This window comes from Aurantimonas sp. A3-2-R12, from assembly GCF_036016755.1.
GTDB lineage: Bacteria > Pseudomonadota > Alphaproteobacteria > Rhizobiales > Rhizobiaceae > Aurantimonas > Aurantimonas coralicida_A.
On sequence record NZ_JAYXIH010000007.1, the window covers coordinates 1 to 57,671 of the forward strand.

47 protein-coding genes and 2 pseudogenes (1 of these 49 running past the window's edge) are annotated in these 57,671 nt (G+C 65.7%); 34 read left to right on the plus strand and 15 right to left on the minus strand.

Annotated features, from left to right (window positions below):
• Positions 1 to 86: 86 nt before the first annotated feature.
• Both VSX60_RS05450 and VSX60_RS05455 read right to left on the minus strand, forming a co-directional pair.
• Complete coding sequence (locus VSX60_RS05450) at positions 87 to 1,793, minus strand: ATP-binding protein (RefSeq protein WP_327623139.1); 1,707 nt, start codon at positions 1,791 to 1,793, stop codon at positions 87 to 89.
• 134 nt (positions 1,794 to 1,927) lie between these two features.
• Positions 1,928 to 3,133: an ABC transporter substrate-binding protein gene (locus tag VSX60_RS05455; protein ID WP_327623140.1), complete on the minus strand. Its 1,206-nt coding sequence runs from the start codon at positions 3,131 to 3,133 to the stop codon at positions 1,928 to 1,930.
• 182 nt (positions 3,134 to 3,315) lie between these two features.
• Here VSX60_RS05455 and VSX60_RS05460 point away from each other — a divergent pair, with 182 nt between their 5' ends.
• The 5 genes from VSX60_RS05460 to VSX60_RS05480 all read left to right on the plus strand — a co-directional run bounded on the left by VSX60_RS05460 (position 3,316) and on the right by VSX60_RS05480 (position 7,835).
• Complete coding sequence (locus VSX60_RS05460; protein WP_327623141.1) at positions 3,316 to 3,846, plus strand: DUF3280 domain-containing protein; 531 nt, start codon at positions 3,316 to 3,318, stop codon at positions 3,844 to 3,846.
• Positions 3,843 to 4,910 carry a (5-formylfuran-3-yl)methyl phosphate synthase gene (locus tag VSX60_RS05465; protein ID WP_327623142.1) on the plus strand — a complete coding sequence of 356 codons (1,068 nt, stop codon included), beginning with the start codon at positions 3,843 to 3,845 and terminating at the stop codon, positions 4,908 to 4,910. Before VSX60_RS05460 ends, VSX60_RS05465 begins: the two co-directional genes overlap by 4 nt.
• Before the next feature lie 182 nt (positions 4,911 to 5,092).
• On the plus strand, positions 5,093 to 5,734 hold the full coding sequence (locus tag VSX60_RS05470) for an amino acid kinase family protein (RefSeq protein WP_327623143.1): 642 nt from the start codon (positions 5,093 to 5,095) through the stop codon (positions 5,732 to 5,734).
• Positions 5,735 to 5,817: 83 nt separating this feature from the next.
• Positions 5,818 to 7,221: a DUF6513 domain-containing protein gene (locus VSX60_RS05475; RefSeq protein WP_327623144.1), complete on the plus strand. Its 1,404-nt coding sequence runs from the start codon at positions 5,818 to 5,820 to the stop codon at positions 7,219 to 7,221.
• A 38-nt stretch (positions 7,222 to 7,259) separates the two neighbouring features.
• The gene (locus VSX60_RS05480; protein ID WP_327623263.1) at positions 7,260 to 7,835 is read left to right on the plus strand and encodes a DUF447 domain-containing protein; all 576 of its coding nucleotides are present in this window, start codon (positions 7,260 to 7,262) and stop codon (positions 7,833 to 7,835) included.
• A gap of 62 nt (positions 7,836 to 7,897) precedes the next feature.
• On the opposite strand, the gene VSX60_RS05485 is transcribed toward VSX60_RS05480, so the two are convergent.
• Positions 7,898 to 8,926: a hydantoinase/oxoprolinase family protein gene (locus tag VSX60_RS05485; protein WP_327623145.1), complete on the minus strand. Its 1,029-nt coding sequence runs from the start codon at positions 8,924 to 8,926 to the stop codon at positions 7,898 to 7,900.
• Between the two features lie 74 nt (positions 8,927 to 9,000).
• Here VSX60_RS05485 and VSX60_RS05490 point away from each other — a divergent pair, with 74 nt between their 5' ends.
• Positions 9,001 to 9,699: a HisA/HisF-related TIM barrel protein gene (locus tag VSX60_RS05490; RefSeq protein WP_327623146.1), complete on the plus strand. Its 699-nt coding sequence runs from the start codon at positions 9,001 to 9,003 to the stop codon at positions 9,697 to 9,699.
• 151 nt (positions 9,700 to 9,850) lie between these two features.
• On the opposite strand, the gene fae is transcribed toward VSX60_RS05490, so the two are convergent.
• From fae to VSX60_RS05525, 7 genes are all read right to left on the minus strand, one after another.
• Complete coding sequence (gene fae / locus VSX60_RS05495) at positions 9,851 to 10,360, minus strand: formaldehyde-activating enzyme (protein ID WP_327623147.1); 510 nt, start codon at positions 10,358 to 10,360, stop codon at positions 9,851 to 9,853.
• A 245-nt stretch (positions 10,361 to 10,605) separates the two neighbouring features.
• Positions 10,606 to 11,490 carry a triphosphoribosyl-dephospho-CoA synthase gene (locus tag VSX60_RS05500; protein ID WP_327623148.1) on the minus strand — a complete coding sequence of 295 codons (885 nt, stop codon included), beginning with the start codon at positions 11,488 to 11,490 and terminating at the stop codon, positions 10,606 to 10,608.
• Positions 11,487 to 12,443 (minus strand): RimK family alpha-L-glutamate ligase, encoded by a 957-nt coding sequence (locus VSX60_RS05505; protein ID WP_327623149.1) that lies wholly within the window; start codon positions 12,441 to 12,443, stop codon positions 11,487 to 11,489. The genes VSX60_RS05500 and VSX60_RS05505 overlap by 4 nt, the downstream gene beginning before the upstream one ends.
• The gene (gene mch, locus VSX60_RS05510) at positions 12,427 to 13,398 is read right to left on the minus strand and encodes a methenyltetrahydromethanopterin cyclohydrolase (RefSeq protein WP_327623150.1); all 972 of its coding nucleotides are present in this window, start codon (positions 13,396 to 13,398) and stop codon (positions 12,427 to 12,429) included. The genes VSX60_RS05505 and mch overlap by 17 nt, the downstream gene beginning before the upstream one ends.
• Complete coding sequence (locus VSX60_RS05515; protein WP_327623151.1) at positions 13,395 to 14,510, minus strand: ATP-grasp domain-containing protein; 1,116 nt, start codon at positions 14,508 to 14,510, stop codon at positions 13,395 to 13,397. The genes mch and VSX60_RS05515 overlap by 4 nt, the downstream gene beginning before the upstream one ends.
• Before the next feature lie 5 nt (positions 14,511 to 14,515).
• Complete coding sequence (locus tag VSX60_RS05520; protein ID WP_327623152.1) at positions 14,516 to 15,412, minus strand: NAD(P)-dependent methylenetetrahydromethanopterin dehydrogenase; 897 nt, start codon at positions 15,410 to 15,412, stop codon at positions 14,516 to 14,518.
• A gap of 73 nt (positions 15,413 to 15,485) precedes the next feature.
• A complete protein-coding gene (locus VSX60_RS05525) occupies positions 15,486 to 16,466 on the minus strand; it encodes a beta-ribofuranosylaminobenzene 5'-phosphate synthase family protein (protein WP_327623153.1) in 981 nt (326 codons plus the stop codon).
• Between the two features lie 81 nt (positions 16,467 to 16,547).
• Between VSX60_RS05525 and VSX60_RS05530 the strand changes: the two genes are divergently transcribed.
• The 6 genes and pseudogenes from VSX60_RS05530 to VSX60_RS05555 form a co-directional block, all read left to right on the plus strand.
• The gene (locus VSX60_RS05530) at positions 16,548 to 16,919 is read left to right on the plus strand and encodes a 4a-hydroxytetrahydrobiopterin dehydratase (protein WP_327623154.1); all 372 of its coding nucleotides are present in this window, start codon (positions 16,548 to 16,550) and stop codon (positions 16,917 to 16,919) included.
• Positions 16,920 to 17,032: 113 nt separating this feature from the next.
• Entirely contained in the window at positions 17,033 to 18,115 is a 1,083-nt protein-coding gene (locus tag VSX60_RS05535; RefSeq protein WP_327623155.1) for a hypothetical protein, read from the plus strand.
• A complete protein-coding gene (locus VSX60_RS05540; protein ID WP_327623156.1) occupies positions 18,109 to 19,749 on the plus strand; it encodes a formylmethanofuran dehydrogenase subunit A in 1,641 nt (546 codons plus the stop codon). The genes VSX60_RS05535 and VSX60_RS05540 overlap by 7 nt, the downstream gene beginning before the upstream one ends.
• Positions 19,737 to 20,645, plus strand: a complete 909-nt coding sequence (gene fhcD / locus VSX60_RS05545) for a formylmethanofuran--tetrahydromethanopterin N-formyltransferase (protein WP_327623157.1) — start codon at positions 19,737 to 19,739, stop codon at positions 20,643 to 20,645. Before VSX60_RS05540 ends, fhcD begins: the two co-directional genes overlap by 13 nt.
• Complete coding sequence (locus VSX60_RS05550; protein WP_327623158.1) at positions 20,642 to 21,454, plus strand: formylmethanofuran dehydrogenase subunit C; 813 nt, start codon at positions 20,642 to 20,644, stop codon at positions 21,452 to 21,454. The genes fhcD and VSX60_RS05550 overlap by 4 nt, the downstream gene beginning before the upstream one ends.
• Positions 21,455 to 21,478: 24 nt before the next feature.
• Positions 21,479 to 21,586, plus strand: a pseudogene (locus VSX60_RS05555) (urease subunit gamma); the annotation flags it as partial.
• A 45-nt stretch (positions 21,587 to 21,631) separates the two neighbouring features.
• Here VSX60_RS05555 and VSX60_RS05560 read toward each other — a convergent pair.
• Positions 21,632 to 21,958 carry a hypothetical protein gene (locus tag VSX60_RS05560; RefSeq protein WP_327623159.1) on the minus strand — a complete coding sequence of 109 codons (327 nt, stop codon included), beginning with the start codon at positions 21,956 to 21,958 and terminating at the stop codon, positions 21,632 to 21,634.
• Between the two features lie 358 nt (positions 21,959 to 22,316).
• On the opposite strand from VSX60_RS05560, the gene VSX60_RS05565 reads away from it, so the two are divergent.
• Complete coding sequence (locus tag VSX60_RS05565; protein WP_327623160.1) at positions 22,317 to 22,892, plus strand: HupE/UreJ family protein; 576 nt, start codon at positions 22,317 to 22,319, stop codon at positions 22,890 to 22,892.
• A gap of 162 nt (positions 22,893 to 23,054) precedes the next feature.
• Positions 23,055 to 23,360 (plus strand): annotated as a pseudogene (locus VSX60_RS05570) (urease subunit beta).
• Here the strand turns inward: VSX60_RS05570 and VSX60_RS05575 are convergent.
• Complete coding sequence (locus VSX60_RS05575; RefSeq protein WP_327623161.1) at positions 23,357 to 23,788, minus strand: hypothetical protein; 432 nt, start codon at positions 23,786 to 23,788, stop codon at positions 23,357 to 23,359. The pseudogene VSX60_RS05570 and the gene VSX60_RS05575 sit on opposite strands and share 4 nt — an antisense overlap.
• Before the next feature lie 366 nt (positions 23,789 to 24,154).
• Complete coding sequence (locus tag VSX60_RS05580; protein ID WP_327623162.1) at positions 24,155 to 24,784, minus strand: hypothetical protein; 630 nt, start codon at positions 24,782 to 24,784, stop codon at positions 24,155 to 24,157.
• A gap of 112 nt (positions 24,785 to 24,896) precedes the next feature.
• On the opposite strand from VSX60_RS05580, the gene VSX60_RS05585 reads away from it, so the two are divergent.
• The 17 genes from VSX60_RS05585 to glgB all read left to right on the plus strand — a co-directional run bounded on the left by VSX60_RS05585 (position 24,897) and on the right by glgB (position 48,699).
• On the plus strand, positions 24,897 to 25,370 hold the full coding sequence (locus VSX60_RS05585; protein ID WP_327623163.1) for an urease accessory protein UreE: 474 nt from the start codon (positions 24,897 to 24,899) through the stop codon (positions 25,368 to 25,370).
• Positions 25,367 to 25,564: a hypothetical protein gene (locus VSX60_RS22545; RefSeq protein WP_442872873.1), complete on the plus strand. Its 198-nt coding sequence runs from the start codon at positions 25,367 to 25,369 to the stop codon at positions 25,562 to 25,564. Before VSX60_RS05585 ends, VSX60_RS22545 begins: the two co-directional genes overlap by 4 nt.
• A 37-nt stretch (positions 25,565 to 25,601) precedes the next feature.
• Positions 25,602 to 26,939, plus strand: coding sequence for an 8-oxoguanine deaminase (locus VSX60_RS05595; protein ID WP_327623164.1), 1,338 nt, complete (start codon positions 25,602 to 25,604; stop codon positions 26,937 to 26,939).
• Between the two features lie 176 nt (positions 26,940 to 27,115).
• Positions 27,116 to 27,484, plus strand: a complete 369-nt coding sequence (uraH, locus tag VSX60_RS05600) for a hydroxyisourate hydrolase (RefSeq protein ID WP_327623165.1) — start codon at positions 27,116 to 27,118, stop codon at positions 27,482 to 27,484.
• Positions 27,484 to 28,971, plus strand: a complete 1,488-nt coding sequence (xdhA, locus tag VSX60_RS05605; protein WP_327623166.1) for a xanthine dehydrogenase small subunit — start codon at positions 27,484 to 27,486, stop codon at positions 28,969 to 28,971. Before uraH ends, xdhA begins: the two co-directional genes overlap by 1 nt.
• Positions 28,971 to 31,379, plus strand: coding sequence for a xanthine dehydrogenase molybdopterin binding subunit (gene xdhB, locus VSX60_RS05610; RefSeq protein ID WP_327623167.1), 2,409 nt, complete (start codon positions 28,971 to 28,973; stop codon positions 31,377 to 31,379). Before xdhA ends, xdhB begins: the two co-directional genes overlap by 1 nt.
• Positions 31,376 to 32,251, plus strand: a complete 876-nt coding sequence (xdhC, locus tag VSX60_RS05615) for a xanthine dehydrogenase accessory protein XdhC (protein WP_327623168.1) — start codon at positions 31,376 to 31,378, stop codon at positions 32,249 to 32,251. Before xdhB ends, xdhC begins: the two co-directional genes overlap by 4 nt.
• Before the next feature lie 11 nt (positions 32,252 to 32,262).
• Positions 32,263 to 33,804, plus strand: a complete 1,542-nt coding sequence (locus tag VSX60_RS05620; RefSeq protein ID WP_327623264.1) for an ABC transporter ATP-binding protein — start codon at positions 32,263 to 32,265, stop codon at positions 33,802 to 33,804.
• The gene (locus VSX60_RS05625) at positions 33,804 to 34,916 is read left to right on the plus strand and encodes an ABC transporter permease (RefSeq protein ID WP_327623169.1); all 1,113 of its coding nucleotides are present in this window, start codon (positions 33,804 to 33,806) and stop codon (positions 34,914 to 34,916) included. The genes VSX60_RS05620 and VSX60_RS05625 overlap by 1 nt, the downstream gene beginning before the upstream one ends.
• The gene (locus VSX60_RS05630) at positions 34,913 to 35,839 is read left to right on the plus strand and encodes an ABC transporter permease (protein WP_327623170.1); all 927 of its coding nucleotides are present in this window, start codon (positions 34,913 to 34,915) and stop codon (positions 35,837 to 35,839) included. The genes VSX60_RS05625 and VSX60_RS05630 overlap by 4 nt, the downstream gene beginning before the upstream one ends.
• 32 nt (positions 35,840 to 35,871) lie before the next feature.
• On the plus strand, positions 35,872 to 36,966 hold the full coding sequence (locus VSX60_RS05635) for a BMP family ABC transporter substrate-binding protein (RefSeq protein WP_327623171.1): 1,095 nt from the start codon (positions 35,872 to 35,874) through the stop codon (positions 36,964 to 36,966).
• 180 nt (positions 36,967 to 37,146) lie between these two features.
• A complete protein-coding gene (locus tag VSX60_RS05640) occupies positions 37,147 to 38,415 on the plus strand; it encodes a urate hydroxylase PuuD (protein WP_327623172.1) in 1,269 nt (422 codons plus the stop codon).
• A complete protein-coding gene (gene guaD / locus VSX60_RS05645) occupies positions 38,412 to 39,806 on the plus strand; it encodes a guanine deaminase (RefSeq protein ID WP_327623173.1) in 1,395 nt (464 codons plus the stop codon). Before VSX60_RS05640 ends, guaD begins: the two co-directional genes overlap by 4 nt.
• A 126-nt stretch (positions 39,807 to 39,932) precedes the next feature.
• On the plus strand, positions 39,933 to 40,781 hold the full coding sequence (locus tag VSX60_RS05650; RefSeq protein WP_327623174.1) for a fumarylacetoacetate hydrolase family protein: 849 nt from the start codon (positions 39,933 to 39,935) through the stop codon (positions 40,779 to 40,781).
• A gap of 217 nt (positions 40,782 to 40,998) precedes the next feature.
• Positions 40,999 to 43,035 carry an alpha-1,4-glucan--maltose-1-phosphate maltosyltransferase gene (locus VSX60_RS05655; RefSeq protein ID WP_327623175.1) on the plus strand — a complete coding sequence of 679 codons (2,037 nt, stop codon included), beginning with the start codon at positions 40,999 to 41,001 and terminating at the stop codon, positions 43,033 to 43,035.
• A 28-nt stretch (positions 43,036 to 43,063) separates the two neighbouring features.
• Entirely contained in the window at positions 43,064 to 46,390 is a 3,327-nt protein-coding gene (treS, locus tag VSX60_RS05660; protein ID WP_327623176.1) for a maltose alpha-D-glucosyltransferase, read from the plus strand.
• A gap of 137 nt (positions 46,391 to 46,527) precedes the next feature.
• Positions 46,528 to 48,699 (plus strand): 1,4-alpha-glucan branching protein GlgB, encoded by a 2,172-nt coding sequence (glgB, locus tag VSX60_RS05665; protein ID WP_442873058.1) that lies wholly within the window; start codon positions 46,528 to 46,530, stop codon positions 48,697 to 48,699.
• Positions 48,700 to 48,718: 19 nt separating this feature from the next.
• Here the strand turns inward: glgB and VSX60_RS05670 are convergent, their stop codons facing one another.
• Positions 48,719 to 49,258 (minus strand): DUF421 domain-containing protein, encoded by a 540-nt coding sequence (locus tag VSX60_RS05670; RefSeq protein ID WP_327623178.1) that lies wholly within the window; start codon positions 49,256 to 49,258, stop codon positions 48,719 to 48,721.
• A gap of 65 nt (positions 49,259 to 49,323) precedes the next feature.
• Positions 49,324 to 52,701, minus strand: coding sequence for a transglutaminase family protein (locus VSX60_RS05675; RefSeq protein WP_327623179.1), 3,378 nt, complete (start codon positions 52,699 to 52,701; stop codon positions 49,324 to 49,326).
• Between the two features lie 196 nt (positions 52,702 to 52,897).
• Between VSX60_RS05675 and VSX60_RS05680 the strand changes: the two genes are divergently transcribed.
• From VSX60_RS05680 to malQ, 3 genes are all read left to right on the plus strand, one after another.
• A complete protein-coding gene (locus tag VSX60_RS05680) occupies positions 52,898 to 53,989 on the plus strand; it encodes a zinc-binding metallopeptidase family protein (RefSeq protein ID WP_327623180.1) in 1,092 nt (363 codons plus the stop codon).
• Positions 53,990 to 54,264: 275 nt separating this feature from the next.
• Positions 54,265 to 56,145, plus strand: coding sequence for a malto-oligosyltrehalose trehalohydrolase (gene treZ, locus VSX60_RS05685; protein WP_327623181.1), 1,881 nt, complete (start codon positions 54,265 to 54,267; stop codon positions 56,143 to 56,145).
• Positions 56,142 to 57,671 carry the 5' portion of a 4-alpha-glucanotransferase gene (gene malQ / locus VSX60_RS05690; RefSeq protein WP_327623182.1) on the plus strand. The gene runs 330 nt beyond the window's last position, so the window shows 1,530 of its 1,860 coding nt (coding positions 1–1,530); it begins with the start codon at positions 56,142 to 56,144; its stop codon lies beyond the right edge, outside the window. The genes treZ and malQ overlap by 4 nt, the downstream gene beginning before the upstream one ends.

Genomic DNA, 57,671 nt, shown 5'->3' on the forward strand with positions numbered 1-57,671 from the left:
CTCTGGCGTGCAGTCGGCAACATCTGCGACCTGTTCGAGCCCGAAGAATGTTGGAACTACCTCAAGGCCGCTGGCTATGTTGCAGATTAATCGCCTGACGCTCTAGCTAAGGACTCTACGGGCTCCAACTCAGCGAGTGGCACTTGCCCAAGCGCATCGGCGACAAGGTGAGTAAAGGTGGTGAGCATCTTATTGAAGCGCGGGCGGCTGACAAAGCGTCTCTCAATATCGGCAACCAGGCTTTTGCGTGGTGCCAAGGCAGCTAGATCGCCAAGCCGCGGCGTGAGCACTACCGGAACGGCCTCGTTTAGGTGGGCCTCAATGGCGTTGAGGTTGTCGGCGAGCTGTCGTGTCGCCGCCCCGCCCGCGTGACGCAGGGTCTCAATCTCGGCCCTGAGTGCATCGTCCTCGAGCGGCTTGTCGCACAGCGGGCAATCGGTGAGCTCGGAACCTCGATGGGCTTCATGCCAATGGGCGCCAAGGGCCTTCAGTTGAAGGCGCGTATCTTGCTGTGAGCGCTCGTCCAGTTGCAGGGCCTCGGCGACGGCTGCGTCTGCTTCATCGGCGCTACGCTGAAGCGTTATAATGGTTTCGTCGCCGAGCGCCGCTGCAACTGCAGAAAGCGATCTCCAAGTGTCAAGTTCGTCAAGGCCACCCGACAATTCCTCGCGCGCGCCGGAGATGGCGCCAGCCACCTCTGCTTGCGTGTGGGCGCTGGCGAGATCGAGCCCGCTGGCAAGATCTTCACTGATGACTTCGGTCAGCTCCGTGGCCCGTATGCGCAGACGTTTGCCAAGCGCCGCTAATATTCCGTCCGCGTCCTCTGTGTCCCCTGGCTGGAAAGCCTGTATCGTCTCTCCCGTAGGTTTGAGCGTGCGCTGCGCCTCTGCTAGCGCCGCCTCGAACAGTTCTTTTTTTTGATCAAACAACTTGGAATAGGTAGAACGGTACTCGCGGCGCTTGTCGCACAGACCTGACACCAAGGCCCCGATGTCGACGAGGTCGTCAAGGCCCGTTAAAGACTGGACCGCGCGGGTAAGTGGCGTCTGGCCCTTTTCGAAGCGGATGTGCGGCATGCGCGTAGGCATAAGCAAACCCGTCTCGACGAGCACATCGGGAATGCTAAGCTTAGGGTCAACATTGGTGCTGGCGACGCCGTTCTCAAGCCGGCGCTCCCAGACACCGGTTGCGCCAGAGTCATCGATAAAGGTGAGTGTCACTCGCACAAACGGATCTGCCGTTAGCCCAGCCTGAGTTCGCGGGTAGCAAGCAACCGGCGGCCAAGTGCCGATTTTCCGGTTTTCGATGTCATAGACCTCTGCGCGATCCTCGGGATTGGCAACCGAATGATCGCGCGGGCGCTCACCTGTCATGGCCCACAGAACCGCGCCGACCAGCGAGGACTTGCCACTGCCGTTCGGCCCTTGGAGGATCAGACTCTCGCCATCGAGCTCCAATACGAACAACGGACCGTTGCAGGTATTCAGACCACCAAAGCCCTCCGTCTCGATCTTCTGCATTCGCCACGGTCCGGTCAGGGCAGCAGTGCTTGCTACAGCCTCGCCCCCGGCAGGGTCTATTTCCTCGCCATATGCCTTAGAAAGCCCAGCGACGAAGTGATCTGGCAATCCCTTGGCTTCGCGTACCGGCGATTGCAATAGATATTCCAGAAGCCGGCGTTGAGCCGCCTCTGCGAGAGTGATCGCCTCGCGTTTTCCAGTCGCGTTCGTCCAAGCAACTTCTTGCCCGCCGAGCAACGCGCGTTGAATTTCCAGTTTGGTCAGTCGACTCATCCGCATCCCCCTCGGACAACCTTGGGACGAGACGCGACAAAATACTAGTCATATAAGCTTATTACAGATGTCCTCTTTTTAGAGAGGTCTGTCACGGCCTGCATCATCCGGAAGTGGGCACTTCTTGACCCCCCTCACTCCCCCATCTGACACGCCGTTTCGGGCCGATCCACCCCCAGCGTGTCGAGTTCGGAGACCCGGTGCAAGAAGCCCTCCTGCGGCGAGGCGGAGACGACGGACGCCTCGGTGCCGAGCAGCACCGGCTGGCGCAGCTGCCAATCCCAGTCGCGAAACGTCAGCCGCTGGCCCTTGAAGGCGGCGACGGTGAAATCCGGCCCCTTGATGAAGGCGTCGATGGTCGCCGGGTCGACCGACTGGGTGCGCGAGGCGGCCTCGCCGATTACCCGGATCGCCGTCCAGACCTGCATGTCCTTTGATTCCATGCGGCGGCCGGCGACATCGACGAAGCGGTTCTGAATCTGCGCGCCGCCCCATTGTTCGCTCGCCGGATGCCAGGAGCCGGGTTGCAGCCCGGCGGTGCCGGCGACGGGGCGCGGCAGCCAGGTGCGCCAGGGCACATAGCTGCCGAACACCTCGCTCTCGTCGGCGACCAGCAGGACGTCGTGCTCAGGCAGATCCTGCAGGAACACCGGGATCTGGCGCTGCACCAGCGCCTGACCGGAATCGGTGGCGCGGGCGCCGCCCTTGTCGGCGAAAATCTTCTCGGCGACGATCTTGCCGCCGAACTTCTTGGCGGAGCGCTTCAACGCCTCGGCGAAGAGCTGGTCGTTTTCGTGGTCGCCCTCGACCAGCGCCCAGTTCCGCCACTGCTTCCACATGAGGTACTGCGCCAGGCCGTCGGTCAGCATCGCCCGCGACGGGGCGGTGTGCAGCATGTTGGCGCGGCAACCTTCGCCGCGCAGCCGATCGTCGGTCGCGCCGGCGTTGAGGACGAGGGCGTTCTGGGATTTGGCGAGATCGGCGACGGCGAGCGTGTCGTCGGGCGACAGATCGGTGACGATGTAGTGGATGCCGCTCGCGAGCATGTCTTGCGCCGGCTGGGCGACGTCGTCGCCGGGGGCGAGCGTCGTCACGTCGAGGGTAAAGTTCTGGCCCATGAACGAGCCGGTGGTGTTGTTGTCGGCGATCGCCACCGTCGCGCCGGCAAGGCCGATGTCGGCCGGCGGGATGTCGAGGGCGGAGAGCGCGAGGGTGCGCTCATAGGTTCGGAGGAAGCCGATCTTGACCGTCTGCGTCGTCGGCTCTTCGGGTGCGGCGGCGGCCGGCACGGGGGCCGTGTCCGTCTGTGCGGGGGCTCCGGTCGTCAGGAGGATGAGCATCGCGGTTCCGCAAAGCACCCGCCGCAAGCGGTCTCTGGCCGGTGTTGTCAACGCTGGTTCCTCCCATTCCGCTGCCGGCACGGCCGGCGGTCTTTCGCAATTAGCGTCTTGCAGCGCGCCCTTCAAAGCTTATGAATCATTGCCGAGGCTGGGCGCTGAACAAAGACAAGAAGAGATGTTTCATGTGTTACGGACCCCGCATCCTGAGACAAGCGCGATTTTTTCCCGTTGTCCTGGCGCTGCTCCTGGCCACTCCCGCCTTCGCGGCGGAAAAGACTGTCGCCGTGTTCGATTTCGAGCTGATCGATTCCAGCCTCGAAGGCTCGATGATCGGCAAGAACCCGGACGAGCAGGCCCGGCTTGAAACCATGGCGCCGGCGCTGCGAGGGGACATCGACACGCTTCCCGGCTATGCCAGCGTCGACATCGCGCCGGTGCGTGACAAGGCGCTGGCGCAGAATCTGGAAAGCTGCGGCAATTGTGCGCTGAGCTTCGCCAAGACGCTCGGCGCCGACATCGCCGTCACCGGAACCGTCCAGAAGGTGTCGAACCTCATACTCAACATCAACGCCTATGCCTTCGACGTTGAGACCGGCCAGCCGATCGCGCGCGGCAGCGCCGACATCCGCTCCAACACCGACGAAAGCTGGCGGAGGGGGATCGCCTATCTGTGGAAGAACGTCCTGAAGAAGCAGTTCGAGGCCGCGCCTTGATCCGCCTGCTGGCCAGCGTCACCGGCCCCGAGGAGGCCGAGATCGTCATCGAAGGCGGCGCCGATCTCGTCGATCTGAAGGACCCGGCGCAAGGCGCGCTGGGCGCGGTGTCGCCAGCCGTCTTCGATGCGACGCTGCGGGCAGTCGCCGGCCGGCGGCCGGTCTCGGCGGTGGCCGGCGACCTGCCGATGCAGCCGGACGTCGTCCGGCGCGCGGTCGAAGCGCGGCAAACGGCCGACTATGTGAAGATCGGCCTGTTTCCGGCCAGTCGGGGGGAGCGGTTGACCGTCATCAAGGCACTGCGGGAGCCGGCCTCGCGCACCCGGCTGATAGCGGTGTTCTTCGCCGATGGCGACCCGGATTTTACGCTGCTGCCGGTGCTGGCCGAGGCGGGATTTGCCGGCGCTATGATCGACACGATCGGCAAGTCGAGCGGCGGACTGCTTCAGTATCTGTCGCTGGCCGAGCTGGCGGATTTCGTCGCCAAGGCGCGGGGGCTCGGTCTGCTGACCGGGCTCGCGGGCTCGCTGGAGCCGCCGGATGTGCCGCGGCTGGCGGTGCTGCAGCCCGATTATCTCGGCTTTCGCGGCGCCCTGACGGCTGGCCCGCGGGACGGGCCGGTTGATCTTCAGGCGGTCCGGGCGATCCGCGCGCTGATCCCGGCGGAGCAAGACGCCTCAAGGAGTGTCGCGTCGACCGCTGTCGCCGGCGACCTTATTTTCGTGCGCGACTTCACCCTGCCGATGGAAATCGGCGCCTACGGCCATGAGCGCGGCCGCACGCAAAAGGTGCGCTTTTCCGTCGAGGCCGAGATCGAGCCGATCGTCGCAGGCGCCCGGACGATGGCCGAGATCTATTCCTACGACGTGATCATCGACGCGATCCGCAGCCTCGCCGCGCGCGGGCATACGGACCTCGTCGAGACGCTGGCGCTGGAGCTCGCCGAGACCGTGCTTGACGACGTCCGCGTCCGCGAAGTGACGGTGCGGGTCGAAAAGCTCGAGCTCGGTCCCGCTGCCGTCGGGATCGCGGTGACGCGCCGCCGCTCCGGACCGACCGGGTAGGGCCATTCGAAATCAGCGCTTTACAGCGGCGGCGAAGCGTCGTTCTCTTGTCACCTTGCGGTTGAGCGCCTCGGCGTTCGCCAACGATCAGAGCGGCCAGTCAAGGCCGTCAAGGCACAGGGGGTGGAATCCGATCGGCATTCCACCCGGGAGAGACGCATTCGAAGGGCAGGTGGCAAGGCATGAAGGACATTCTCGTCGTCAAGATCGGTGGCAGTTGCGCGGCGTCGCCTGATCTGGTGCGGTGGGTGGCGGCGATCGAGCAAGCGCGATTGCCGATCGTCGTCGTGCCGGGCGGCGGTCCGTTCGCCAATGCCGTCAGGCGCTACCAGCCGCGCATGGGCTTCGGCGACGAGGCAGCGCACGAGATGGCGATCCTGGCGATGGAACAGTTCGGCTGCGCGCTCGTCGGTCTCGGCAGGCGGATGGTGAAGGCGGCGGACGAGGCCGCGATCATGGCGGCGCTCGAACGCGGCGACATCCCGGTCTGGATGCCACGCCAGCTGGTGCTTTCGGCGCCGGAGATCCCCAAAAACTGGAGCGTGACCTCGGATAGTCTTGCCGCCTGGCTGGCGGGACGGCTTCCCGGTGCACGGCTTTGCCTGTTCAAACAGATCGATTTGCCGGAAAACGCCACCATCGACGCTCTTGCCGGGGCACAGATCGTCGACGAGTGTTTCACCGAGTTGCTCGATCCGGCAACCGACGTCTATGTCGCCGGACCGGCGGATCTCAGTCTTGCCGGCGTACGCCTGGCCGAGGGAGAAATTCCCGGGCATCCTGTGATGCGGCGGCGCGTACTCGTGGCGGCAAACGCCGGGTGAGGCGAAGCCCCGACGATCCGGGCTTGGCGCTACGCCCGCCCGGCGGCTTTGCAACCGCGCCGGAATGGTCGACATAGCCGGGCATGGCGCGCGAAAAGCTGCTCTTTCTGACCGGACATCTGGCGCGGCCACGGCTCGAGCGCCTGCTGCGAGGGCTCGGTGCGACCGAATTCGACTGGGCGATCGCCGATATCGGGGTGAAGGTCGCGGCGCTCGCCACCGGCGAGATCATCGCGCGGCGACTGCAACAGCCGGTGGTGGCGGATCGCGTCATCCTTCCCGGCCGCTGCCGGGCGGATCTGGACCGCCTCTCCCAACACTTCAGGATCCCTTTCGTGCGCGGACCGGACGAACTCGCCGACCTGCCGGCCTTTCTCGGTCGCAAGGGCGCGCCGCCGGATCTGTCGCGGCACGACATGCGTATCTTCGCCGAAATCGTCGATGCCTCGGCGCTGTCCGTGGACGAGATCGTCCTGAGATCGGAGGCGATGCGGGCGGCCGGCGCCGACGTCATCGACCTCGGCTGCTTGCCCGATACGCCCTTCGCGCATCTCGAAGACGCGGTGCTGGCGCTGAAGGGCGAGGGCCACCGTGTCAGCGTCGATTCCGCCGATCCGGACGAGCTTGCGCGCGGCAACAGGGCGGGGGCGGACTTCCTCCTGTCCCTGACCGAGGAGACGCTGGCGATCGCCGGCGAAGGCGACGCCGTGCCGATCCTCGTGCCGGCCCGGCCCCATGACGTTGCCTCGCTGGAACGCGCGATCTCCGCGGCGCGGGACATGGGCATCGCTTTCATCGCCGACCCGATCCTCGATCCTATTCATTTCGGCTTTGCCGACTCGCTGGTCCGCTACCATCGTCTGCGTGAAGCCTATCCGGACGTCGACATCCTGATGGGCACCGGCAACCTTACCGAGCTCACCGACGCCGACACGTCGGGGATCACCGCGACGCTACTCGGCATCTGCTCGGAGCTTGAAATCCGCAACCTCCTCGTCGTCCATGTCAGTTCGCACACGCGCCAGACGATCGCAGAGCACGACGCGGCAAGGCGAATGCTCTTTGCCGCCCGCGAAGATGGCGCGCTGCCGCGCGGCTATTCCAAGGCATTGCTGCAGGTGCATGACGTCAAGCCGTTCGCGTCGACGCCGGACGAGCTTGCCGAGCAGGCGGCGGCGATCAAGGACCGCAACTACCGGATCGAGACTGCCGAGGACGGTATCCACCTCTACAACCGCGACGGCCATTTCATCGCAACTGATGCGTTCGATCTGTTCCCCAAGATCGCGGTCGAGGGCGATGTCGGCCACGCCTTCTATCTCGGTGCCGAGTTGCAGAAAGCGGAGATCGCCTGGCGGCTGGGAAAGCGCTACGCCCAGGACGGGCCGCTTGACTTCGGCGTCGCCGCGCCGCGCCCTGAGGCGGATCGGACTAAGCTCGAAGCGGCGGGGCATACGTTAAAGGCGAAAAAGACGCCATCATTGTAGCGGCCGACCGCGTCACGGTTTCCATGCAGAGAGTTCCGATGCCCTATATCCGCGAGACCATCCTGACCACCTGCTCCGCCTCTGGCAATGTCCACATCGCGCCGCTCGGGATTATCCAGGACGGCGAGGGCTGGGTGATCGCGCCGTTCCGCCCGTCGACAACGCTGGCCAATCTGGAGGCGACCGGCGTCGCCGTCGTCAACTACACCGACGAGGTGAAGATCTTCGCCGGCTGCCTGACCGGTCGCAAGGACTGGCCGCTGACACCGATCGACGGCTGCAAGGTGCCGCGGCTCGAAGCCGCGCTCTCTCATGACGTTCTGGAAGTCGTCTCCGTCACACCGGACGAGCAGAGGCCGCGGTTTACGTGCCGGGTCGCGGCCTCCGGTCAGCACCGGCCGTTCCAGGGGATGAACCGGGCCAAGGCGGCAGTGCTGGAGGCGGCGATCCTGGTGAGCCGGCTGAAAATGCTGCCGGCCGAGAAGATCGAGGACGAGATTGCCTATCTGAAGATCGCCATCGACAAGACCGCCGGCCCCGACGAGGAACAGGCCTGGTACTGGCTGCTGGAGAAGGTGATCGACCATCTCGCCGAGGTCGAAGGGGAAAGATGACCGGCGGGCGCCCGGTGCTCCCGCCACCGGTGACGTCGATCAGGTGATGACCGCTGGGCTGCTCAGCCGCGACTTTCGGCCAACAGCGCCAAGGCGGCCGCCGGAGCGGCCCGGCAGATGTCGTCGCGCATTTCGCCCGGGCAATCGAACAGATCGGAGAAGTCGACGACGCCGCGGTCGAGGCGGGCCGCGAGGCGCCGCAGCACGGGCCGACCGGCGCCGGCGACGACCACTGGCGCGTCGTCGCTCAGGTCTTCGCGCGACAACACCTGCAACGCCGCGTCGTGGATGTGGCGCATCTGCGCCTCCGCGAAGGCATGGGCGAGCCATTCCCAGGCGCCGTCGCCAGCATCCGCGGCATCCATGCCCACCATGCGGGCGAGGCGCCGGCGTGAGGCGTCGACCGTCTTTTCCTGATTGTCGGCGGCCGGATGCAGATCGTCCACCTCGTCGAGTATGCCGATGACGCGCTGGACGTCGGCCATCGTGGCGAAGGACTCGTTCATCACCGGGATCGACCGACCGGCGAAGGGGACACGCTTTTCCACCGCCATCAGGGGGGTGCGGGTATAGCCTTGGTAGACCAGCTCGCCGTGAACGAGGCGGTCACGGTCGGTGAAGCCGCGGGCGCGGACGTGGCCGTCGCTGACCGGCACGATGTCCGTCGTGGTCGAGCCCATGTCGAGAAACAGCGCTTCCTCGATCGAGGCGGCAGCGAGCGCCGCGCTGGCATGCCAGTTCGCCGAGGCGATCTCGGCGGCATGGGCGCCGGAATCGCCTGTCGAGATGAAGCCCGTCGCTCCGGCATAGAGCGAGATGTCGCCGGATAACCGCTCGGTGAAGACTCGGGTCAGCTGCTCGACGCCCTCCCGACGCGAGGCGAAGATATCGGACAGTTCCCCGGTCATGGTGATCGCGTGGCGCTCGACGCCGGAGACCTCGTCGAGAATGGTCGCGAGAGCCCGATCGAGATGCGCGAGGCCCTGCCAGATCGGGCTGGGCTCCTGCCAGATCTTGAGGACGCGGTCCCCCTCGGCCAGCGCCGCCTTCAGATGCGCGCCGCCAACGTCCCAACCCAGCGTTCTTGTCATGCTATTTCCGCCCGCCTCTGATACGCGCCATCCTATATCATCGAATGTTCGAACGATGCGACCCGAGGGCTTTCATGCGGATCATTCCGGTGCTCGACATCATGGGCGGTCTCGTCGTGCGCGGGGTCATGGGCGATCGCCAGGCCTACCGGCTGATCGAAACCCCGCTCAGCGACAGTGCCGATCCCGTCGCGGTGGCCAAGGGTTTGGCGGCACTGGGGAACTTTTCCGCCTTCTATGTCGCCGACCTCGACGCGATCGAGGGGCGGCCGCCGAACGCGGCCGTGTTGTCCGCGCTGGGCGAGGCCTTTCCGGACACGGAATTCTGGGTCGACGCCGGCCTGCGGACCGCGGCCGGCGCCGAACGCCTGCAACGGGCGCCGCGCCAGCACGCGGTGATGGGCACCGAATCGATCGCGGACGCCGCGGCCCTTGCGGCACTCACCCGCCCGAAGCGGGTCATCCTGTCGCTGGATTTCAGGGGTGACGCGTTCCTGGGGCCGCCGGAGATTCTCCAAGATACGACGCTTTGGCCGGACCGGGTGATCGTCATGACGCTGGCGCGGGTCGGCAGCGGCGCGGGGCCGGACCTTGCTCGCCTCGGCCCGATCATCGCTCGCGCTGAGGGACGGGCAGTCTACGCGGCCGGCGGCGTCAGGGGGCCGGAGGATATCGAAGCGCTGGAACAAGCCGGGATCGCCGGCGCGCTGGTGTCGACGGCGCTGCACGACGGACGGTTGTCGCCGGAGGCGCTGCGGCGCTTTTACCGCTGAGGGCAGCGAAAAGGGGCCGCATGGGCCCCTTTTCCTGTTGTTCGCTTCCTTGGAAGGTCGGTCTCTACTGGAAACCGAATTTGGCGGCCAATCGCCGGAGAAGGCCGGCGGGCATCGCCGGCTTGTCGTCTTTTCCGGGATGGTCTCTTGTCTAAGCCCCGGCGAACGGATGCGACGCCGTACCCTTCTTGGCAACGACTTCTTGGGCCGTCGGCGTGCCTTTGATGGCGCGCTCGATGGATTCCATCGTGGCCTGATAGTTATAATCGCGAATTTTCGCGTCGTCCTCGGCTTCCCAGTGGATGAAGACGCCGACGCAGATGAACAAATCGTCGGCCTCGGCCGCCGGGATGATGCCCTTTTCGACCGAGTCGGCTACGGCGCGCGCAACGGCGGTCTGGGCCGGGCCGAACATCTGGACGGCCTGCTTGGCGCCCTTGATGGTCACCTTGTTGAACATCACCGTGTTCGGCTTGCACGGAAGGTTCGGGGCCACGACCGCGAGCAGCGTGGTGAAGCCGTCCTTGTTGTTGGTCAGCGAGTTGCAGAACGCCGACTCCGCCGCGCTGCCGCGCGGTCCGATGATGAGGTCGATATGGGCGACTTCGTTGCCTTCGCCGACGAGCGATTCGCCGACCATGACCTTGTTGATGGTTGCCATGAGCTATTCCTCCACAAATAGGCTGCTAACTGGTCCGGCGTCGCCGCCGGCCCGGTTAAAGAACTTCCGATTCCCGAAAAGGCGAACTTATCCACGCGCCTGGATTAGGCCGCACGACCGTTCCTCCTCCCGGTCGCCAGACACGACAGGTCCGGCATACGGCTATCCTTGTTGGCGGCGTCCCGCACGGGACCGGTTAGCCAGATAGCAAAAGGGTCAAATGGCCCCCTATGGACGACAGTCAATCACCACCGAACGGCTTCCGCAAGGCTCCTCGCGAAAAGGCTGGCGACGGTCAGATCGGCCGACGTGCCGGGATTGACGCCTCCGCCTTTGAGTTCGGCGTCGAAGCTGAGGGCGAGGGCGAGCGCCGCGTCCGGATTTGGCTCCTGCTTCAAACGCTTGGCGAATTCGTCCATTCGTATCCGTATGGATTCGGCCACGTCTGGCCCGAATTTGCGCAGGATATGGCTGTCGGGAAATCGGGTAGAGAAGGCAATAAAACAATCGAGGGCTGGGCTGCGTCCCGGAGATGTTTCTCCGGTTCGGCCGGAAGCGGCGATCGCGGCAACTCCGATGTCGAAAATCTCGCGAAATCGGTTGGCATATTGCCGGGCGACGAGATCGTCCGCCTCTGCGAGGCGCATGGCGTCTATCAAACCAATCGACGGTGGTGAGCGGACGTCGTGGGTACCCCGGTTGCCAAGGCCGCCGGGAGAGGCGCGCGCGATCGCCGTGAAGACGTCTCGCGCGTCCTGCGGCCCGAGATCAGCAAGGACGGCTTCCAGTGCTCGGCGAAGCGCGCCGAGGCTTGAACCAGACATTGCGGAGACATCGTCAGCGATCTCGGCTGCCGCGGCGAGCGGGGCGGCGAGGAGCACGATGCCAAGATTGGTGTTCATGCCGGTCGCCGCCCAGCTTGCCTCGGTTGCGCCGCGAACGCGGGCGCCGACGCGGGCGCCCGGCTTTGCAATGAAGGGCGCCGCGGCAAGGGCTGCGGCCTCGAAGGTGGTGGCGCTCATGCCATGGCCGGGGGCGAAGCGGTGGACGTTGCCCGGTTTCACTGCGTCGAGCTCGGCCCGGCATGCGGCAAGGAAGGCCGCCTCGATCATGGCCGGTCTGATGCTCATTCTGCTGCCGACAGAGACCGAAAGGCGCTCGCCGCACGCCGCGCTTCAACCTGCGCCAGCAGATCGCGCGCGCGGATCGCGGCGAGGTCGCAGCCGGTGGCTTTTTTCAATCCGGTCCAGGCGGGCATCGAATTGACCTCGATGATCTGAGCGCGCCCAGCCGCGTCGCGCAGGAGATCGACGCCGCAGAAATCGCCGCCGACGGCCTCTGTGGCGGCGACGGCGAGGGCCTCAAGGTCACCGTCGGGCGGCATCGGCAGCGGCTCGGCGCCCTGCTTGACGTTGGTGATCCAGCTGGCGGCCTGACGCCGCATCGATGCGGCGGCGCGGCCGGCCGAGACGAGGATGCGCACGTCGCTCCAGCGCCCGGCCGTTTCGACCCCGGCGAAGCGCTGCAGATAGTAGACGCCGCCGGCAATATCCTCGGCCGCCGGCAGATCGTCGGCGGTGTGGATCAGCTTCAATCCATTGCCCTGCGCTCCGAACAGCGGCTTCAGCACCAGCGGGCCGGCCTCTGCCGCCGTGATCCGCAAGGCCTCGGCGCGGGATTCGACAGTGAAGCTGCGCGGGCTCGGCAGTCCAGCGCGGGCGATGAGGAAGCTGGTCATCGACTTGTCGACGCAGTTCTCGATGGCCCGTGCGTCGTTCGACACGAGGACTCCGAGGCGGGTAAGGGCATGCAGCACGCCAAGCCGACGCGTCACCTGCTCGAAGCTGCCTGCATCCATGGTGCGCACACAGACCGCGTCGGGAAGGCTTCCGCCGAAATGCGGGATGGCGAGGCCGCTGGCCGAGCCGGTGTCGAAACCGATCTCGGCGAGACCCGTCGTGTTGACCTGCGCTCCAAGATTACCGAATGCTTGGATCAACTCGCGGGCATGGCGGTCAACCTGCGCGGTGACGAGCAGGATCCGCACCGGTCCCAGGGAGGGTGCATCAATCAAAGGACGCATCGACGAGCTTGGGATCGACCGCGCCGCCTCTGAATGTCTCGCCGGTCTCCAATGCCACGACCGCGACTTCGGCCGGCGAAAACAGCATCGGGTCGATCTGGTAGAAGTCGCCCTTGTATTGGCGGAAGATCTCCGCAAAGGGCGTGCCGTAGTCCTTGGATGTGCTGCTCGGAAGCTGCTCGGCGAGGGCCTTGGCGTCGTCGGCGGGACCGGTGACGTGGAGGAGGATGCGGCCGCCATAGATTACCGCGTCGTTGGTGCGGCCCATCGCTGTCACGAAATCCGGATGTGGAGGGCTGAGCGGGGCGGTGCCCATGCCCTCGACGATGCGCGACAGGTCGAATTTCAGCTCATGCGCCTTGTGCAGGGCGACTTCGACGACGCGGCCGACGATCTGCACCGAGCCTGCGAGGCTCTGGGTCGGCGCGAAAATGATAACGAGATTGTCCGGCGCGACGTCGCAATCCGCGGCGATCTGGCGGACCAGCTTCTCCGGCGGCGGGCTTGACGCTTCGAGCACCAATGTCGCGATGTCGCCGCGGTCGGCATAGGCGATGTGCTTGAACAATTCCTCCTTGCCGGCGAGCGCCCGCGCGGGACCCGAGCCCATCGAGAAATAGGAATCCTCGCCGGCGCCGCTGGTCAGCTGCCAGCCGGCATATTGGCTGCCGAGGCAGGCCACAACCGGTTGCGAGGAGCGGACCGTCAAGGTGAACGGCCAGCGCCGCAGATGGGGTGAGGCTTCGAAGCTGACGGTGCCAAGGCCGCCGAGACAGATCTCGGTGATCAGCCGGCCGGCCTCCAGGCTGCCGGGAACCGACGCGCCGGCGTCGATCAGGGTCTCGCCGGCCGCGCCGATCGCGATGGCGAGCCTGAGTTCGGCGGCCCGCGTCTTCATCGCCGCAACCATTGGGACCACCCCCTGGTTCACCGATAGCCTCTGCGCGCCGCTCATGCCGCTCTCCTCCGCACTCGTTCTTGCATGTCGGCGACGCGACTGTCGAACAGCGCCCGCGCCGCGGCCGGGTTCGCCGCCTCGGCGACGATCGTGCAAAGCGGCTGGCCGGCATGGAACACGACCGGCAGGGCGGACCGGTCGCGCGTCCAGTCCGGCCAGACGAAGTGCTCCGGCAGCGTCACATCCGCGTCCGCCCAGGCAAGGCCGGTGGCGCGCACCTGACGCGGGCCGGCGAAGCGCTCCGGCAATCGGCCCCGGCAGGCGCCGAGATGCAGGCCGAACAGCGGTTCGCTGTCGGTGTCGAAGACGTCGATGGTGGCGCCGCCGCGCGGATTGATCTCGAGCAGTACAGGCCCGTCGGGCGCGAGCACGAAGTCGACGCTGCAGAGCCCGGTGAGAGGGACGCGCGCGACGAGGCGTTGCATCTGGGCCAGCATGTCTTGACCGGACGGTTCTGGAGGCTGCAGGGGGCCGACCGCGCCGCCATAGCGGTACGGCTCGGCGATCGACGGCGCCGCCCATTGCCGGGTGAAGCCGAGCAGAGCGAGTTTGTTGCCGGCTGCGACGATGCCGGCTGACCACCGCTCGCCGGCGACGAAGCGCTGGAAATAGCGGTTTGCCGTCGGCGGCGCGCTAGCGGCCGGTTGCACATGGCTGCCGCCGGCACCGCCGATCTGCTTCGACAGCCAATGGGACGCGTCCTCAGGCGGCTCCCGGCGAATTTCGGGATGGCGAATGTCGGCCTCGGCGCAGAGCGCGGCGAAGCGCTCGGGATCCTTCAGCGTCCGCACGGTGGCGGCGTCATTGCCGAGCAGCGGCCAGCGCGCCGCGATCGCCTCGATCAGCTCCGGCCGGTCCTCGAAGCCGGCGCCGTAGACGAAGCCGACCGGCGACTGGCCTTTCGCCAACCGGTCCAGCGCATCCAGAAGATCGCCGCCGTCGAAGCCGTCCGGGTAATGGCCGCGCAGAACCTCGCCACGAAGGGCGCTTTCCTTCAGATCGAGATCGCCGAAAAAATCGACAGCCAGCGCGTCGTAGCCGGCGCGCCGCGCGCTCGCGGCGATCTGCCGGGCCGAGAAGGCGGCGACCAGGACGGTCGGGCGGGTCATGTCGATTACTTGACCAGCGTTCGGGCAAGGGTGAAGGCGTCGCGGAAATCGAGGATCTGCGGCTCGTCGGCCTCGATCATGCGTTTGAACAGGCCGGATTCGGTCTGATATTTGACGTTGCCGATCGCTAGCGCCCCGACGCCGAGCGCCTGTGTGCCGCTGATCGGCTTGCCGTTGTCCATGACGTCGATCCCCTCGATGCCGGAGGGCGGAACGGCGTTGACATCGGCGGCGACGAGGAGCCCTGACGCCTGCTTCAACTGGGCAGCGTCGAGCACGCGAACCCCGGCCTTGGCGGCGGAAAGGACCACCTCGACGTCTTTCACGATGGCGTTCTGCTTCGCCGTGTCGGAGCCGTCTGCGGCGTTCACCGCGACGCCGAAACGATCCTTCATTTCCTGGGCGCGATCCTCGACGCGTTTGAGGCCGCTATAGCCGACGATCGTCACCTTGGCGCCTTCGAGGGCGGCGATGACGGCGGCCGAGTAGCCGACGACGCCGGTGGCGCCGAAGACGGCGATCGAAGTGTCCTTCAACGACCGATCCTTCTTGTCCTTCAGCAGCTTCTCGACGCAGGCGACCATCGCCGCCGCCGTGGTGAAGGAGCCGGCGGGATCCGCGAAGAGGTTGGCGCCAAAGGGCGGCACCAGCGCCTTCTTGGCCGCGTCGATCATGTCGAGGGCGAGGATCGCGTCGTTGCCGCCGAAGAAAAGGCCCGACGCCGCTCCCCATTTCGGCGGGCGCGAAAAGATGACGTCCTGGACGAGATCGGCGATCTCGGCGAGTTCGACGTTTTCGTAAGGCACGACCGCGTCATAGCCGGCGTCGAGCGCCATGTTCACGTCGAACGGGCTGACATGCTTGTGCGGGGTGAGCATGTGAAGAATGTTCTTCTCGGTCATTCCCGTTCCTCCAGAAATTCGTTGTCGTTCGCCCGGTCGAATGGCCGGGCGGATCTCGCCGCTTCGCCGCGGCCTAGCCGGTGCCCGCCAGTTGGTGGCGCGAAGCGCGTTCGACGCTGGCGCCGTGATTGCGTCCCGCGACGATGCGGGTGTCGAGGTCATGCGCGGCGCCTTCGGCCCGCGCCGCTGCAACGAGCCGCTCGGCCTCTTGCGACGATGCCGAAAATGCGAAGCCGGTCGGCCCCCAGGAACTCTGGCCGATCCCGTGAGCCCCGGCGGCGGCCAAAAAGGTGCAGGCGCGGGCGACGCGCGGGCTGGTGAAGACGCCGCCCTGGGCTGGCGCGAAGTGGCCGCCGACCATTTCCTGAATGGTCGCGACGGAGGCGCCGAAGGCAGCGATGTCCTGTTCGGCGAGGCCCGGAAGCGTCTCCATCAGCACCAGCCGGCAGATTTCCGCCGTTTCGCTTTCCGGGAACGGCGGCAGGGCGTCGAAGGCAGCGATTTCATCGGCGCCGTGAAATCCTTGACTGTTCGGGTCGAGAACGAGGATGACCCGCCAGTCCGTCGGGAAGGCAAAGCGCGAGACGATCGGTGGTGGCCGGTCTTGCCTGCCCTTGCCGCCGTCGACGGCAAGCCCGCCCTGGTTGAAGAACGCCGCCCCCAGGCCAGAGCGATTGCCGCGTCCCAACCGGGTGGCATCGCCGGTAAAATCGGTCGGAAAGCCCTCGAGTGCCCTGACGCCGGCGGCGACGGCGAGCGCCAGCTGCGTCCCGGAACCGAGTCCGGCATGGGCGGGAATGGTTTCGTCGATCGTTATCTCGTGAGTCTGGTCGAGGCTGAGATGACGGCGCATGGCGCCGAGATGCTCCGCCGCTCGTTCGGCGTCAGCGCCTTCGACACGATCGTGCCCGGCGCGGCGGATCGACAGGCGCGTCGATGGGGCGTCGAGGGCGAGGCCGATGCCGCCGAACCGACGGCCCGACTGGCCACCCGGGTCGAGGAAACCCAGGTGCAGGCGTGCGGGCGCTGAGACGCTGACGACGTCTTCTGTCACGATGTCCCCTGCTTTCGAGGTGCCCGCACCCTATTATTGCGACTGGAGCCCATCGGGCAAGTCGGAGCGAGGGAGAAAACCATGGCAGCCAAGACCTATTCGGACGCGGAAGTCGAGGAACGGTTGAAGGCGGAGCTGCCCAGCTGGCGGTTGGAGGGGGGCTGGATTCGCCGCACCTACAAGACCGCTGGCTGGAAGGGAACGCTGATGGTGATCAATACGGTCGGCCATTTGGCCGAGGCCGCCTTTCATCATCCGGACCTTACCGCATCCTATGCCTGGGTGGAGATCCGGCTGATGAACCACGCCGCCAAGGGCATTACCGATTCGGACTTCGCGCTCGCCAAAAAGATCGAGGAGGTGGTGATGTGGCAGCCGGGCAAGGAGGACGGCCCGCTGCAAGGCACGCCCGACGATCCGCGCTTCGCCTACATCAAATACGACAAGAAATAAGCCGGAGCGGGCGATCGGCTTTGACCTTCTCCCGCAAGCCTGTAGATTTGGGCGACGGGCACAGAAAGCGAAGCGTCTTGCGCAAGGCATGGATCGATGGACGGCCGGTGTCCATGGAGGAGGCGGTCCGGGCGACGGCTGATCGCATTGGCCGGAGCCGGTTTCCCGTCGTTACCGGACTGGCTACCGATCTCGCCGGTATCAATGCGGCGATCACGCTTTGCCGGGTCGCCGGCGGCGCGATCGATCACGCGACGTCGAAAGAGATTTATCCGCTGATTTCAGCGCTTCGTGACGGCGGCATGATGCTTGGCGCGCCCGCGGAAATCCGGCGTCGCGCCGACCGCGTGCTGATCGTCGGACCGGACGCTTTCGCCCCGGCGCCGGACCTGCCGCAATTCCTGTTCTCGAACGGGCCGGATCTCGGCGGTCGCACAAAGGGCGGAGGGCGGCAGGCGCTGTGGCTGGGTGCGCCGTCCGATGCCCCGCCCTTGCCGAAAGCGATCACGGTTGAACGGGTCGGTTGTCCCGGGGAGGGGATCGTCGACGCCCTCGCGATGATCAGGGCCGCGCTTGCCGGGCATCGGTTCGGCGACGGGCCGTTGCCCGAGAAGCGGATAGGCGAGATCGCGGCATGGCTGAAGGGCGCTGCCTTCGGCTGCGCCATCTTCTCACCCGCGGCGATGGATGGTCTCGGAGTCGAGATGCTCGCCGGCCTTGTCTTCGACCTCAATGCCGAGACCCGCTTCACCAGCCTGCCGGTTTTCGGTCCGGAGCAGGCCTATGCGGCGGCGCTCGCCACGACTTGGTCGACCGGCTTTCCCCTGCGCACGAGCTTCGCGCGCGGGTTTCCCGATCACGATCCGCAGATGTTCGAGGCCGGACGGCTGGTTGCCTCGGGCGAGGCGGATCTCGCCATCCATGTCGCGGCTCTGGCCGGCGCGAACGCCGCCGAGCCGGAATGGGCGGGACGGGTGCCGGTAATCGCGGTCACCGCGCCCGGCGATGCCTGGACCCATACGCCCGAGATCGGTTTCGAGGTCGCCCTGGCCGGCCGCGATCATGATGGCGCTCTTTTCGACGGGACGTTCGGCGGCTTCGTACCGGTTCCTGCAAGCGCGGAAAGCGATGCCCCTCCCTCGGCCGAGATCCTGTCGGCGATCGCGGCGGCGCTCGGCGAGGCGGCGCCATGCTGATGCGGCTCAAGGACGGACATATCGTCGATCCGGCGAACGGCCGTGATGTGGTCGCCGATCTCTTCATCGAGGACGGCCATATCGTCGATCCGCCCGCCGACGGCAGGGTGCCCGGCGAAACTATCGACTGCAAGGGCCTGATCGTCATGGCCGGAGCGATCGACATCCACTCCCACATCGCCGGCGGGCATGTGAACACGGCGCGGCTGCTGCTGCCGGAATTTCACCGTGCGTTCCAGTCGCGGCCGGGTGCGACGGCGCTGTCGAAGGTCGGCTGGACGACCGAGGAAACCGGCCTGCGCTACGCCGAAATGGGTTTCACCACGGTGGTCGAGCCGGCGATGGCGCCGTCGTCGGCTCTGCATGCCCATCTCGAACTCGCCGACATCCCGATCATCGACACTGCGACCCTCGTCGTTCTTGGTAACGACGATTTCCTGATGGGGATGATCCGAGACGGCGAGAGCGAGAGCGCCATCGCGGACTATGTCGCCTGGACCGTCTCGGCGTCCCGCGCGCTTGGCGTCAAATGCATCAATGCCGGCGGATCGGCCGCTTTCAAGGAGAATGTCCGCCAGTTTGGCTTCGACGATGAGGTGCCCGACTACGGCGTCTCCTCGCGCAAGATCGTCAAGACGCTGCAGACGGCGGTGACCGGCCTCGGCATTCCGCACCCGCTGCACGTCCACTGCAACAATCTCGGCGTTCCCGGGGATTCGGCCGCAGCGGCCGAGGCGACCATCGCTGCGGCCGAGGGTCTGCCGCTGCATCTGGCGCATCTGCAATTCTACGGCTATGGCGCCGAGGGAACTCGCCGGTTCTCCTCGGAAGGTCAGCGGCTCGCCGAACTGGTCAACGCGACGAAGGAAATTACCGTCGATATCGGCCAGGTGATGTTCGGACAGACGGTAACGGTCTCCGCCGACGAGTTGCGACAGTTCGCCGGTCGCGGCCAGGCGAAGCCGCGCAAATCGGTGATCTTCGATCATGAGGCGAATGGCGGCGGCGTCGTGCCGATGGACTACAAGCAGTCGAGCTATTTCAACGCGCTGCAATGGGCGATCGGGCTGGAGCTGTTTCTCCTGATCAAGGATCCGAGCCGGGTGTTCTTCACCACCGACCATCCGAACGGCGCCCCGTTCACCGCCTATCCGGACATCTTCGCGCTGCTGATGGACCGGGGCGTGCGCCAGCGCTGGCTGGAAGCCCTGCCGAAATCTGTGCTGGAAATGACGATCCTGCCGGAGATCACCCGCGAATATACGCTGAAGGAAATCGCGACCATGACCCGCGCGGCGCCGGCGCGGCTGCTCGGCACCGCCGATCGCGGCCATCTCGGCAAAGGCGCTATCGCCGATATCGCCGTCTACCGACCCGGTGACGACAAGGCGGCGATGTTCGGCCGGGCCGCCTATGTCTTCAAGGATGGGACCCTCGTCGTGCAGGACGGACGGGTGGTCAATCGTGTCTCCGGGCGGACCCTGTCGCTGCGTCCGGAGGCCGACAAGGCGATGGCGAAGCGTCTGGAGACCTATTTCGACGAGCGCTACGGCCTGCCGGCGCGGTGGTTCGAAGTGCCGGACTACGCGATCGGGCGCGAGGATCCGTTCAAGGTGGTGCCATGCCGGAGATGATCTTCAACGGCGTAGCGATCGACGACAGTTTCGCAGAAGCCTTTCCGATGCGCGCCACAGCGATCCAAGTGACCGCCGACAGCGAAAAATGGGCGCTGGAAGCCGCCCGCTCGTTCACCGGCTTTGCCACCTCGGTCATCGCCTGCGGCTGCGAGGCGGGGATCGACCGGCTGCTGACGCCACAGGAGACCCGCGACGGGCGGCCGGGCGTGCGTATCCTGATCTTCGCGATGGATACGAAAGGCCTGGCCAAGCAACTCGGCACCCGGCTCGGCCAATGCATTCTCACCAGCCCGACGTCGGCTTGCTACGCCGATCTGAAAGGCGAGACGCAGATCGATCTCGGCTCGGCGATCCGCTATTTCGCCGACGGCTGGCAAATATCCAAGAAATTCGGCGACAAGCATTTCTGGCGCATGCCGGTGATGGAGGGCGAATTCGTCTGCGAGGCGAAGACCGGCGTTACCAGGGAGGGCGTCGGCGGCGGCAATCTCCTGTTCATGGCGCGCGGCAGTCGGCAGGCGCTCGCCGCCGCGGAAGCGGCCGTCGCGGCGATGCGGGCTGTGCCCGACGTGATCATGCCGTTCCCGGGCGGGATCGTGCGTTCTGGTTCCAAGGTCGGCGGCAAGTACAAGGGCATGATGGCCTCGACCAACGAGGCCTATTGCCCGACGTTGAAGGGCGTGGTCCCATCCGCCCTCGGTCCCGAGATCGGCTCGGTGCTGGAAATCGTCATCGACGGCCTGTCGGCCGAGGCGGTTGCCGACGCCATGCGGGCCGGGCTGAAAGCGGCGATCGCTCTCGGGCCGGAGGAGGGGGCGATCAGGGTCGGTGCCGGCAATTACGGCGGCGATCTGGGCCCGCATCACTTCCACCTCAAGGATCTCGTGCCATGAGCGGCCTGACCTTCCGCAAGACGGCGGAACCGGACCAGCGTCTCGATCTGTCGATCCTGACGCCGGCCCATCTGGCGAATCTCAGCCAGTCCGAAATCACCGCGCTGCCGATCGGCACGACCAAGCAGCTGGTAACCGTCGGCGATATCTTCGCGCTGTCCGGCGACGACGCGGCGGCGATCCGCTTTGAGGGTGGGTCCGAGCGCTTCGACCGGATCGGCGAGGCGATGGACGGCGGCGCGATCCATGTCGCGGGCGACGCCGGCTGGCGCGTCGGCCGGCTGATGGCCGGAGGGCGGCTGACCGTCACAGGTTTAGTCGGCGGCCTCGCCGGGTCTGGCATGAGCGGCGGCTTTCTGTCGGTCGGTGGCGACGCGGGCGATTTTCTTGGCGGTCCGATGGCGGGCGAGATGGCCGGCATGCGCGGCGGCGCGATCCGGGTCGGTGGCAGCGCAGGGGCGCGGGCGGCCGACCGGATGCGCCGCGGCACCATCGTCGTCGATGGCGCGGTGGGCGACAATGCCGGCAGCCGGATGATCGCCGGAACCCTCGTCGTGGGCGGTCTGGCGCGCGGCGCGCCGGGGCGGTTGATGAAGCGCGGCACGCTGATCCTCTGCGGCGGCGCCGAACGGCTGGCCCCGACCTTTCTCGACAATGGCCCGGCCGATCTGTTGATCCTCAAGCTGATGGCGCAGGAATTCGCAGCCGGCGAGCTGGGACCTGTACCCTTCGACGGCGCGCCGATGCGGCGTATCGGCGGCGACACCGCGGTTCTCGGCAAGGGCGAAATCTTCCTGCCGCTGCGCTGACGTCCGTCGCCCGAAACGACGGACACCCGCGATCAGGTGATGGAAGGCATTGCCGAGATCCATGACGTGCAGGTCGAGGCGACGTTCCCGGACGGCACCAAGCTGGTGACGGTCCACGAGCCAATCCGCTGAGGATCGGCGCGGAGGGCGGCCGAACGCCCAGCCCATAGAGATCGATCAGCTACCCTGCTGTACTTCCTCGTCGTTCCCGCCGGCCTGACCTTGGTCCGAGGCGCTGGTCTTCGGCATCGTCATGCTCGAAGGGTCGCTCGCGACCGCATTCTCGGCTTCATCGAGCGATGAGACCGCGATCGGCGCATCAGCGGCGACGAGGCCGTTCCGCGGCGATCCGCCGATGAAGCGATAGCCCTGCTCGACCGTTGAATAGTACGCGGTCCCGACGATTCCGTTCATGGTCACGGTGCGAATCATCACCGGGTCGCCGGACCCCGCCGATCCGGTCCAAGCAAGAAGTACCGCCGCGATCACGAATGATCTCAGCATGAAGTCGACTCCCTTCTGTTGCCGGCCGTCTGGCTTCGATCGTTGTGCGTCGAAACTCCGGAGCGGCCTGGCCCAATCCTCGAGAGCCAATGTGCGGCATCGAAAATCGGGCTTGCCGAGACGATAACGAAAGGTGGTTGCCAGAGTTTCTCGCTTGTCGCGCCAGCTTTGGTTTATCGTTTCCAAAACCCTTCCGACAACCGGCGATCGGTGGACCTTTGACGCGCGGCGGGAAAAGCGGCGAGAAACCCTTTGACACCTGCTTTCCGGCCTTCCATGCTCCGCACAGTAACCCGGCCAAATGCCGGGCGGGACGCGACCCAATTCGGGGCGACCGTCGACCAAACGAGGGACAACCATGCTCAAGCGCCTTTCTCTTATCGCCGCCTCGCTTTTCGCCGCGACGGCCCCCGCCTTTGCCCACATCAATCCGGCCGAGCACGGCTCGCTGCTCACCGGCTTCGTCCATCCGCTGCTGGGCTGGGACCATGTGCTGGTCATGGTCGCCGTCGGAATCTGGGCGGCGATGATCGGTGGCCGCGCGTTGTGGGCGGTGCCACTCGCCTTCGTCACGGTGATGAGTGCCGGCTTCGCCCTGGCGGTCGCCGGAATCGCGCTGCCCTTCGTCGAGCCGGTGGTGCTTGCCTCGGTCGTCGCGCTCGGCCTGCTGATCGCCATGGCGGTGAAGCTGCCGGTTTCGCTTGCAGCGACGATCGTCGGCGCCTTCGCGCTGTTTCATGGGGCGGCGCATGGCGCCGAACTCGGCGCGTCCGGGGCCGCGGTCTTTGGCCTCGGCTTTGCCGGCGCGACGGCACTGCTGCATGGCGGCGGATTGTTGCTCGGCAATGCTCTGGTCCGGACGGCGAACCCTATCCTCCTGCGGGCGATCGGTGCGCTGTCCGCCGGCGCCGGCCTCTATCTGATGGCCGGCTGATCGTCCGGAGCCTTCGAGCCGCGCCGGGCGGCGGGGAGATGTCATGCCGGAATTCCTGCGGGCACCGCAACCGGTTGGGGAATATGATCTGATGGCGATCGGCCCTGTTCTCCTGGCCGTGCTCGTCATAATCGGTATCCGCAAGCTTTGGAGTCATTGGTCATGATCCCTGGCGAAATCTCACGGCCGCGAGCGACATCGTCCTCAACGAACGGGCGGTTCCCGTCACGATCGAGGTCGCCAATACGGGCGACCGGCCGATCCAGATCGGCAGCCACTACCACTTCGCCGAGACCAACCCGGCGCTCGCCTTCGACCGCGAGGTGACGCGCGGCATGCGCCTCGACATCGCCGCCGGCACGGCCGTGCGCTTCGAGCCGGGGGCAGACGCGCGAGGTGACGCTGGTGCCGCTCGGCGGGGTGCGCAAGGTCCATGGCTTCAACGGCAAGGTGATGGGCGCGTTCTAACGCGTCGGTTTCGGCGATCTCCGGATGATCGCGCGGTGTGAGCCCGGCGAGCGTCCGCGCGTCACCGCGCTGCGGCCAATAGCGCCCGGACCACCGCGAGCAAAAGCACCGGCATTGACGCTGTTGAGGTCGGAGCGGCCCTCCATGGCTCGCAGCTCGTTCGGCATGTCCGCACCGCCTCCGAAGCGGGGAACGACTGGCCGCAGATAGCTGTCATCGAAGTCGCGGCCATAGGCGCGCTCCTCGACCGTGTCGCCGAACACTCGGGCGCCGGGAATGCGCGGACCGGCTGGCGGTTGCGGCGCGCCGACGATCGGCAAGCCGGACATCGACATGCCCGGCACGTCTCCCATCGGGCCCGGATCGAAGGCCTGGGCGAAGGCCGCCGCCGGCAGGAGAAGTGTTGCGAGCAGTGCGAAACGAAACACGGAAAACTCCTTTCCGGCGAACGGGCGATGGGGGGCCGGCGACAGGCGCGAGCGCTGATGACGGGCGGACCATCCAGGAACGCGCCAGCAGTCTGCGCGATCCCGACAGATCGGGCAAGCCAGGCTTTCGCGACCGAATTATGGTCTGGAATGGTGCGAGGCAGCGATGGACGATGCGGAGCGCTGACCCTCGACCACACCGGCATCTACCAGGCCCCATGTCGGCCTGAGATGGAGGTCGATCCCAGACCTACGAAGTGCGGGCCGATGGCGCGCTTTTGACCTGCGAGCCGGCGAGCGAGCTGCCAATGGCGTAGCGGTATTTTCTGTTTTAGATCGGGTCCATGGCCGAATCTGCCCCGACGCTCAGGTGCAGTGCAGAGCATCGGCGCTGTCATGCACGGCGACGCGGTAGCCAGCGGCAAGGGCGTCGACGCTGGGTTTCGGCGTAACCACGGTCAGCGGGCCGCCGGGCAGTTCGCCGACGCGGTCGTAGCCGCTGGCGCTCCAGCGCAGCAGGCGGCGCTTCCAGACCAGCCAGGCGTCGCCGTCGACCAGCACGAAGGCGCCGTCAGGGATATCTGCGGCCGCCCTCGTATGATGCACTTGATCGCGCAGTCGCGGTTTGACCCGATGGGCATGGAGCGCGTCGTCCATGGCTTTGGCCGAAGGCGGTGCGGCGAGATGATGCGTCTTTCTCCACGCCTCGCGGTAGGCGTTGAAGTCGGCGCGCCGGCATTCGGCGCAAGGGCGGTGGCCGGCCGCCAGTGCCGTCGCTTCGTCGAGAAAGAACAGCTCGGAGCGGCCCGACGTCATCGGCGTGCGCCGCCTGCCGCGAAAGGCGAGAACGCAGGCAATCCAGGCCTTGTGCTTCCAGCGGCTCCGGCCGAGTTTTCGGTCGCGATCGTGCAGAATGCCGCGATTGCCCATCAGCGCGCCCCGCGCCGGATCGGCGATGATCTCTCCCAGCGGGGTTACCCGGTTTTGCAGCGGCATGACGGCTCCTCATGCCTGGTGCGCGGCTTGGGGGTGGCGGCTTGCTTGTCGCCGCCGTATCGTCGCCGCGAAGGGGACAGGGCGCGCTAGCGTGCGGAAGTAGGAAGATTCAATGATCGTTGGCACTTCGGTCAAGCGCGCGGGCGAATGGACGGACGCCGCCGACACGATCACGCTCGACGAGACGGCGCGGCATCGCCGACGCATGGCGATGGTCTCGGACGACGACGGCATCGCATTTCTGCTCGATCTGCCCGAGGCAGTGCTGCTGAGGGACGGCGACGCGATCGGCCTCGACGACGGCCGGTTGATCGCGGTGCGGGCCAAGCCCGAAGAGCTCTACGAGGTTCGTGGCAAGGACGCCCGGCATCTCCTCGTTCTGGCCTGGCAGATCGGCAATCGTCATCTGCCGGCGCAGCTTCTCGGCGAGTGTATCCTGATCCGCCGCGACCCGGTCATTTACGAGATGCTGTCCGGCCTCGGCGCGACGATCACCGAAGTGGCGGCTGGGTTCGATCCGGAGGGCGGAGCCTATGAGGCGCACGGCCATGACCACGAGCCTTCGCCCGAGACCGCAATCCGGTGAGGGACGCTGAAACCTCGACGACGCCAGAGGCGGGCGGTGTGGCCGGCGAAGCCGCCGCGCATCTGCCGCAACTGCTGACGCTGTTTTCGCCGCCTTTCCGATCGGCGCTGGACGACCTCGGTTCGGTGGCGCTAGGGTCCGACATCGCCGCGATGCGGCACGAGGCGCTGCGAACGAGGCTCTTCCGGTCATGATCCACATAAACGGCCTGCCGATGGTCGAGTCCGCGGCGTGACACGGCTGTGGCTGAAGCAGCCGCTCGCCATTCTTGCCGACGGCGCGGATGGCGGCATGGTGATCGAGGATGGGCGGATCGTCGAACTGGTGCCCGCAGGCGGCGCGCCTTCGGGGCCGGTCGACGCGGTCTTCGATGCGTCGCGGCACGTGGTCCTGCCGGGTCTCGTCAACACCCATCATCATTTCTACCAGACGCTGACTAGGGCGCATCCGGCGGCGATCGACAAGGCGCTGTTTCCCTGGCTAACCAGCCTCTATCCGATCTGGGCGCGGCTCGATCCGGACAGTTTCCGCCTGTCGGTCAGGCTGGCGCTGACCGAACTTCTCATGTCGGGCTGCACCACCGCAGCGGACCACCATTACCTGTTTCCAAAGGGTCTGGAGAACGCCATCGACATCGAGGCCGAGGAGGCGGCGAGCCTCGGCATTCGCGTCACATTGAGCCGTGGTTCGATGGACCTGTCGGAGAAGGACGGCGGCCTGCCGCCCGATAGCGTCGTCCAGGACAAGGACGACATCCTCGCGGACAGCGAACGGCTGATCGGGCGCTATCACGACCGGTCCGACGGGGCGATGATTCAGATCGCGCTGGCGCCCTGTTCGCCCTTCTCGGCGACCAAAAGCCTGATGATCGAGAGCGCCGCGCTGGCCGACAAGCATGATTGCCGGCTGCACACCCATCTTGGCGAAACCGAGGATGAGAACGCCTTTTGCGAAGCGACATTCGGTTGCCGGCCGCTCGACTATCTGGAAGACGTCGGCTGGCTCGGGCCGCGCACCTGGCTCGCCCACGGCATTCATTTTACCACCGAGGAATGCCGGCGCCTCGGCGCGCACAAGGTCGGCGTCTGCCATTGCCCGACGTCGAATGCGGTGCTGGCCTCGGGCTTTTGTCCGGTCAACGAATTGCGGGATGCCGGGGCGCCGGTCGGGCTGGGTGTCGACGGTTCGGCCTCGAACGACGCCTCGAACCTGATCGAGGCGGCTCGCCACGCGCTGATGGTCGGGCGCCTGAACTACCGCTCGGCCGCAGCGATCACCGCGCGAGACGTGCTGGCCATGGCAACCGAAGGTTCGGCGGCCTGTCTCGGCCGCACCGACATCGGCCGTATCGACATCGGGCGGCAGGCCGATCTTGCGCTGTTCACCCTCGACGAATTGCGCTTTTCCGGCGCGCATGATCCGATTGCGGCGCTGGTCCTGTGCGGCGCGACGCGCGCCGACCGGGTGATGGTGAAGGGCGAATGGCGCGTCCTCGACGGCCATCCGGTCGGGGTCGACCTGGCCCGTCTCAGGGCCGAACATAGCGCAGCGGCCCGGCGTTTCGGCTGAATTCGCGCTCCTGGTCTACCGATGCCCGGCGAAACGAGGTGCGTGGGGCAAGGAACGCGTCACGCTTTTCATCTTGCACGGGCTTGGAAGCAGCCGGATGCTTTCCGCTTTACGCCGCCGCTCCCGACGTTGCAGAATGCTTGACCGAATGGTCAAAAACGACGGAAAGAGCCTGAATGTCCGAACTGACCGCCGCCCGGCTGACGACCCATGTGCTCGACACCAGTCTCGGCCGGCCGGCCTCTGGTATCGCGGTGACGCTGTGGCGGCTCGGGGCGGACGGTGGCAGGGAAAAGGTCGTGGAAACCGTCACCAATTCGGACGGGCGCTGTGACGCGCCGCTGATGGCCGGCGAGACTTTCGTGGTCGGCGAATACGAACTCGTTTTCGCGGCCGGCGCTTATTTCGACGCGACGGGCCGGGATCTGCCGGAGCCGAAATTCCTCAGCGACGTCGTCATCCGCTTCGGCATCGCCGACGAGACGCATTATCATGTGCCGCTGCTCATTTCGCCCTTCGGCTATTCCACCTACAGGGGCAGCTGATGACCGGTCATGACGCCCCTCGGCCGATCCGCTTCGTCCTCAATGGCGAGGAGCGTGCCGTCGCGGGGCTGAAGCCGACGACGACGATTCTCGAGTATCTGCGCCGGACGGAACGGCTGACCGGCACCAAGGAGGGCTGCGCGGAGGGTGACTGCGGCGCCTGCACGGTGCTGATCGCGGAGCCGGATGGCGGCGGCGGCCTCTCGCGCCGGGCGGTCAATGCCTGCATCCAATTCCTTCCTTCGCTGAATGGCCGGGCGATCGAGACGGTGGAATACATCGGCCGTGATGGAGCCCACCCGATCCAGACGGCGATGGTGGAAAAACACGGCAGCCAGTGCGGCTTCTGCACGCCGGGTTTCGTCATGCAGCTTTACGCCGGCTGGCTCACAGGCGCGATCTCGGACCGCCAATCGGTCAAGGATCTGATCGCCGGTAATCTCTGCCGCTGCACCGGCTACGGGCCGATCGTCGAGGCGGGGTTGGAGCTCGGCGCGGTGCCGGTGCCCGATACTGCGAAAGAGGACGCGGCGCTCGGCGCTCGGCTGGCGGAATTCGAAGGTGACGGCGTCTTCGCCTATGAGGCCGGCGGCGATCACTGGTTCGCGCCGACCAATGTCGACGACCTCGCCGATACCTATGCCGCGCATCCGGATGCCGTGCTGGTCGCGGGCGCGACCGACGTCGGGCTGTGGGTGACCAAGCAGCACCGCGAGTTGCCGATGATCATCGACGTCAGCCATGTCCGCGATCTCCAGATGATCGAGGAAGCGGCCGGCCGGGTCTTTATCGGGGCCGGCGTCACTCATCGCCGGGCTTTCGACATACTGACGGGTATGCACGCCGATCTCGGCGAGATGCTGCGCCGCTTCGCGGGCTGCCAGATCCGCAATGCCGGCACGGTCGGCGGCAACATTGCCAACGGCTCGCCGATCGGCGATCTGCCGCCCTGCCTGATCGCGCTGGGCGTGCGGCTGCATCTGCGCCAGGGCGACACGGCCCGCGCCATCGACCTTGAGGATTTCTTCATCGCCTACGGCCGCCAGGACCGGGCGAAGGGCGAGTTCGTCGCCGCCGTCGAGGTGCCGCGGCTGGGGACGAACCAGCGCTTCTTCGCGCACAAGATCTCCAAGCGCTTCGATTCCGACATTTCCGCTGTCATGGCCGCGTTCCGCCTCACCTTCGACGGCGACAGAGTGAGCGAAGCACGGCTTGCCTTTGGTGGCATGGCGGAAACGCCCAAGCGCGCGGCGAAGGCGGAAGCCGCGCTTGTCGGCCGGCGCTTCGACGAAGCGGCGGTGAAAGCGGCGACTGCGGCGATGGCCGAGGACTTCACCCCGCTAACCGACATGCGCGCCTCGGCTGCGTACCGGCTAAAGACGGCGCAAAACCTGTTGCGCCGGTTCTGGCTCGAACAGCAGGGCGGCGTGCGGACCCGCATCGAGGATGTCGCGGCAGACGCGACCACGCTCGGCGAGGTTGCGTGATGGACGAAACGCGCATCCAGGATCGCGGCGGCGCCGGCGAACCTTCGCTCGAAACGCTGGGCGAGAAGCCGCCAGGCGGCGAACGCGCGATCCGGGGCGGCGTCAGGACGGCGCTCGCCCATGACAGCGGCGGCAAGCACGTCTCGGGCGCCGCGCGCTATGTCGACGATGAGCCTGAGCTGCCCGGAACGCTGCAAATCTACATCGCCATGTCGGAGCGGGCCCATGCCCGCATTGTCGGCATGGAACTCGATGACGTTCGGTCGGCGCCGGGCGTTGTCGCCATGCTGACCGCTGCGGACATCCCCGGCCAGAACGACTATTCGCCGGTGTTCGGCGACGATCCGATCTTCCCGGTCGACACGGTCGACTATGTCGGGCAGCCGCTGTTCGCCGTCGCCGCCGAGACGGAAGCGGCCGCTCGTGCTGCCGCGAAACTGGCGCGGATCGAATATGAGGACCTGCCGGCGGCGATCTGCATCGATGACGCGATCGCCCTTGCCGACAAGACCGGCGAAGACCTGCTTCCCGTCCATGAGATGAATCTCGGCGATGCCGGTGCCGCGCTCGATGCCGCGCCGGGCCGGGTCAAGGGCCGTGTCGAGGTCGGCGGTCAGGACCATTTCTACCTGGAAGGCCAGATCGCCTATGCGATCCCGCAGGAAGACGGCGACGTGCTGGTGCGCTCGTCGACCCAGCATCCGTCCGAAGTCCAGCACAATGTCGCGAAAATGCTGGGTGTGCCCGATCACGCCGTGACCGTCGAGGTGCGGCGCATGGGCGGCGGCTTCGGCGGCAAGGAAAGCCAGCCGGCGCTGTTTGCCTCGGTCGCGGCCCTCGCCGCGATCAAGACCGGCCGCCCGGCGAAGTGCCGGCTCGACCGCGACGACGACATGGAAATGACCGGCAAGCGCCACGAGGTGCGGATCGACTACGATCTCGGTTTTGCCGCCGACGGGCGCATCGCCGCCGTCGACTTCCAGCATTTCGTGCGCTGCGGCTATTCGAAGGATCTGTCGGCGGCAATCGCCGACCGGGCGATGTTTCACGCCGACAACGCCTATGCGCTGCCGGCCGCGCGCATTCGTTCGCGGCGGCTGAAGACCCACACGGTATCGAATACCGCATTTCGCGGCTTCGGCGGGCCGCAGGGCATGGTCGGGATCGAGCGCGCCATCGACCACATCGCCTTTGAGACGGGGTTCGACCCGCTCGACGTCAGGAAGCGCAATTTCTACCCGGCCCCCGAGGACCGGGGTAGTCCGGCCCTGACGCCCTATCATATGCCGGTGACCGACTCGGTGATCGGTGAGATCGTCGCGGAACTGGAGGCCTCGTCCGACTACCGCGCCCGGCGCGAGGCGATAAAGGCCTTCAATGCCGACAACCCGATTCTCAAAAAGGGCCTGGCGCTGACGCCGGTGAAGTTCGGCATCTCCTTCACCACAGCCCATCTCAATCAGGCCGGCGCGCTCGTCCATGTCTACAAGGACGGCTCGGTGCATCTCAACCACGGCGGTACGGAGATGGGGCAGGGGCTGTTCATCAAGGTCGCGCAGGTGGTCGCCGAGGAATTCCAGATCGACATCGACAAGGTGAAGATCACCGGCACGACGACCGCCAAGGTGCCGAATACGTCGGCGACGGCGGCCTCCTCCGGTTCGGACCTCAACGGCATGGCCGCACAGGCCGCCGCCCGGACGATCAAGGACCGGCTGATCGATTACGCCGCCGAGCGGTACAAGGTGCCGAAGGACCAGGTCGTCTTCGAGGCCAACCGGGTGCGGATCGGCAATGACGAGAAGCGCTTTTCCGATCTCGTCGGCGAAGCCTATCTCGCGCGCATTTCGCTGTCCTCGACCGGCTTTTACGCGACGCCCGGCATCAGCTACGACCGGGAGAACGCGCGAGGTACGCCGTTTTACTATTTTGCCTATGGCGCGGCCTGTTCGGAGGTCGTCATCGACACGTTAACCGGAGAATACCGGCTGCTGCGCGCCGACATCCTCCACGACGTCGGGCAGTCGCTGAATCCGGCGATCGATCTCGGCCAGATCGAGGGCGGCTTCATCCAGGGGATGGGCTGGCTGACCATGGAAGAGCTGTGGTGGGACGACAAGGGCCGGCTCAAGACCCATGCGCCGTCGACCTACAAGATTCCGACCGCCAACGATCGCCCGGACGATTTCCGCATGGCGATCTGGGAGAAGGGCGAGAACCGCGCGCCGACGATCTATCGCTCCAAGGCGGTCGGGGAGCCGCCGCTGATGCTGGCGATTTCGGTGTTCTCGGCGCTGACCGACGCGGTGTGTGCGGCGGGAGACGGCAAGGCCTTCCCCGATCTCGACGCACCGGCGACGCCAGAGCGGGTGCTCGCCGCGGTCGAGCGGGTGCGGGGCCTCGGATGAGCATCGTCGCTGCCCTTCGCGCTGCATTCGCCGCAGAAGAGCCATCGGTGTTCGTCACGATCACCCGCGCGCTCGGCTCGACGCCCCGCGAAGCGGGTGCGGCGATGCTGGTGACACCGTCGCAGTTTGCGGGCACGATCGGCGGCGGACGGCTCGAATTCGATGCGATCGATCGGGCGCGGGCGATGTTGGTTTCCGGCGAGACAGAGGCGGCGATGGACGTCCCGCTCGGACCGGCGATCGGCCAGTGCTGCGGCGGGCGGGTGGAGCTGTCGCTGCGCCGGGCGGACGAAGCCCTGCTTTCGGAACTGGAGACGCTCGAAGCGCGCGAGAAGGCGGAGCGACCGCTGGCGCTGATCTTCGGCGCGGGGCATACGGGCCGGGCGCTCGCCGCAGCCCTGGCGCTATTGCCGGTTCGCGTGCGCCTCGTCGACAGCCGGCCGGAGACCTTGGTCGGCCTGCCCGAGGCGGTCGAGACCGCCGCCGCGGCGTTGCCGGAGGCCGAAGTCGCGGGTGCTCCCGCCGGCACGGCATTCGTGGTGATGACCCATGAGCATTCGCTGGATTTTCTGATTGCTGCGGCGGCGCTCGCGCGGGGCGACGCCGCCTATGTCGGCATGATTGGCTCGGCGACGAAGCGCGAACGGTTTCGCCGCTATCTGGCGGATGAGGGGCGAGATGCCGACATCGCCCGCCTGACGCTGCCGATCGGCGGCGCCGCGCTGCATGACAAGCGCCCCGAGGTGATCGCCGCATTGACGGTGGCGGAGCTGGCCGTCTGCCTGCTTTCCGATCAACAGGAAAAGCTGATCGATCGCTTTGCGACGCGCAACGGGCGATGTCATAGTGCCGGGGTCAGATCAACGGGATGACCCACATCGACATGGCGCCGCGCCTGCAGCTCTCCGGCATCACCAAGCGCTTCCCGGGCGTCGTCGCGAACGATCAGGTGTCGTTCTCAGTGGCGCCCGGCGAAATCCACGCGCTGCTGGGCGAGAACGGCGCCGGCAAGTCGACGCTGGTGAAGATCATCTACGGCGTGCAGAAGGCGGACGAGGGCACGATCGCCTTCGACGGGACGCCGGTGACGATCCACTCGCCACGCGAGGCCCGCGCGCTCGGTGTCGGCATGGTGTTCCAGCACTTCTCGCTGTTCGAGGCGATGACCGTCCTGGAGAATATCGCGCTTGGGATGGACAGCCCGCCGCCGCGCCGGGAATTGGAAGCTGCGATCCGGGAGGTGCTCGCCTCCTACGATCTGACGCTCGATCCCCATCGCGTCGTCCACACGCTCTCGGTCGGCGAACGGCAGCGGATCGAGATCGTGAGGGCGCTGCTGCAGCGGCCGAAGCTGTTGATCATGGACGAGCCGACCTCGGTCCTGACCCCGCAGGAAGTCGGGCAATTGTTCGAGACGCTGCGCCGCCTCGCCCGCGAGGGCTGCTCCATCCTCTACATTTCCCACAAGCTGCACGAGATCAAGGAACTCTGCGAGACGGCGACGATCCTCAGAGGCGGCAAGGTTGTGGCCACCTGCGATCCCCGCGAAGAGTCGGCGCGGTCGATGGCCGAGCTGATGATCGGCGGGGATTTGAAGGATCTGTCCGGCAAGGAGGCCGGCGTCAGCGGCGAGGTCCGCTTTGCCGTGAGTGATCTGTCTGCGCCGGGCGAGCCGCCCTTCGGCACCAGCCTCAAGGATATCTCCTTCAACGTGCGCTCCGGCGAACTGCTGGGCATCGCGGGCGTCGCCGGCAACGGCCAGAACGAACTGCTTCAGGTGCTGTCGGGCGAGCGAATGGCCGGCGTGACCGGCAAGATCATGATCGACGGCGGCACGATCTCGAATCGTTCGGTCGACGGGCGGCGGGCCTTCGGGCTGGCGACCGTGCCGGAAGAGCGCAACGGCCATGCTGCCGTGCCGGGCCTGTCGCTTACCGAGAATGCGGTCCTGTCGGCGCGAAAGCGCATGGGGCTTGCCGCCGGCGGCATCATCAAGGCGGGCGCCGCGCGTGACTATGCGGCCTCCGTCATCGATGCCTTCTCGGTCAAGGCGACGGGGCCGGGCGCCTTGGCGGGAAGTCTGTCCGGCGGCAATCTGCAGAAATTCGTGATGGGCCGCGAGATCATGCAGGACCCCGCCGTGCTCGTTGTCTCGCAGCCGACCTGGGGCGTCGACGCGGGCGCGGCCTCGTTCATCCGCCAGGCGATGATCGACCTCGCCGCCAAGGGCGCGGCGATCGTCGTCGTCAGCCAGGACCTCGACGAGCTTCTCGAACTTTGCGACCGGATCGCCGTCATCAACGAGGGGCGGCTGTCGGAGCCGATGGACGTCCAGGGGATTTCCATCGAGCGGGTCGGACTTCTGATGGGCGGCATCCACGGCGCTCACGGGGACGAGAAGGCCGGCGCCGAGAGGGCCGCCTGATGGCCCTCGTTTTCGAGCCCCGCCGGGAGCCGAGCCGCGCCATGATGCTGACGGCCCCCGTCATCGCCGTCGTCGCGACCCTCGTCGCGGGCGCGATCGTCTTCACGTTGCTCGGCCATGACGGTCTCAAGGCGGTCTACCAGATTTTCGTCGTGCCGCTGTTCAATCCCTATCGCTGGCAGGATCTTCTGGTGAAAGCCGCGCCGCTGGCGATCATCGCGACGGGCCTGGCCATCGGCTTTCGCGCCAACATCTGGAATATCGGCGCCGAGGGACAGTACATCCTGGGCGGGCTCGCCGGCACCGGCGTCGCCTTGCTGACTCTTGACGTCGAAGGCTTCTGGGTCCTGCCCGTCATGATCGCGGCCGGCATCCTCGGCGGCATGGTCTGGGCCGGCGTACCGGCCTTCCTCAAGACGCGGCTCAACGTCAACGAGATCCTGTCGAGCCTGATGCTCAACTATGTGGCGATCCAGCTGCTCTATTATCTGATGCGCGGTCCCTGGAAAGACCCGATGGGCTTCAACTTCCCCCAGACCGCGATGTTCACCGCCGCCCAGACGCTGCCGATCGCTGTTCCGGGCACGCTGATCCATCTCGGCATACCGATCGCGGCGGCACTGGCGCTGACCGCCTGGTTCCTGATGACGCGGTCGATCACCGGGTTTCAGATCCGCGTCGTCGGGCTGGCGCCGAACGCGGCCCGCTACGGCGGCTTCCGCCAATCCTCGACGGTCTGGTTGGCGCTGCTGGTCGGCGGCGGCCTCGCCGGCCTTGCCGGAATTCTCGAGGCGTCCGGCCCTTTCGGCCAGATGGTGCCGCAATTTCCCACCGGCTACGGCTATACGGCGATCATCGTCGCCTTTCTCGGACGGCTCAATCCGCTCGGCATCCTCGTCGCCGCGCTGGTGCTGGCGCTCACCTATGTCGGGGGCGAGAGCGCCCAGACGACGATCGGCCTGCCGTCGGCCGCGGCCGGCGTGTTCCAGGCGATGATGCTGTTCTTCCTGCTCGCGACCGATCTTCTGGTGCGCTACCGGCTTGTCGTGCGACGCAAGGCCGGAGGCCCGTCTCCGGAGACCCGCCGTATCGAGGTGGAGCCGGCGACATGACCACAGCACTGTTCATCTCCATCCTGATGACGATCGCGGCGGCGGCGACGCCGCTCTTGATCGCCGCGCTCGGCGAACTGGTGGTGGAGAAATCCGGCGTCCTCAATCTCGGCGTCGAGGGCATGATGCTGATCGGCGCCGTCACCGGCTTTGCCATCGCCTATACCACCGGGATCCCGACGCTTGGCGCGTTGGCGGCGATGGCCGCAGGCGCCACGGCGTCGCTGATCTTCGCGGTCTTGACGCTCAGCCTGATGGCCAATCAGGTGGCGACGGGTCTCGCCCTGACCATCTTCGGCACCGGCGTCTCCGCGCTCCTGGGCGCGCCCTATGTCGGCATCACCACCGCGACGCTCGGGCCGATCTTCCCCGCCGCGCTCGCGAGCAATCCGATCGGGCGGCTGATCTTTGGCCATTCGCCGCTGGTCTATCTCGGGCTCGTGCTGGCCCTCGCGATCTGGTGGTTCCTGAAGCACAGCCGCGCCGGGCTGATCCTGCGTGCGGTTGGGGAGAGCGACAGCGCCGCCCACGCGATCGGCTATCCGGTTCTCAAGGTGCGCTATCTCGCGGTCCTGTTCGGCGGCGCCATGGCCGGGCTTGCCGGCTCCTATTATTCGCTGGTGCTGACGCCGATGTGGGCGGAGCGGCTGACCGCCGGTCGCGGCTGGATCGCCATCGCGCTCGTCGTCTTCGCCTCATGGCGGCCGGGGCGACTGGTGCTCGGCGCCTATCTCTTCGGTGCGGTCATCACGCTGGAGTTGCAGGCAAAGGCCGCTGGCTTCAATCTGTTCGCGCCGGAATTCCTTGCCAGCCTGCCCTATCTGGCAACCATCCTCGTCCTTGCCATCATTTCGGCCGGCAAGGGAAGCGTCCGAACCGCGGCGCCGGCCTGCCTCGGCCAACCGTTCCGGGCGAGCGCCTGACATCAACCCCAACCACCCCAAGGAGTCCCGCGATGTTCAACACCACTCGACGCCGACTGATGGCAGGAGCCGTCACGCTCGTTGCCGCAGTCTCGTTCGGCCTGCCGGCGACCGCGCAGGACGGCGAGAAAAAGGACAAGGTGAAGGCCGCCTTCGTCTATGTCGGCCCGGTCGGCGATTTCGGCTGGACCTATGCTCACGACCAGGGGCGCAAATATCTGGAGGAGAAGCTCGGCGACAAGGTCGAGACCACCTTTGTCGAAAATGTCGCGGAAGGGCCTGACGCCGAGCGGGTCATCCGCCAGCTCGCCCAGGACGGCAACGACATCGTCTTCACGACTTCCTTCGGCTTCATGAACCCGACCATCAAAGTCGCCAAGCAGTTCCCGGACGTGAAGTTCGAGCACGCGACCGGCTACCAGACCGGCTCCGACAATATGGGCCTTTACAATTCTCGCTTCTACGAGGGCCGCGCCGTGCTCGGCACGATCGCGGGCATGATGTCGGAAACCGGCAAGGCCGGCTACATCGCCTCCTTCCCGATCCCGGAAGTGGTGATGGGCATCAACGCCTTCACGCTGGCGGCGCGCGCGGTGAATCCGGATTTCGAAACCCAGGTCGTCTGGGTCAACTCCTGGTATGATCCCGCCAAGGAGGCGGACGCCGCCAAGGCGCTGCTCAGTCAGGGCGCCGACGTCATCACCCAGCACACCGATTCGCCGGCACCGCTGCAGGCCGCCGAGCAGGGCGGGGCGATCGCCTTCGGCCAGGCCTGGGACATGACCAGCTTCGCGCCCAACGCCCACATGACGGCGATCGTCGACCAGTGGGGTCCTTACTATGTCGAGCGCGTACAGGCGATGCTCGACGGCACCTGGAAGGCCGACAATGTCTGGCTCGGCATGAAGGAGGGCGAGGTCGAGATGGCGCCCTTCAACGACAAGATGCCCGCCGACGTGAAGGAAGCCGCCCAGAAGATCGTCGACGACACCAAGGCCGGCACCTACGAGGTGTTCACCGGGCCGATCAAGGATCAAGCGGGCGAGGTCAAGGTCCCGGAAGGCGAGACCATGTCGGACGAGGACCTTCTGAAGATGGACTGGTACGTCGAAGGCGTGAAGAGCTGAGGCACGGCGCTCTCAAGCGCCCGACGACACGGCAAGGGGCGCTTCGCCGCCCCTTGCCGATACCGAACCCAACAGGCTCGCGCCTTCCCCGTCTCCTGAACGGCGGGCGCATGACAGCCTTATTCGAGACCTATCAGGAGGCACCGCGACAAGGGGGCGGCGCTTCGAGGCAACTCGCGAATGTGGACCTATTTCTCCGAATGGCTGGGCTTCGCCGTGCGCTGGCTGCACGTCGTCACCGCCATCGCCTGGGTCGGCTCGTCCTTCTATTTCATCGCGCTAGATCTCGGGCTGCGCAAGCCGCGTGAACTGCCCGAGGGCGTCGGCGGCGAAGCCTGGCAGGTGCATGGCGGCGGCTTTTATCATCTGCGGAAATACATGGTCGCGCCGCCGGCGATGCCGGAGGATCTGACCTGGTTCAAATGGGAGAGCTATTCCACCTGGCTGTCCGGTTTCGCGCTGCTTGTCCTGGTCTATTACGTCGGCGCCGATCTCTATCTGATCGATCCGGAAAAGGTCGATCTGCCGGTCTGGGGCGCGAGCGCGCTCGGCATTGGCGGGCTGGCGCTCGGCTGGCTGGTCTATGACCGGCTGTGCAAGTCGCCACTGAAGAAGAACGACACGGCCTTGCTCGCCGTCCTGTTCGTTTACGTGGTCGCGGCGAGTTTCCTGTTCTCGGAGGTTTTCTCGGGCCGTGGCGCGATGCTCCACACCGGCGCGATGATCGCCACGCTGATGACCGCCAACGTGTTCCTCATCATCATCCCGAACCAGACAATCGTTGTCGCCGACCTCAAGGCGGGCCGCACGCCCGAGCCACGGCTCGGCCAGGAGGCCAAGCAGCGCTCGCTGCACAACAATTACCTGACGTTGCCGGTTATCTTCCTGATGCTGTCGAACCACTATCCGCTGGCCTTCGCGACGGAGTGGAACTGGGCGATCGCCGGGTTGGTGCTTTTGATCGGCGCGGTCATCCGGCACTACTTCAACACGATGCACGCGACCGGTCGGCAGCTCTGGTGGTGCTGGGCGGTCGCCGGTCTGCTCTTCGCCGCAGTTATCACCCTGTCGGGTGCGCCGGGCTGGCGGGCCGAGGCGAAGTCCGGTGAGGGTGCGGAAGCGTCGCGCCGGTGGGACGGCGACCCGGCCGTCGCGCTGGCCGCCTCGCCGCATTTCGCCGAGGCGGAGGCGATCATCCTGTCGCGCTGCTCCATGTGCCACGCCAGCGAGCCGCTGTGGCCGGGGCTCGCGACGGCACCGAAGGATATCCGCCTGGAAACGGGAGACGACATCATCCATTACGCATCGCTGATCGAGCGTCAGGCCGTGCGCAGCCACGCCATGCCGCCCGGCAACGTCACTGGCCTCGAACCGGCCGAACGCGAGATCCTTGCCGCGTGGATCGCATCTGGCTCCGGCCGCTATGTCGCCGACGGCGGGCAACCGTGACACGCGTCGGCGGCAGTATCGCGATCCGGGGGCGGTTGCTCTGGTTCGACGCCGACCCGGCCGAGGAGGGCGAGGGGGCGGCGGTCCGTTACATCGCGGACGGGCTCGTCGTCGTCGACAAGGGCATCATCCGCCAAGTCGGCGAGGCGTCGGCGCTATTGCCCCGGCTGCGACCCGAAATGCCGGTCGTTGATCATCGCCCGCATCTGGTGATGCCGGGCTTCATCGATCCGCATCTGCACATGCCGCAGACCCAGGTGATCGCCTCCTACGGCACCGAGCTGATGGAATGGCTGGCCAAATACACCTTTCCCGAGGAGAGCCGCTACGGCGACCCGGCGGTGGCGGCCGAGGGCGCGCGGTTCCTCATCGACGAGCTTCTGGCGAGCGGCACGACGACGGCCGGCGTCTATTGCACCACCCATCCCGAAAGCGTCGAGGCGTTCTTCACCGAGGCGGCGTGGCGGAGCCTGCGCATGGTCGCCGGCAAGGTGATGATGGATCGCGGCGCGCCGCCGGCGTTGCTCGACACTGCCGAGTCCGGCTATCAGCAGTCCAAGTCGCTGATCCGCCAATGGCACGGCAAGGGCCGGCTCGACTACGCCATCACGCCGCGCTTCGCGCCGACCTCGAGCGCAGCGCAACTGGAAGCCTGCGAGGCGCTGGCGGTCGAGCATCCCGACCTCCACATCCAGACCCATCTGTCCGAGAACGCCGCCGAGATCGCCTTTGTCCGGGAGGCGTTCCCCTGGTCGAAGGACTATACGGAAGTCTACGAGCGCTTCGGCCTTGTCCGTCCCAGGGCGCTGTTCGGCCACTGCATCCATTTGTCGCAGCGCGAGCGCGAGGCGCTCGCCAAAAAGGGCGCAACGGCAGTGTTCTGTCCGACCTCGAACCTCTTCCTCGGCTCGGGGCTGTTCGATCTCGCCGCCGCGCGCGCCGCCGGCATCAAGGTGGGGCTCGCGACCGACATCGGCGGTGGCACCAGCTATTCGATGCTGCGGACGGCGGCCGAAGCCTACAAGGTGCTGGCGCTGCAGGGCCAGAAGCTGCCCGCCTTCGACGCCTTTCACATGCTGACCGCCGGCAATGCGGCGGCGATGGGGCTCGACAACCGGATCGGGCGTATCGCGCCGGGGCTCGAGGCCGACCTCGTCGTCCTCGACACCTGCGCGACCTCGGCCATGCGCCGGCGCATGGCGCGGGTCGAGACGTTGGAGGAAGAGCTGTTCGCGCTAATGATCCTCGGCGACGAACGCGCCACTGTCGCGACCTATGCGCACGGCCACCGCGTCTATGACCGCGGGGCGGCGGCTTCGAAGCCATTGCCGCCGCGTCCCGACCATGCGCCTGTGACGGGACCGGAGCAGGCCGGCGAAGCGGCGCAGTAGCAGGTCGCATCCGGTAAATATCGCCCACCCACCGCGACAAATGCGTGTTCGCGGCTATCTCCCCTGCAGACAAGGCGACGGCGCCAAATGGTGCTGGCCTGAAGCCGGCAAGCAAGGGAGAAGCGGATGCGACTGGTACGATACGGCGAGAGCGGCGCGGAAAAGCCGGGTCTGATCGACGACGAAAACGTTCTTCGCGATCTGTCGGAGGAGGTCGAGGACATTGCTGGCGAGACGCTCTCTCGGGCGGGGCTGGAGCGGCTGCGCGCGCTCAATCCCAAGGGCTTGGCCAAAGTGGACCCGTCGCATCGCATCGGTCCGCCGGTCGGCCGGGTTGGGAACTTCATCGCGGTGGGGCTCAACTATGCCGATCACGCCAAGGAGTCCGGGATGGACATTCCGGCGGAGCCGATCCTGTTCAACAAGGCGCCGTCCTCGATCGTCGGGCCGCATGACGATGTGATCGTCCCGAAGGGCTCGGACCGGCTCGACTGGGAGGGCGAGATCGCCATCGTGATCGGCGAGGAGGCGCTCTACGTGTCGGAAGAGCAGGCGATGGATCACGTCGCTGGCTTTTGTCTCTGCAACGACGTCTCGGAGCGCACCTTCCAGACGCAGCGCGGCGGACAGTGGATGAAGGGCAAGAGCGCCCCCAGCTTCGGCCCACTCGGCCCCTGGCTGGTCACGCCCGATGCGCTCGGCGACCCGCAGGCGGTCGATCTTTGGCTCGACGTCAATGGCGAGCGCATGCAGACCGGCTCGACCGCGACGATGATTTTCCCGATCACGACGCTGGTCTCCTACATCTCGCAATTCATGCGCCTGATGCCGGGCGACGTGATCATCACCGGAACCCCGCCCGGCGTCGGCATGGGAATGAAGCCGGAGCGCTATCTCAAGCCCGGCGACATCATCACGTTGGGCGGTCGGGGCTTGGGCGAGCAACGCCAGACGGTACAGGCCTTCGCGGGGTGAGCGTCGCCAAGGCCGGTTGGACTTTCATCGGGTTCGCCGGAACAACCTGCCCGTTTCGACCCTTAATCTGATCGAGCGGGTCATTTCGCGTTCCGTAACGGTAGCCGAGACTGGACATGGGACGAAGGTTTCCTATCCCTTAAGGTTCGGAGCTTTTCGCGCGGGAGCGTTGCCTCCGCGCATCGTCTTTCCTGACTGTTGAACCTGAAGGCCGTCCATGGACAAACCCGTTGCCGCCGCCCGTCAGCCGAAAAAAGCCCCGACAGCCAAGGCCGCGGAGAGCGAAGCTCGCCTCTTGGCGCTGGCCGAAAACCGCATCGTCATCGAGGGCGTCGCGCCGGAGATTGATGGCGGTCGCTTCGCGGTCAAGCGCGTCGAGGGCGAGAAGCTGGTCGTCTCCGCCGATGTATTTTCCGACGGGCACGACGAAATCGCCGCGGCGGTCGTCTACGGCTCGGCGGACGACGAGGCCTGGAGCGAGACGCCGCTGACATTCGTCGCGAACGACCGCTGGTCGGCGGACATCGTCTTCGAGGTTCCAGGCCCCTATCGCTTTTCGATTATCGCCTGGCGCGACCTCTATGCGACATGGCGCGACGAGGCGACGAAGAAGCGCGACGCGGGCAAACTGAGCGACCTGGAACTGACCGAAGCGCGTGAACTCGTCAAAAACGCGGCGACGTCAGGGCGTGGCTCCAAGGCCGATCAGAAAGCGGTGGCGAAGCTTCACGACAAGCTGGAAAAGCTCAGCGCCAAGGGCGACGCCGACGGCCAGTACGCGCTGATGCAGGCCGCCGACACGATCGCGCTGCTCGACGCCGCCGGCCACCGCACGCATCTGTCGCGCTATCCGATCGAGGTTCCGGTCTGGGTCGATCGCACCGCCGCGGCGTTTTCGGCCTGGTACGAACTGATGCCGCGCTCGCAGTCCGGTGACGCGAGCCGGCACGGCACCTTCGACGACGTTATCAAGCGTCTGCCCGACATTCAGGAGATGGGCTTCGACGTTCTGTATTTCCCGCCGATCCATCCGATCGGAAGCACCAACCGCAAGGGCAAGAACAATACGCTGATGCCGGGGCCTGACGATCCCGGCAGTCCTTATGCGATCGGCTCGGACGAGGGCGGCCACGATGCCATCCATCCCGAACTCGGCTCATTCGAGGATTTCGCGCGGCTGGTTGAGGCGGCCAAGCAGCATGGACTGGAAATCGCCATCGATTTCGCCATCCAGTGCTCGCCGGACCACCCCTGGATCAAACAGCACCCCGAATGGTTCGACTGGCGGCCGGACGGCACGATCAAATTCGCCGAGAACCCGCCGAAGAAATACGAGGATATCGTCAACGTCCATTTCTATCGCGGCGCGCTACCGTCGATCTGGTACGAATTGCGGGACATCGTCCTGTTCTGGCTCGACAAGGGCGTCAGGATCTTCCGCGTCGATAATCCCCACACCAAGCCGTTTCCGTTCTGGGAATGGATGATCGCGGAGGTCCGCAAGGTCGATCCCGGCGTGGTGTTCCTCGCCGAGGCCTTCACCCGGCCGAAGGTGATGAAGCGGCTCGGCAAGGTCGGCTACAACCAGTCCTATTCCTATTTCACCTGGCGCAACGCCAAGGCGGAGCTGACCGAGTATCTAACCGAGCTGACGCGGACGGAAGCGGCCGAATACATGCGGCCGAACTTCTTCGTGAATACGCCGGACATTAACCCGATCTATCTCCAGGTCAGCGGTCGGCCGGGGTTTCGCACCCGCCTCGCCCTCGCCGCGACGCTTGCCGGCAATTACGGCGTCTATTCGGGTTTCGAGCTCTGCGAGTTCCTGCCGGTTCCGGGCAAGGAAGAATATCTCAACTCCGAGAAATACGAGATTCGCGCCTTCGACTGGAAGGCCGAGGGTAATATTCGCGACGACATCGCCTTCTTCAACCGGCTGCGCCGCTCGGAAAAGGCGATGCAGGATTTCCGCAGCCTCGCCTTCTACAATTTCCACAACGACAACATCCTCTATTACGGCAAGCGGACGGCCGACCTTTCCTCCTTCCTGCTCTTCGCCGTCACCCTCGATCCGCATGCGCCGCAGGGCGGCCATTTCGAGGTGCCCTTATGGGAGTTCGGGCTGCCGGACGACGGGTCGGTGATGGTCGAGGACATGGTCACCGGTCAGAGTTTTGCCTGGAAGGGCAAGGTTCAGCACTGGTGGATGAACCCGCACGACCGGCCTTACGCCGTCTTCAAGATATCCCGCTGACACCCCAACGCCGGAAGCTGCGAGCAACATGAACGAGCAAGTCACCATCGCTCCGAACGAGCCGACCCCGGGCCCCGATCCCGAGGCCATGGACTGGTACAAGGATGCGATCATCTACCAACTCCACGTCAAGACCTTCGCCGATTCGAACGGCGATGGGATCGGAGACTTCGCCGGGCTTCTCGACCGGCTGGACTATGTCCAGGAGCTCGGGGTCACGGCCATCTGGCTGTTGCCGTTCTATCCCTCGCCGCTCCGCGACGACGGCTACGACATCGCCGACTATCGCTCGGTCAATCCGTCCTACGGCAATCTGGAAGACATCGAGCGATTGATCGAGGAAGCGCACAAGCGCGGCCTGCGGGTGATCACCGAGTTGGTCATCAACCACACCTCCGACCAGCATCCTTGGTTCAAGGCGGCGCGCAACTCGCCGAAGGGCTCGCCCGAGCGCGATTTCTACGTCTGGGCCGATGACGACAAGGGCTACGACCAGACCCGCATCATCTTCCTCGACACGGAGACGTCTAACTGGACCTTTGACCCGGTGGCGGGTCAATATTTCTGGCACCGCTTCTATTCGCACCAGCCGGATCTGAACTTCGACAATCCGAAGGTCATGGAGGAAGTGCTGTCGGTCATGCACTTCTGGCTGGATAAGGGCGTCGACGGTCTGCGGCTCGACGCGATTCCTTATCTGGTCGAGCGGGAAGGCACCAACAACGAGAACCTGCCCGAGACCCACGTCGTCCTGAAGGCCATCCGCACGGATCTCGACAAACACTATCCCGACCGGATGCTGTTGGCCGAGGCCAATCAGTGGCCGGAGGACACGCACCCCTATTTCGGCGACGGCGACGAATGCCACATGGCGTTCCATTTCCCACTGATGCCGCGCATGTACATGGCGCTGGCTCAGGAGGACCGGCACCCGATCACCGACATCATGCGGCAGACGCCGGAAATCCCGGAAAACTGCCAATGGGCGATCTTCCTGCGCAATCATGACGAGCTGACCCTGGAAATGGTCACCGAGGAAGAGCGGGACTATCTGTGGTCGACCTATGCCAGCGATACGCGGGCGCGGATCAATCTCGGTATTCGCCGGCGCTTGGCGCCGCTGATGGGCAACGACCGGCGAAAGGTGGAACTCCTCAACGCCCTGTTGATGTCGATGCCGGGCACGCCGACCATTTATTACGGCGACGAGATCGGGATGGGCGACAACTATTATCTAGGCGATCGCGACGGGGTGCGCACCCCGATGCAATGGTCCGCCGACCGCAATGGCGGCTTTTCCCGCGCCGACCCGCAACGGCTCTATCTGCCTGTGATCCAGGACCCGGTCTACGGCTATCAGGCGGTCAACGTCGAGGCGCAGTCCAACAACCCGTCCTCGCAGCTCAACTGGATGCGGCGCCTGATTCAAGTCCGACGTACCAAGGAGGCCTTCGGCCGCGGGGAGATAACCTTCCTTTATCCCTCCAATCGAAAAATCCTCGCCTATCTGCGCGAATATGGCGGCGAGCGCATCCTGTGCGTCGCCAATTTGTCGAGTTCGGCCCAGGCGGTGGAGTTGGACCTCTCCGACCACGCCGGCGCCACGCCGGTGGAAATGCTCGGTCTTTCGGTGTTTCCGACAGTGGGGCCGGGAAGCTACGTTCTGACGCTGCCGGCCTACGGTTTCTTCTGGTTCGATCTGGCCTCCTCGGGCCGCGAATCCACCGAACCGGCGCCGCTTCCGGCCTTCTCGACGATTGTCGCCGCCAACGACCTTCACGGCACGATCAACACGCGCAACCAGCAAGAGATGGAATCCGTTCTGCCGGAGTTCATCGCGGGGCAGCGCTGGTTCGCCGGCAAATCCGAGCGGCCGGGCAGGGTGCGGGTGGACGTGCTCGGTCCTCCGCCGATGGGTTCGCGGCGGCATCTCTTCACCGAACTGACCGTGACCACGGCCGAGGGCGAGCACCGTTATCTGCTGCCGCTCAGCGCCAGGTGGGGAGAAGACAATCTCCATCATCAGGCGCCGATGCTTCCCTACACCTTGATGAAGATCCGCCAGGGGCCGCGGATCGGCGCGGTCGTCGACGGGGCCCGCGATCCCGATCTGGCCAAACTCGTGGTGGCCATGATCGCCGACGGCAAGACGATCGATCTCGCCGGCGGCGCCTTCGAGATCGCGACATCGCAATCGGCGCGTGAGGTGCTGACGCGGGCGGCCGAGGTCGAGGCCGACGACATCCATGCGCTGAGCGGCGAGCAGTCGAACACCTCGTTGCAAATCGGCCAGGAGGCGATCCTGAAATTCTATCGTCGTTTGCGCGACGGCATCCAGCCGGAGCTGGAGGTCACGCGCTTCCTGACCGAGAAGACTAATTTCGAAGCAGCCCCCGCTCTGCTCGGCTCGATCGAACTGGTTCGCCAGGACGGCAGCCGGACGGCGGTCGCCGCCCTGTTCGAGCGAGTGTTGAATCAAGGCGACGCCTGGACGGTGGTTACCGATGCGCTGTCCCGATATCTGCGCGATAACGCCTATGGCCAGCAGCCGACCGGCGATGAAAGCGCAGACCTCGGAGCCCTCGGCGGCGAGCCGCAACTGGCCATCCAGATCGATTCAGGCGCGGTCATCGGCACGCGAACCGGCGAGATGCACGCCGCGTTGGCGACGAAGACCGGCGACGCCGCTTTCGATCCCGAGCCGATCGATGCGGCGGCGCTTGCCGAGATCGTCGCGGAAGCCAAGCGCGAGGTGAGCGATACGCTCGTTGCGCTGTCGCGCATGCGGCACGCGGCCGGTGATTTCGCGGCTGACGGGGTGGAGCGGTTGCTCGGCGCGGAAAAGGACATCCTGACCTGGTTTGACGGTTTTTCGCACCTGGCGGTATCGACGCATCGGACCCGTATCCACGGCGACTACCATCTCGGCCAGGTGCTGGTCGCCAAGAACGACGTGGTCATCCTCGACTTCGAGGGAGAGCCGGGTCGGCCGCTGGAGGAGCGGCGGCGCAAATCTTCGCCTTTGCGGGACGTCGCTGGCATGCTGCGATCCTTCGATTACGCCGCCTTCGCGGCCCGCGACAAGGCGGGGCCGGCGGACGACGCCACGGTAGAGCGTCTGCGCGAGATGGCGGAAAGCTGGCGCGATGAGGTGGCCGAGAGCTTCCTCGTCCATTGGAGTGCGGCCTCCGGCATCGCGCTGGACGATCCGGCCACGGCCCAACTGCTCGATCTCTTCGTGCTGCAAAAGGCTTTCTACGAACTTCGCTACGAGGCGGCGATGCGGCCGGCCTGGCTGTCGATCCCGCTGCGCGGGATCATCGCGCTCCTCGAGAAACGACAGGTTTTGAAATGAACAAGACAGCACAAAAGAGCGGTGGAGCGGCCATGGTCGACCACCGCCCGAATGAGCACGAAGCGCATGAGATCGGTCGCGGTGTGCATGGCGACCCCTTTGCCGTGCTCGGGTCGCGGCCGGTCCAAGGTGGCTCCATTGTGCGGNAAGCGCATGAGATCGGTCGCGGTGTGCATGGCGACCCCTTTGCCGTGCTCGGGTCGCGGCCGGTCCAAGGTGGCTCCATTGTGCGGGTCTTTCGGCCCGGCGCCGAAGCGGCGGCCGTCGTCGATGGCAAGGGCAAGGTCCTTGGCGAGCTCGAACGCTTCGGTCCCGCAGGGTTTCATTCCGGTTTCGTCCCAGGCCTCAAGCCCGGCGACGTCTATCGGCTGCAATACGCCCATGGCGGCGACCATTGGCAGGAGGAGGACGTCTATCGCTTCGGAACCATTTTGGGCGAACAGGACGTCTATCTTCTCAACGAAGGCAATCACTACCGGCTTTACGAAAAGCTCGGCGCCCATCCCACCACGATGGGCGGCGTCGAGGGTACGGCCTTTGCCGTGCTTGCGCCGAGCGCGCGCCGGGTGTCGGTGGTCGGCAATTTCAATTCCTGGGACGGCCGCCGTCACGTCATGCGCAAGCGCCACGAATGTGGCGTCTGGGAGCTGTTCGTTCCCGCCGTCGGAAGGGGTGAGGTCTACAAATACGAACTGACCGGGCCAGACGGCAATATCATGCCGCTAAAGGCCGATCCCGTCGGTTTCCTGCAAGAAGCGGCACCGTCGACGGCCTCCGTCGTGGAAGGGCTGGTCGAGCACGACTGGCAGGACGGCGAATTCCAGAAGCATGGCGCCGACTGGCAGGATCGCGAAAAGCCCATCTCGATCTACGAGGTGCATCTGGGCTCATGGCGACGGGGCGACGACAACAGCTTCCTCACCTACGACGCTCTGGCCGAGGAACTCGTGTCCTATGTCAAGGACATGGGATTTACCCATGTGGAGTTCCTGCCGGTCTCCGAGCATCCGTTCTATGGCTCCTGGGGTTACCAGCCGATCGGCCTTTACGCTCCCACGTCCCGCTACGGCTCGCCCGAGGCCTTCGCCCGCCTCGTCGACGCGCTGCATCAGGCCGAGATCGGTGTGCTGCTCGACTGGGTACCGGGGCATTTCCCGACCGATATTCACGGCCTCGGCCAGTTCGACGGGACGGCGCTCTACGAACACCCCGATCCGCGCCGCGGCTTCCACAAGGACTGGGACACGCTGATCTACAATTACGGACGGCCGGAGATCGACAACTATCTGGTCGCCAACGGGCTCTACTGGCTCGACCGTTTCCACATCGACGGGCTGCGTGTCGATGCCGTCGCCTCGATGCTTTATCTCGACTATTCGCGCGAGCATGGCGAGTGGGAGCCCAACATTCAAGGCGGGCGCGAGAACCTCGAGGCGATGGCGTTCCTGAAGGACACAAACGAGCGCGTCGGCGAGTATTATCCGAAGGCGACCACCCATGCCGAGGAGTCGACCGCCTTCCCCGATGTCTCCAAGCCGACCTTCGCCGGCGGCCTCGGTTTCCACTTCAAATGGAACATGGGGTGGATGCACGACACGCTCGAATTCATGTCGAAGGAGCCGGTGCATCGGCGCTATCACCATCACCAGATGACCTTCGGCATGGTCTACGCCTATTCGGAGAATTTCATCCTGCCGCTCAGCCACGACGAAGTGGTCTACGGAAAGGGCTCCTTACTCGGCAAGATGCCCGGCGACCAATGGCAGAAATTCGCCAATCTCAGAGCCTATTTCGGCTTCATGTGGACGCATCCGGGCAAGAAACTCATCTTCATGGGGGGTGAGTTTGGCCAGGCCGGGGAGTGGAACCACGACCGCTCGCTTGACTGGCATCTCCTCGAAAGTCCCGAGCACAAGGGCGTGCAACGCCTCGTACGCGATCTTAACACCATGTACCGGGAGATCCCCGCGCTCCACCAGCTCGACTGCGAGCCCGCCGGTTTCGAGTGGGTCGACACATCGAATGTCGAGCAGAGCGTCATCGCCTTCCTGCGCAAAGATCGAGACGACAAGCCGGTGCTCGTCGTCTCCAACTTCACGCCGATGCCACGACACGACTACCGGATTGGCGTTCCGTCAGGCGGCAAGTGGGTGGAGCGGCTGAACACCGACGCCGAGATCTACGGCGGTTCGAATGTCGGTAATCTCGGCGGCAAGGAAGCCGAGGAACACTCGGTCCATGGCCGGCCCTATTCGGTGTCGCTGACCCTGCCGCCTCTGGCGACGATCGTGCTCGTCCAGGAAGGCTGACGCTGTTGGCAAGGCAGTCTTAGACCTCGGACGGGGGTGACCTTCCGTCCGGACTGCCCTGCACATGGCGGAGCGTGGTGAGAGGCGAACCATGCGGGGCGACCACGACGCTGAACGAGCCGTCTGTCTCCAGCACGACGGCCCGTACATTGGCGAGGTCGGCGGTCCCTTGCGAACGGATCGCCGCCAGGACCTCCTGCTCGGTGACCCGCTCCTTCGAGAGCATGGCCGATAGAAAACGGCCGTCGAAGAACAGCAGTGTCGGCTCCGCCTTGACGAGGTTTTGAACCGGCTTCCATCGCAGCGACGTCCATGCGACTGCGTATTGCAGGCTGCAAAGCAGGACGAAGGCGAAAAGGCCCTCAGACAGCGAGGTGTCCTTGTTCAAAATCACCGACGCCAGGATCGAGCCCAACGCCACAGTGACGACAAGGTCGAAGGCGTTCATCTTCGACAGCGTGCGCTTGCCGGTGGTTCGCAGGAGCAAAACCAGCCCGGCGTAAGCGAGAATTCCGGTCACCAGGATTTGCCACAAGTCGTACCAGCTATCGAATATCAAGAGCCACTCCGATCGATTATTTTAAAGGCGGCGCCAAACGCGCTCTCAGCGCTCGGCTGACATGATCAAGCCAGTCCTTGGGGGCGACGCAGATCCAGCGTCATCGGGAACGTCGGGTTCGGTGCCTCGGCGGCCGGCTCGAAGCTGCCGGGCGTATGGCCGATGTCCTCGAACCGCGCGAGCCGGCGCGCCTCGGCCTCGTAGGAATTGACCGGGAAGACGTCGTAGTTGAGCCCGCCCGGATGCGCGACGTGGTAGATGCACCCGCCTAAGGAGCGCTTCGACCAGCGATCGTAGATGTCGAAGGTCAGCGGTGCGTCGACGGGGATCGTCGGGTGGAGGCCCGAGGCCGGCTGCCACGCCTTGAATCGCACGCCTGCGACGGCGTTTTTGCCGCTGCCCGTTGCGGTCATCGGCACTTCGCGGCCGTTGCAGGTTACCATGTGCCGGGCCGGATCGAAATTCGTCATCTTGACCTGCAGCCGCTCCACCGAGGAGTCGACGAAGCGGACCGTTCCGCCGATCGCGCCGGTCTCGCCCATGACGTGCCACGGTTCCAGCGCCTGACGCAGTTCGAGCGTGACGCCGCCGCGTTCGATCTTGCCGCAGAACGGAAAGCGGAACTCGGCCTGCGCCTCGAACCATTCGGGCCGCATTGGATAGCCAGCGTCGCCGAGATCGGCGAGGACGTCCAGAAAGTCCTGCCAGACGAATTCCGGCAGCATGAAGCGATCGTGCAGCGTGGTGCCCCAGCGCACGAACTTGCCTGTCTGAGGAGACTTCCAGAATTTGGCGATCAACGCCCGGATCAGCAGTTGCTGGGCAAGGCTCATGCGGGCTTCTGGCGGCATCTCGAAGCCGCGAAACTCGACGAGCCCGAGGCGGCCGGTCGGACCATCCGGCGAAAACAGCTTGTCGATACAGATCTCGGCGCGGTGGGTGTTGCCGGTGACGTCGATCAACAGGTTGCGAAACAGCCGGTCGGTCATCCACGGCGGCACCAGTGATGACTCGGCCGGGATCTGCGCCATGGCGATTTCGAGCTCGTAGAGCTGGTCGTGCCTGGCCTCGTCGATGCGCGGCGCCTGGCTGGTCGGTCCGATGAACAGGCCGGAGAACAGATAGGACAGGGACGGGTGGCGCTGCCAATAGAGGACCAGCGACTTCAACAGGTCGGGCCGGCGCAGGAATGGCGAATCCAGCGGCGTCGCGCCGCCGACGACCACATGGTTGCCGCCGCCCGTACCGGCGTGCTTGCCGTCGATCATGAACTTGTTGGTGCCGAGGCGCGACAGCCGCGCTTCCTCGTACACCGCCGTGGTGATGTCGACGCTGTCCCGCCATGAGGCCGACGGGTGGACATTCACCTCGATAACGCCAGGGTCCGGCGCGACCCGAATGACGTTGAGGCGGGGATCTTCAGGCGGCGGGTAACCCTCGATCTGCAGTGGCAGGCCTTCGGCTTCGGCCACGTCCTCGACCGCGCCGAGAAGGTCGAGATAGGATTCGACCGTCTCGAGCGGCGGCATGAACACGCAGAGCTTGCCGTCGCGGGGTTCGATCGCCAACGCGGTGCGCACGGAGCCTTCGATCTCGGTCGGCGACGGGTCGGGCGTGCCGGCACCGGCTGACGGGCGACCGGTGGGAGACGTATCGTTGGCGGTGACGGGATCCGCCAGCGTCCGGCGCTCGCCGCCACTGCCGCGCCGGGACTGCATTTCGACACGCCCGTATTGGGTGCGGTTCTGCGGCGGCAGCGGCGGGAAGGGCTGCATCGGGTCGGCCGGATGGGTGTAGGGATAATCCTCGTCTTCCAGATGCGGGATGGCCCCGAGCGGCAGGCGGTAGCCCAGGGCGCTGTCGCCGGGTGCGAGGAACAGATGCCCGCGCCGAGTCGTCCAGCGTTCGGACTGCCAGCGGATATTGCCCCTTGCCTGCCAGGCCTGGACCGGCAACACGTAGCCGGCCGGCTGCGACAGGCCGCGATCGAACACCTTGGCGAGACGCGCGCGCTCCTCGCGGTCTTCCAGCTTGGAATCGGTCGGTTCGACGTTTTCGGGAAGCTGGGCCTCGCGGGCCAACCAATAGGCCGAATCCTCGAAGGCCGGGGCGGCATAATCCGGATCGATGCCGAGAACTTCGGCGACCTTGCGCGAGAGGCGTTCGGCCTCCTTGGGGCCGACCGGCTGCGCGTCGGTCTCGCGGGCGACGAGGTCGACGTTTTTCCAGATCGGCACGCCGTCCTTGCGCCAATAGAGCGAGAAGGTCCATCGCGGCAGGGTCTCGCCGGGATACCACTTGCCCTGGCCGTAATGGAGGAACCCGCCGGGGGCAAAACGGTCGCGCAGGCGCCGGATCAGGTCGTCGGCGAGGCCGCGCTTCATCGGCCCCGTCGCGTCGGCATTCCACTCGGGCGATTCGAAATCATCGATAGAAACGAAGGTCGGCTCGCCGCCCATGGTCAGCCGGACGTCGCCGGCGACGAGATCGGCATCGACCCGCTCACCCAGCGCGTTGAGAGCCTGCCAACTCTCCTCGGAAAACGGATGGGAGACGCGCGGCCGCTCGGCGATGCGCTCGACCGTCATTTCGAAGTCGAATTCGACCTCGGCGAAACTGACGGCGCCGGTGATCGGTGCGGCCGAGCGAAAATGCGGGGTCGCGGCGAGCGGAACGTGGCTTTCGCCGGTCATCAGTCCGGATGTCGGGTCGAGCCCGATCCAGCCGGCGCCCGGCAGATACACCTCCGCCCAGGCGTGCAGATCGGTGAAATCGACGTCCGTGCCGGTGGGTCCGTCGAGCGCCACCGTGTCGGGCTTCAACTGGATGAGGTAGCCGGAGACGAACCTGGCCGCGAAGCCGAGATGGCGCATGATCTGCACCAGCAGCCAGGAGGTGTCCCGGCAGGAGCCGGAGCCGCGTTCGAGAGTCTCCTCGGGCGTCTGGACGCCCGGCTCCATCCGTACCAGATAGTCGATCTTTTGTTCGAGCGAGCGGTTGAGCCCGACCAGGAAATCGACCGTGTGGGTCTCGCTGCGGTCGAGTTCTTCCAGATACCGGGCCAGCAGCGGCTCGGCGGGCTCGGCGTCGAGATAAGCGGCCAGATCGGTTTTCAGCGGCTCTTCATAAGCGAACGGCCACGCCTCGGCGGCCTCCTCGACGAAGAAGTTGAAGGGGTTGTAGACGGTCATGTCGGCGACGAGGTCGACCTCGATGCGAAATTCCGTCGCCGGCTCGGGGAACACGAACCGCGCCAGATAGTTGCCGAAGGGGTCCTGCTGCCAGTTGACGAAGTGCGGCTCGGGCAGGACCTTCAGCGAATAGGAAGGGACCTTCGTCCGCGAATGGGGCGCGGGCCGCAACCGCACAACCTGCGGACCGAGGCGCACGGGCCGGTCATAGCGGTAATGGGTGACGTGGTGAAGGGCTGCGAGGATCGACATCGGGGCTTTCGTTGGACCGGTTCCGGCGGGACGGCCATTGGACAATAGGGCTTTGGCGCCGCCCGGCAAACCGCCCGACCCGGCCAAAGAGACGGGAAGGGATATTGATCGCCTTCGTGCCGCCGGAACCACCGGGTCTTCGCGTATCCATGGGCGCGGCGCGGCTGGCGCAAGAAGCATTTTAGGATCTGACATCATGAAGCTGTTTTCCTGCCCGTCCTGCTCCCAAGTGGTGTTCTTCGAGAACGTCGTCTGCGAACGCTGCAACCACGCGCTCGGCTACGAGCCACGCTCGAACCGGATGCTCGCTCTGGAACCTGCCGATGGACTGTGGGTGGAGGCGGGGCGCCATTCGCAGGGACGGCGCTGGAAATATTGCCAGAACCATCAATACGGGGTCTGCAACTGGCTGATCGCCGCGGACAGCGGAGACGGGCTTTGCGCCGCCTGTCGGCACAATGTCACCGTGCCCGACCTTGCCGACGCCGAGAACATCTCGCTTTGGCGCCGCATGGAGGGCGCCAAGCACCGGATGATCTATACCGCGATGCGGCTCGGCCTGCCGCTGCAAACCCGCGACGAGCATCCCGAGGGGCTTGGCTTCGAATTCCTCTCCAGCGATACCGCGACCGGCGAGGCGGTGATGACCGGCCACGACGATGGTTTGATCACCATTGCCTTGGCCGAGGCCGACGACGCCGAGCGGGAGAATCGGCGCACCGCCATGGGCGAGCCCTATCGCACGCTGCTCGGCCACTTCCGGCACGAGGTCGGTCACTGGTACTGGGACCGCCTGGTGCGCGACGGTGGCGCGCTGGAGGCCTGCCGCGTGGTCTTCGGAAACGATGAACAGGATTACAGCGACGCGCTGCAGGCGCATTACGCCAACGGGCCGAGGCCCGACTGGCAGAATTTCTTCGTCTCATCCTATGCCGGCTCGCACGCCTGGGAGGATTTCGCCGAGACCTGGGCGCATTATTTCCACATCGTCGATACGCTCGAGACCGGCAATAGTTGGGGTGTGACGGTCGATCCGCGGGTCGACGGCCAAGGTCTTCTGACGACGACGATCGATTTCGACGTCTTTGCTCATGAAATCACGATCCAGGACGTCGCGGATGCCTGGCTGGCGCTCTCCGCGGCGCTGAATTCCTTCAATCGCTCGATGGGTCATTCCGACCTTTATCCGTTCGTCCTCAACGAGGTCGTCATTGGCAAGCTGGGCTTCATCCACGATCTGGTTCACGGTCGCATTGGACACGGCAAGCAGACGTGGCGGGCGGAATGACGCGACACCCCTCTTGTGGCGATCGCGCGGCCCCGAGGCTCCGGTTTGGCCAGCCATAGAAAAAATAGACGGCGCCTGAGGGTGGAACGAACCGTTGCCGCTCCAATTAGCCTTATGGGACGGGTGATTGAAGCGGGTGCGCGCGACGGCCGATGAGTTGACGCGCGCCGCTGACTTTTTTCCCGCTAATTCTTCATCGACCCTCAGATCGCGGCCCGCGTGTCGGATCCGTGCGGTCCGAGACTCGAAACGAGACAGGTAGCAGGCCCGTGGACATGGCAAGCAGCGACAGATCTTCCTTCGAAACCTCCTGGGGTACTGCCCGGCACGGTGATCAGACCGAGTTCCGGCTATGGGCTCCCAGCGCGCAATCGATCGAGCTGGCCGCCGCGACGGGAGACGGTTCGCTCGAATTTCTCGCCATGGACAAGGACGCTGACGGCTGGTGGCGCATCACCACGGATTGCGTCGCGGTGGGTGGCGGCTATGGTTTTCGCGTGAATGGCGACAATGTGGTGCCGGACCCGGCGGCGCGGGCGCAGGCCGGCGACGTTCACGCACTGTCGAAGCTGGTCGATCCCGCCGACTTCGTGTGGAAATCGGTCGATTGGGCCGGTCGGCCGTGGCGGGAAGCGGTGTTCTACGAACTCCACACCGGCACGTTCACGCCCGAGGGCACATTCGAAGCGATCATCGACAAGCTCGACTACCTGCGCGAGGTCGGGGTGACCGCGATCGAACTCTTGCCCGTCGCCCAGTTCGGTGGCCGGCGGGGCTGGGGCTACGACGGGGTGCTGCTCTATTGTCCGCACGAGGCGTATGGCGGGGTAGATGGCTTGAAGCGGCTCGTCGACGCCGCGCATGCGCGCGGGCTGATGGTCTTCCTCGATGTCGTCTACAATCACTTCGGCCCGGATGGGAACTATATCAGCTCTTACGCCCCCGAGTTCTTCCACGAGGAGATTCATACGCCTTGGGGGGCTGCGATCGCCTATGACGAGGCGCCGGTGCGGGCCTTCATGATCGAAAATGCGCTCTACTGGATGGAGGAATATCGCATCGACGGGCTTCGCCTCGACGCGATCGACTCAATCGAGGACACGACGGAGACGCCGTTGGTAGAGGAACTGGCGACGCGGGTACGGGCGGTGTTCCCGGACCGGCACGTCCATCTCACCAGCGAGGACGACCGCAACATCACCTGGCATATCGAACGCGGGGCATCGGGCGAGCCCAAGCTCATCTCCGGCGAGTGGAACGACGATTTTCATCATTGCGCTCATGTGCTCGCCACCCATGAAGAGGAGAGCTACTACGCCGATTATGTGCGCCACAGTGTCGAGCAGATGGCCAAGTGTCTCGCTACCGGCTTCGTGTACCAGGGTCAGCATTCGCAAACGCGGGACCGTAAGGTGGGTCAGCCGTCCGACCATCTGCCGCCGACGGCCTTCGTCAATTTCCTGCAGAACCACGACCAGATCGGCAATCGCGCCTTCGGCGATCGGCTGACGGATCTCGCGTCGCGCCGGGTCAACGAATGCCTCCAGGCCATCCTGCTGTTGTCGCCGCAGATCCCTCTGATGTTCATGGGCGAGGAATATGGCGACACCCATCCATTCAGCTTTTTTACGGATTTCGACGGCGAACTCGGTGATGTCGTGCGGGAAGGCCGCCGTAGCGAGTTCAAGAAGTTCGGCGCGTTTCGGGACGAGGAAGCGCGCAAGCTGATCCCCGATCCGAACGCCGAGACGACTTTCCGCGATTCCCGGCTGGATTGGTCGATGATGTCGCGGCCGACGTATGCCCGCCGTCTCGCCATGACGAAGGTGCTGCTGGCCAAGCGCCGGCAAAACATTGTCCCGCTTCTCGAAGCCATTCCGCCCCATTGCGGCAGCTATCACGTCTCGGATAATTCCAAGGCGTTCGTCGTTGCCTGGGTGCTGAAGGGCGGCGCGGTCCTGCATCTCTTCGCCAATCTGGATGACGAGCCCTGGGCGATCCCCGACGATGTCATGAAGGGCGACCTGACCTGCGGGACGCTGGTCCACGCCCACCCGAAGGGCGCCGACGCGGATCTGAAAACCGGCATCTTGCCCGGACCGTCAGTGGTTTTCCGGCTTGAAGAGCAGCGCCTGATTGTCGGGCCAGCCCAGTGAGCGAGCAACTCGACAGGCTGGCAGCGAGCCACGGCATCCAACTCGCCTATATCTCGGAACTCGGAGAGCGCCAGGTCATATCCGACGAAGCCAAGCGGGCGCTGCTCGCCATTCTGAGCGTCGATCCCGATCATGGCAAGGCCGGCGACTTCGACGAAGCGCAGGATGCGCCGACGCGGCGCTGCGCGTTGCCCGAGGCGATCGCGGCAAATCGCGCCTGGGGCGTCGCGTGCCAGCTTTACAGCCTTCGCTCGCATCGCAATCTCGGCATGGGCGATTTCGAGGATCTGGCCGATCTGGCGCAAGTAGCCGCCGCCGAAGGGGCGGCCTTCATCGGCGTCAATCCGCTGCATGCGCTGTTCATGGCCGATCCTGGCCGCTACAGCCCCTATTCGCCGTCCAGCCGCCGCTTCCTCAATCCGCTCTACATCGCCGTCGACCAACTGGCGGGCGGGCCGGAGGCGATCGCGCGGCTGAGGGATGCCGAGCCAAGTCTTTTCGCGGGTCTCGATGGGACGCTTGTCGACTATCCGGCGGCGGGAAAGGTGAAGCGCGGGCTTTTAAAGCAGATCTTCGCCGATCGGATCGACGCCATCCGCGAGGATCAGGCGTTCGAGCGTTTTTGCGCCGGCGGTGACGAGGCCCTCGCGGGCTTTGCTCTGTTCGAGGCGATCTCCGAGTTGCAGGTCGACGCTGGAGCCTATGTGGGCTGGCACTCCTGGCCGAAACCCCTGCAGTCACGGGACAGTCCGCAGGTCGCCCGCTTCGCCGAGGACCATGCCGACCTCGTCCTGTTCCACTGCTGGCTGCAATACGTCGCAGAGGAGCAATTGGCCGAGGCTCAGGCGCGCGCGCTCGCCGCAGGGATGCCCATCGGCCTCTATCTCGATCTCGCCGTGGGCGTTGCGCCCGACGGGGCGGAGACCTGGGCCGATCCTTCCCTCACGGTCGGCGCGGCGCGGGTCGGCTCGCCGCCGGACATGTTCAACAGCCAGGGACAGGATTGGGGGCTGGCGCCGCTGTCGCCCAAAGCCCTCGCCGAACGCGGCTATCAGCCACTGCGCGATTCCTTCGAGGCGCTGACCCGCAACGCCGGGGCGATCCGGATCGACCATGTGATGGGGCTCGCGCGGTTGTGGTGGATTCCCGAGGGCATTCCCTCCTCGGGCGGCGGCTATGTCCGCTATCCGCTCGGCGCGATGGTCGACGCGGTCGCGGCGGCGTCCGAGGCGAACGCCTGCCTGGTCATTGGCGAGGACCTCGGCACCGTGCCGCCGGGCTTCCGGCACAAGATGGAAGCGGCGCGAATCCTGTCCTACCGGGTGCTGTATTTCGAGCGCCACCGCGAGACCGAATTCCTGCCGCCGAGCGCCTATCCGAAGCTCGCGCTCGCCTGCGTCTCAACCCATGATCTCGCCACCCTCGCAGGATGGTGGCAGGGTGCCGACATCGCGTTGCGGGCCGAGATGGGCACCCAGGACGCCGCCGCGACCGAGCGCGACCGCGACAGCCGCCGTCATGATCGC

Bases quoted from the DNA above. Each gene is read 5' to 3' on its own strand.
- xdhB (WP_327623167.1), top strand. From the start codon at position 28,971: ATGGACGAAACGCGCATCCAGGATCGCGGCGGCGCCGGCGAACCTTCG.
- VSX60_RS05635 (WP_327623171.1), top strand. From the start codon at position 35,872: ATGTTCAACACCACTCGACGCCGACTGATGGCAGGAGCCGTCACGCTC.
- VSX60_RS05620 (WP_327623264.1), top strand. From the start codon at position 32,263: ATGGCGCCGCGCCTGCAGCTCTCCGGCATCACCAAGCGCTTCCCGGGC.
- VSX60_RS05470 (WP_327623143.1), top strand. From the start codon at position 5,093: ATGAAGGACATTCTCGTCGTCAAGATCGGTGGCAGTTGCGCGGCGTCG.
- mch (WP_327623150.1), bottom strand. From the start codon at position 13,398: ATGAGCGGCGCGCAGAGGCTATCGGTGAACCAGGGGGTGGTCCCAATG.
- VSX60_RS05560 (WP_327623159.1), bottom strand. From the start codon at position 21,958: ATGCTGAGATCATTCGTGATCGCGGCGGTACTTCTTGCTTGGACCGGA.
- VSX60_RS05490 (WP_327623146.1), top strand. From the start codon at position 9,001: ATGCGGATCATTCCGGTGCTCGACATCATGGGCGGTCTCGTCGTGCGC.
- VSX60_RS05675 (WP_327623179.1), bottom strand. From the start codon at position 52,701: ATGTCGATCCTCGCAGCCCTTCACCACGTCACCCATTACCGCTATGAC.
- treS (WP_327623176.1), top strand. From the start codon at position 43,064: ATGAACGAGCAAGTCACCATCGCTCCGAACGAGCCGACCCCGGGCCCC.
- VSX60_RS05475 (WP_327623144.1), top strand. From the start codon at position 5,818: ATGGCGCGCGAAAAGCTGCTCTTTCTGACCGGACATCTGGCGCGGCCA.
- VSX60_RS05565 (WP_327623160.1), top strand. From the start codon at position 22,317: ATGCTCAAGCGCCTTTCTCTTATCGCCGCCTCGCTTTTCGCCGCGACG.
- VSX60_RS05540 (WP_327623156.1), top strand. From the start codon at position 18,109: ATGCTGATGCGGCTCAAGGACGGACATATCGTCGATCCGGCGAACGGC.
- fhcD (WP_327623157.1), top strand. From the start codon at position 19,737: ATGCCGGAGATGATCTTCAACGGCGTAGCGATCGACGACAGTTTCGCA.
- VSX60_RS05630 (WP_327623170.1), top strand. From the start codon at position 34,913: ATGACCACAGCACTGTTCATCTCCATCCTGATGACGATCGCGGCGGCG.
- VSX60_RS05460 (WP_327623141.1), top strand. From the start codon at position 3,316: ATGTGTTACGGACCCCGCATCCTGAGACAAGCGCGATTTTTTCCCGTT.
- fae (WP_327623147.1), bottom strand. From the start codon at position 10,360: ATGGCAACCATCAACAAGGTCATGGTCGGCGAATCGCTCGTCGGCGAA.
- VSX60_RS05640 (WP_327623172.1), top strand. From the start codon at position 37,147: ATGTGGACCTATTTCTCCGAATGGCTGGGCTTCGCCGTGCGCTGGCTG.
- xdhA (WP_327623166.1), top strand. From the start codon at position 27,484: ATGACCGGTCATGACGCCCCTCGGCCGATCCGCTTCGTCCTCAATGGC.
- VSX60_RS05480 (WP_327623263.1), top strand. From the start codon at position 7,260: ATGCCCTATATCCGCGAGACCATCCTGACCACCTGCTCCGCCTCTGGC.
- VSX60_RS05585 (WP_327623163.1), top strand. From the start codon at position 24,897: ATGATCGTTGGCACTTCGGTCAAGCGCGCGGGCGAATGGACGGACGCC.
- xdhC (WP_327623168.1), top strand. From the start codon at position 31,376: ATGAGCATCGTCGCTGCCCTTCGCGCTGCATTCGCCGCAGAAGAGCCA.
- treZ (WP_327623181.1), top strand. From the start codon at position 54,265: ATGGCAAGCAGCGACAGATCTTCCTTCGAAACCTCCTGGGGTACTGCC.
- uraH (WP_327623165.1), top strand. From the start codon at position 27,116: ATGTCCGAACTGACCGCCGCCCGGCTGACGACCCATGTGCTCGACACC.
- VSX60_RS05580 (WP_327623162.1), bottom strand. From the start codon at position 24,784: ATGCCGCTGCAAAACCGGGTAACCCCGCTGGGAGAGATCATCGCCGAT.
- VSX60_RS05680 (WP_327623180.1), top strand. From the start codon at position 52,898: ATGAAGCTGTTTTCCTGCCCGTCCTGCTCCCAAGTGGTGTTCTTCGAG.
- VSX60_RS05550 (WP_327623158.1), top strand. From the start codon at position 20,642: ATGAGCGGCCTGACCTTCCGCAAGACGGCGGAACCGGACCAGCGTCTC.
- VSX60_RS05530 (WP_327623154.1), top strand. From the start codon at position 16,548: ATGGCAGCCAAGACCTATTCGGACGCGGAAGTCGAGGAACGGTTGAAG.
- VSX60_RS05485 (WP_327623145.1), bottom strand. From the start codon at position 8,926: ATGACAAGAACGCTGGGTTGGGACGTTGGCGGCGCGCATCTGAAGGCG.
- VSX60_RS05520 (WP_327623152.1), bottom strand. From the start codon at position 15,412: ATGACCGAGAAGAACATTCTTCACATGCTCACCCCGCACAAGCATGTC.
- VSX60_RS05450 (WP_327623139.1), bottom strand. From the start codon at position 1,793: ATGAGTCGACTGACCAAACTGGAAATTCAACGCGCGTTGCTCGGCGGG.
- VSX60_RS05625 (WP_327623169.1), top strand. From the start codon at position 33,804: ATGGCCCTCGTTTTCGAGCCCCGCCGGGAGCCGAGCCGCGCCATGATG.
- VSX60_RS05535 (WP_327623155.1), top strand. From the start codon at position 17,033: ATGGAGGAGGCGGTCCGGGCGACGGCTGATCGCATTGGCCGGAGCCGG.
- VSX60_RS05500 (WP_327623148.1), bottom strand. From the start codon at position 11,490: ATGAGCATCAGACCGGCCATGATCGAGGCGGCCTTCCTTGCCGCATGC.
- VSX60_RS05455 (WP_327623140.1), bottom strand. From the start codon at position 3,133: ATGCTCATCCTCCTGACGACCGGAGCCCCCGCACAGACGGACACGGCC.
- VSX60_RS05515 (WP_327623151.1), bottom strand. From the start codon at position 14,510: ATGACCCGCCCGACCGTCCTGGTCGCCGCCTTCTCGGCCCGGCAGATC.
- VSX60_RS05505 (WP_327623149.1), bottom strand. From the start codon at position 12,443: ATGCGTCCTTTGATTGATGCACCCTCCCTGGGACCGGTGCGGATCCTG.
- VSX60_RS05650 (WP_327623174.1), top strand. From the start codon at position 39,933: ATGCGACTGGTACGATACGGCGAGAGCGGCGCGGAAAAGCCGGGTCTG.
- VSX60_RS05655 (WP_327623175.1), top strand. From the start codon at position 40,999: ATGGACAAACCCGTTGCCGCCGCCCGTCAGCCGAAAAAAGCCCCGACA.